Raw genomic sequence first — 57671 nt, forward strand, 5'->3', positions numbered from 1 at the left:
ATTAATTCTCCTTTAATTCTAACATACAGGTTATGTTTTTTTATAATTTTTGGTCTCACATCATTTACAAATGTACATTTAATAATAAATTACATATCTCTACTTGCAATAATATCTACACCTGTATCCAATACATTTTTCAAAACAATATCGCCTACTTTAATTGGTGAAATAACTTCAACTTTATTTAATTCATTCATAATATCGAAAATCATATTTTTAGGAATTTCTGATGAAGTTTTTACAGGTAATCTATTGTGAACTGCATTTTTTATTTTTACAGTAGAAGTTATTGTCCTAGTTGGAAATGTTAATTCCTTTTTACCATAACTTGAACCTTTAGGGCATTTATTACCAATTACTTTATAATCATTTTCTTCGTCAACAGATATTCTACAACCAACCGGACAAACAATACAAATCATATCTTTCATTGTTATTCATCTCCTTTTTTCATAGATATAACTATTTTATCAGTTGTAACAGATTCAATTTGTTTTTTAGTTAAAGCTATCTTTTCCATTTCAGCAGGAGCAACATGAGACTTTTTAAAATCTTTTATAACATTTCCATTTTCATCTGTTACAGATATTACAACATTTTTTTCAACACTCTTAACTCTGAAAAATATTTCTAATCTATTTTCCATATTTTCAACTCTTATATTTTGTGGAACAGTATAGAAAATACCTTCCCCATTTAAAATTTCAATTTTTTTAGAATCTACTTTAGAATTTTCTAAAATATATTTTGCAGCTGACCTTCCTGCTTTTTGACTTTCTCCAGTAACAAAATCTACTAAATCATGAACATGACATACATTACCACAAGCAAAAACTCCGTCCATACTTGTTTCCATATTTTCAAAAACAAAAGCACCTTTAGTTCTTGAGTCAATATTAATTCCAACTTCACGAGTAATTTCATTTTCAGGAATTAATCCGATAGATAATAACAATGTATCACATTCTAATTCTATTTCAGTACCCTTGATAGGCATTCTATTTTCATCAACTTTACTTATAACAACTTTTTCAAGTCTTTCTTTCCCTATTATATTTGTAACTGTATGTGAAAGTAATAAAGGAATATTATAGTCATTTAAACATTGAACGATATTTCTTGCAAGTCCATTAGAATAAGGCATAAGTTCAACACAAGCTAAAACTTCTGCACCTTCTAGTGCCATTCTTCTTGCCATAATTAAACCTATATCACCTGAACCTAAAATAACAACTTTTTTACCACACATAAGACCTTGCATATTAACATACATTTGTGCAGAACCTGCAGTTAAAACTCCAGATGGTCTATCTCCCGGAATAGAAATAGCACCTCTTGTTCTTTCTCTACAACCCATAGCAAGTATTATACTCTTTGCTTGAATCATTTGATACCCATAGTCCTTACTTATTGCATGAACAATTTTATTTTCATCAAAATTAAGTACCATTGAATTTAATCTTATTTCAACATTATACTCTTTTGATAAATCAATAAATCTTTGAGCGTATTCAGGGCCAGTTAATTCTTCTTTAAAGTAGTGTAATCCAAATCCATTATGAATACATTGATTTAAAATACCACCAGCCTCTTTATCTCTTTCTAAAACTACAACTTTATCAATTCCATTTTTCTTAGCCTCACAAGCAGCAGCAAGTCCGGCAGGTCCTCCACCAATAACAACCAAATCATAATTTTCTATATTAGACATTTGTTCCACCTTCTTCTTTTGTTTTTCCTGTTATGATATAACTACCAAAATTAGTATTATAAACTTCTTCTGCAGGTATATTCAATTCTCTTGAAATAATATCTAATATTTTAGGACCGCAAAAACCACCTAAACAACGTCCCATACCTGCTCCAGTTCTTTTTTTAACAGCTCCAAGAGTTCTTGGTGGCAATGGCATTTTTAAAGAATCTATTATTTCACCTTCAGAAACGGTAATACATCTGCAAATTATATTACCATAAAGAGGATTTTCTTTAATTTTTTCAGCTCTCTTTTCTGGAGATAAATGTTTAATTCTAATAACTTTTCTATTGTCTATATAATTTTCTTTTTTTACAAAATTAACTCCAATATATTTTAAGATATCTAAACACATCAATCCAATTCCTGCACAAGATGCTAAACCTGGAGATTTTATTCCTACTAAATCAACAAAATTTTTACAACTTTTAGATTCTCTAATTATAAAGTCATTTTCTGTACTATTTGCTCTTAATCCTGAAAAATTATTTATATTTTCCCAATAAGGAACATTAGAAATAGTCTTTGCAACTTTTTCTTTTACTTCTGCTAGACCTTCAAATGTTGTAGATTTATCTGTAATTTCTGAATTACTTTCCGCATTAGGTCCAATAATGATATTATTATGTGCTGTTGGTGCAATTAAAACACCCTTACCAACCTTTGATGGACATTGAAATAATACATGCTTAACAAGATTTTTTTGGCTTTTATCTAAAATAAAATATTGACCTTTTGAAGGTTTAATTTCAAATTCTTTTTCACAAACCATATTATGAACTTTATCTGAATTAATTCCGGCTGCATTTATTACATATTTAGATGTATATGTATTATCTTTAGTACTTACTATGAAATTATCATCTTCTTTAGTAATGCTTACAACTTCACTATTCAATTTTATTTCTACACCATTTGAAACAGCAACTTGTGACATAGCTATACATAATTCCCAAGGGTCAATAACTCCAGCCCCTGGAGAATATAATGCCTTAGTAACTGTTTTATTTATATTCGGTTCAATTTTTTCAACTTCTTCTTTATCGATTATTTTTAAATTTTCAACTCCGTTTTTAATTCCGTTATCCAATAATTTTTCTAAAGTTTTTTCATCATCTTCATTAAAAGCTAATACCAAAGAACCACATTCATTATATTGAACATCTAATTTTTTTACTAACTCTTTAATTCTTTTTGAGCCTTCAACATTTAATTTTGCCATTAATGTTCCTGGTTCAGGGTCATAACCTGAATGTAAAATTCCACTGTTGGCTTTTGTTGTTCCATCGGCTACATCTATTTCTTTTTCTAAAACTAAAACTTTTAGATTGTATTTTGATAATTCATAGGCAACATTAGAACCTACTACTCCACAACCTACAACTATAATATCATACATTTCTATATCTCCTAGCTATTTTTTATATTTTTCATAAAAGGATTATTTTCTTTTTCAAAATCTAAATTACTCTCTGCACCATGGCCTGGCAATACTCTATAATCTTTTTCCAAAGAATATAATTTTTTCATTGAATTGTGTATTTCTTCAAAACTACCGGTTGCTAAATCACTTCTTCCTATACTCATTCTAAACAATGTATCCCCAGAGAACATAACATCTCCCATAAGGATACAAATACTTCCAACGGTATGACCCGGTGTTTCAACTATCTCTAAACTTTCTCCATAAAAATCAATAATTTCTTCATCAGAAAGCCATTTATCAGCAATCAATTCAATTTGCTTAAAAGGTGGAATTGATTTTGATAGATTAACAATTGGGTCTTTCAATAAATCTTTTTCTTTTATACAGGCATAAATCGGCAAATCATATTTTTCCTTTACAAGTTTAACTGCACCAATATGGTCTCCATGTCCATGAGTTAGCAAAATAAATTCTAAATCTATTTTTTCTTCATCAACAAATTTAAAAATATCATCGCTATCTCCACCCGGGTCTATTATAAACCCCTTTTTATCATCATTATATACTATATAACAATTTACTGCATATACTCCAACAACTATTCTTTTTATATTCATAATTATCTCCTAATATGTTCTTTTTGAATCTAATTGAATTGTAACAGGGCCGTCATTTTCTAAAGAAACTTTCATATCAGCTTGAAAAACACCTGTTTTAATTGAAATATTATTTACATAAAATAATTTTAAAAATTCCTCATATTTTTCTCTTGCATCTACACTAGACATCGATAAATCAAAACTAGGTCTATTACCCTTTCTGCAATCTCCATAAAGAGTAAATTGTGATACGACTAAAATCTCATAATTTTTATCTAAAACAGATAAATTCATTTTAAAATTTTCATCTTCAAAAATTCTAAGATTTACAACTTTTTTAAAAATATATTTTAAATCTTCTTCAGTATCTTCTTTACCAAACCCAACAAAAAGGAGAAGTCCCTTATTAATTCTAGAGACTTCTTTCTTATCAACTTTTACACTTGCAAAATTAACCCTCTGTAATATAGCTCTCATTACGCTCTCACCCTATATACATCAAGTATTCCTTTCAAAGATTTTATTTTATTTATGAGTCTATCAAGTTCATCAATACTTTTTATTTCAACTATAATATTTGTAATAAAAGTTTTATCTTTTCCTGTCTTTGCTGTTATACCCACTAAATTTAATTTTGATTCAGAAATAATATGTGCAACATCAGCTAAGGCTCCAACTTGGTCTAAAGAAATAACTGCAACTTCAACCTTATAAAATAAATTCTTAGCATTTGTCCATTCTACCCCTATAAGCCTATCAGGATTAGTAACATTTTTTATATTTGCACACTCACAACTATGAACCGAAATCCCTCTACCTTTTGTAATATATCCAACAATCTCATCTCCTGGAAGAGGATTACAGCATTTTGCAAAACTAACTTCTATATTATCAATACCCTTTACAATTACACCTTTTGAATTGTTTTTATTTCCTGATTTTTCATTTTTCACTCTGTTTATTATATCATCAGCAGATTCTTGATAATAATCAGTATAAAATTCTTTTAATTTAGATATAACCTGTCTTAAATTGATACTTCCAAATCCAATACCGGCATACATTTCATCAATAGTATTAAAACTCAATCTTTTAGCAATTTGTAAAAGCCAGTCTTCCTTTAAAATTTTACTATAAGTAAAGCCCAATCGTCTAACTTCCTTTTCAAGCATATCTCTACCTTGAACAATGTTTAGTGCTTTATTTTCTTTCTTAAACCATTGCTTTATTTTAGTTCTTGCCTGAGAAGATTTTACTATTTTTAACCAATCTTTACTTGGACCGGATGAATTTGGATTTGTTAATATCTCAACAATATTTCCATTTTTTAACTTAAAACTTAAAGGAACAATTCTTCCGTCAACCTTGGCGCCTACACAATTATTTCCTACTGCAGTATGAACCTTGTAAGCAAAGTCTATTGGAGTTGCTCCTGAAACTAAATTTATAACATCTCCTTTTGGAGAAAAAACAAATACTTCATCAGAAACGAAATCTTCTTTGAAAGAAGTGATGAACTCTCTGTTGTCATTAACTTCTCTTTGCCAATCCATAAGTTGTCTAAGCCAAGTTAATTTATCATCAAAACTTGTACTCCTATCAACACCGGCTTTATATTTCCAGTGAGCTGCGATACCATATTCAGCAGTTTTATGCATCTCAAAAGTCCTTATTTGAACTTCAAAAACATCACCGGAATTACTAATAAGTGTATTGTGTAAAGATTGATATAAATTTGGTTTTGGAACTGCAATATAATCCTTAAACCTTGAAGGAATTGGTTTCCATTTAGAATGAACTATCCCTAAAACTGCATAACAATCACTAATAGTCGGAACAATAATTCTAACAGCAGTCAAATCAAAAATTTCATCAAAACTCTTATTTTGTTTATACATTTTTTTGTAAATACTGTATAAACTCTTTGGTCTTCCACTAATTTCCCCTTTAATATTATGTTCTTTCAAACTTATACTAATTTCTTCGATTATATCATTTATAATTTTTTCTCTTTCACTTCTCTTTTTCTTAACTCTTTCAGCTAAATCATAATATATTTCAGGTTCTAAATATCTTAAAGATAAGTCTTCAAGCTCCCATTTAACATTACTCATACCTAATCTATACGCCAAAGGAGCATAAATTTCTAAAGTTTCCTTTGCTTTTTCCAGTTGTTTAGCTTTCTTCATATATTCCAAAGTTCTGATATTATGAAGTCTATCTGCAATCTTAATTATTATAACTCTAATATCAGAATTCATAGCTAAAAGCATTTTTCTTAAATTATCAGCTTGAGATTCCTGTTTACTTTGATATTTTATCTTTTTTAGTTTAGTAACACCATCTACAAGATTAGCAATTTCTTCATCAAACATTTCTGCCATTTCTTCAAAAGTAACTTCTGTATCTTCAAGTACATCATGCATAAGCCCTGCAATTATAGTTGCATCGTCCATATATAAATCAGCTAAAATATTAGCAACTGCTACGGGATGAATAAAATAGGGTTCACCGGAATTTCTAAATTGTCCTTCATGACACTCTTTTGTAAAATTATAAGCCTTTGTAATTTTTTCAACATCTAAATTAGGATTATAATTTCTAATTTTTGATAATAATTCATCTAACATTTCTTCCACCTCCTATCTTATATCTTTTATCAATAATTGAATAGATTTATTATTCATATACTCATTTATAACTGGAGTATATAAAATATCTATAAATTTATTTTTTATATTATTTTGTTCTAAAATAATATCTTCAGTTTCAAACTTTTCATTGAAATATGAAATATACTTATCAAAATTACTAAAAATAATTCCACTAAATTCTATATCATCTTGACTTAAAACTAATTTTATAACATTTTTATTTTTACCTATAACAGATATAGATTTTATTTCCACATTTTTTGTACCAAACAAAGGTTCAGGATTTGCTTTTCCATAAGGCTCTAGTAATTTTAATTCGTCAACAATATTATAACTTATTAATTTAAAATCTAAAGAACAATCTATTTTTATTTTCTCAACAAAATTTTCAAAAGTTAAATTAGAATTTTGATTTAAAGACTTTCTTAAAATATCTAAATTTTCTTTTTTTATAGAAAAACCTGCAGCCATAGCGTGGCCACCCAATTTTTCAAAAAGATTAGAAAATTCTCTAAGTTTTGAAATAATATCATAATCTTCAATACTTCTGGCACTTCCTTTTAAAATTCCATCTTCCTTTGCGTTTGAAAAAATCAAAGTAGGTCTATAATAATAATCTTTTATTCTACCTGCAACAATTCCGGCAATTGACTCATGAAGTTCATCATCATACATAACTATAATATCATCATTAAAATGTCCTGATTCTCTAACTTTTGCATTTATTCTTGAATATGCATCATTTGTTAAAGATTTTCTTTCCTCATTTAGCTCAACTAATCTTTTAGCATAATCTGTTGCCATTGACTCATCTTCTTCTAAAAATAATTCAACACCAATACTTGCAGAATCTAATCTTCCTGCAGCATTTATACATGGTCCAAGTTTAAAACCCAAAGAAGTAGTTGTTATTTTTCCAACCTCGTTTTCTCTTTGTAACTTATTTATACCAACATTATCACTTGAATTTAAAATTTCCAATCCTTTTTTCACGAAAAATCTATTTTCATCAACTAAATCCACAACGTCGCAAACAGTTCCCATAGCGACAAATTGTAATAAATCAATTAAATAGTCCTCATCTCCACCAAGTTCATCATACAATGCCTGCATTAACTTAAATGCAACTCCTGCACCACATAATTCTTTAAACGGATACTCACAATCTAATCTATGAGGATTTACAACTGCATTTGCTTTTGGTAATATTTGATTTCCCTCATCATCAATAACTACTTGATGATGGTCTGTTACGATTATTGGAATATTTAAAGAATTGCAATATTCAACAACTTCAAAAGCAGATATTCCATTATCACAAGTTATAATTAAATCTACATTATTTTTCTTTGCGCTATCTACAATTCCTTTTGAAATACCATAACCATCTTCCATTCTATGAGGAATAGCAAAACTAATATTATCAGTAAAAAAACCTATTCCTTTCATCAAAACAACTGTTGCTGAATTACCATCTTGGTCGTAATCTCCAACAATTTGTATATGTAAATTATTGTCTATTGCATCAACAAGTATCTCTATTGCAGTATCTAAATCTTTCATCAAAAAAGGATTATGAAGGTATTTATAATCTGGATATAAAAAGTTTTTTACATTTTTATAATCAATTTTTCTATTTGCCAAAAGTTGACAAGTTATATAAGAAAATTCACTATTATTTTTAAAATTTTCTTTTGTCAATCCATTATCCGATTTAATAAACCACTTTTTCATAAATACCTCCTTATCTTATATTTTTTTATTTATCTTATTAAACATAAAGAAAAAAATAGACGAAATCCGTCTATTTAAGCAAAATTAATTTTCTTCACCATTTTCTTCTTCCATATCTTCTTCAACTTCTTCAGAAGATTCTTCAGATTTGCTAACAATAGAATGAATAGCAGATTTAACAAATTCCATTTTTGTTCTATCACTAGATGTTTCAATTACAACATCAGTATCAGTTACCTTAACAACTGTACCTTTAATTCCACCAATTGTAACTACATCATCACCTTTTTTTAAACTTTCTCTCATATCCATCATAGCTTTTTGTCTTTTCTTTTGAGGTTTAATCATAAGAAAATAAGCAATCGCCATAAAACCACCTATCATAACCAATTGCATAGTTAATTGATCCATAATATTCCTCCTAATTATTAATATATGAGTATATTTTAACACAAAATCTCTTATAATTCAAATATTTTAAAAAATTAATAACATACTTTTTTCAATTAAAAGGGAAGTAGATTTTTATTCCACTTCCCTAATTACAATTACTAAATTAGTTTAGCTTAATAAAATTAAGTTTTAAATATTTTTTCAATGAAAAACCAACTATTACAAACACTAAACCCAATATTAAAAATGAAATTATAATAGTAAATTTATCATAATTTTACAAAAAGATATAAAAAACGCTAAGACTAAAAATCTCAGCGTTTATTTGTTATGCAATACAAATTTTTCCGTTTATATTTTTGAAATTAATTGTAGTATTTGGAACTATTTTCCCTTCAATTATTTTTGTTGCTATTTCAGTTTCTATATTTTTTTGAATGTATCTTTTTATAATTCTTGCTCCATAATTGTATGAATAAGTTGAATCTAAAATTAAATTTTTACATTCTTCGTCTAAATTGATTTTTACATCAATATCTTTTAATCTATTTTCAATTTCTGAAATAGTCATATCAATTATTTTGTAAAGTTCTTCTTTTTGTAACGGTTTGAATAAAACAATATCGTCAACTCTATTTAAAAATTCAGGTCTAAAAGAATTTTTTAATTCTTTCATAACTTCATCTTCAGCAGTTTTTGTGATTTTACCATTTTCATCAATTCCTTCTAACAAATAAATAGAACCAATATTTGAAGTCATAATTATAATTGTATTTTTAAAATCTACAACTCTTCCTTGATTGTCAGTAAGTCGTCCATCATCTAAAACTTGTAAAAGTATATTAAAAACGTCTGGATGTGCTTTTTCTATTTCGTCAAATAAAATTACACAATATGGATTTCTTCTAACTTTTTCAGTAAGTTGTCCACCTTCATCATATCCAACATATCCTGGAGGAGCTCCTATTAATCTTGAAACTGAATGTTTTTCCATATACTCACTCATATCAATTCTAACAAGATTTTTTTCATCATCAAACATACTTTCACACAATGTTTTAGCTAGTTCTGTCTTACCTACTCCAGTAGGTCCTAAGAAGATAAATGAACCGATTGGTTTATTTTCATCTTTTAGTCCACTTCTTGACCTTAAAATACAATCTCTAACTAAATCAATGGCCTCGTCTTGTCCAACAACTCTCTTGTGTAAAATTTCTCCAAGATGTAATAATTTTTCTTTTTCACCTTCAACTAATTTTTTAATTGGGATATTTGTCCATTTTGAAATAACTTCAGCAATTGTTTCCTCTGTTACTTCTTCTTTTAAGTAACTTTCTTTTTCTTTTTTCTTTTCATTAAGTTCGGCTAACTTCAATTCTAAATTTGCAAGCTTACCGTATTTTAATTTAGAAAGTTTTTCAAAATCATATTCTCTTTCAGCCTTTTCAATTTCAATTCTAACAGCATCAATTTCAGCTTTAACAGATTTTATTTCATTAATATCTTTTTTATCACTTTCCCACCTTGCAAGTTCTACATTATATTTATTTTTAATATTTGATAATTCTTCTTCCAAGTCTTGTAATCTTTTTTTACTGATTTCATCAGTTTCTTTAACAAGTCCGGCTTTTTCAATTTCTAATTGTAAAACTTTTCTTCTCAAGTCGTCAATCTCTTGTGGCATTGAATCAATTTCTGTTCTTATCATAGAAGATGCCTCGTCCATTAAGTCAATAGCCTTGTCAGGTAAGAATCTATCTGTAATGTATCTATCACTTAAAGTTACACAAGCAATAACTGCTGAATCGGTTATCTTTATCCCATGATGTATTTCGTATTTTTCTTTTATTCCTCTTAAAATTGAAATTGTGTCCTCAACTGTCGGCTCTTTTACTAAAACTTTTTGGAATCTTCTTTCCAATGCACCATCTTTTTCAATATATTTTCTATATTCATCAAGAGTTGTTGCACCTATTGTATGCAATTCTCCTCTTGCAAGCATCGGTTTTAACATATTTGACGCATCTAATGCACCGTCAGTTTTACCTGCACCTACTAGAGTGTGAATTTCATCTATAAACAAAATTATTTCTCCGTCTGAATTTTTTATTTCTTCAAGAACAGCTTTTAATCTTTCTTCAAACTCTCCTCTAAACTTCGCACCTGCTATAAGACTTCCCATATCCAATGAAAAAATTATTTTATTTTTTAATCCATCAGGTACGTCATTATTTACAATTCTTTGAGCCAAACCTTCAACGATTGCAGTCTTACCAACGCCAGGTTCTCCTATTAAAACAGGATTGTTTTTAGTTCTTCTTGATAAAATTCTAATTGAATGTCTTATTTCCTCATCTCTACCGATTACAGGGTCAAGTTTACCATTCTTTGCCTCTTCAGTTAAATTTCTACCATATTTTAATAATTCTTCGCTTGTACTTCCTTCTTTATGTTCGTTTTTCATATTCTTAATTCCCATTAAAGCATACTTAAATGAATTATATGTTATACTATATTTTCTAAAAATATCAGAAGATTTTACATTTTTTTCTTTTAAAAGCGCAAGATATATATGCTCTACTAAAATATTTGTATCTCCGGTTTCTTTAATTTCATCTTCCGAATTAAGTAAAATTCTTTGATAAACAGTGTTTGGATATATATTAGAACTACCATATTGAGAAGGTAAAGTTTCAAATGCTAATTTAACATCATTCCTATAACTGTCTATATTTACATTCATTATATTTAAAATCTTAATTATTATATTGTCGCTATCTATCAAAGCCTTATGTAAATGTATATCTGAAATTTCTACATTTGCATTTTTTATTGCTAAACTTTGAGATTCTTCAACTATTTTCATTGCATCATTACTAAATTTATCTAAATTCATAATATTTCTCCTTTCTAAAACTTACTCTTTACTAAAATATTAAATTCATCACAATTTAGCTATTGTCCACTTCATTTTAATTCTCCATTAATTTTTTATATAATTCTAATTTATCATTTGATAAATTTTTAGGATTATTTATAACTATTTCAAGATATAAATCCCCTGTCTTTCCTTTTAAATCAGTATATCCTTTATTTGATATTCTAATTTTTTTCATACTTTCTATTTTTTCAGGAATTTTAACTCTAATGTTTCCATTTAGTGTTTCAACAACCTTTGTAGTTCCAAAATATGCCTCCCAAGGATATAGACTTACAGTTTTTATCAAATCTAAATCTTCAAGTCTATACTCATCATTTATAACATTAATTTTGACAAGTATATCTCCGTCAATAGAATATTTATCTCCATTAACTTTAACTTTTTTACCACTCGTTATTCCCTTTGGAATTTTTACAGTTATTTTTTTAGGAGAATTATTTATATTAACATAAAGTTCTCTTTCAACTCCTAAATACGCCTCTTTAACTGATAAATTCAAACTTGTTTCATATTTTTGTCTTCGTGGCTGTCTATTAAATCCTGAATATTTATTGGCATTTGAAAAATTATCAAATCCTGAAAAGCCTCCAAATCCGGAAGATGAACTTCCCCCGCCGAAGAACATATTAAAGAAGTCTGAAAAGCCCCCCATATTACTTCCGTTAAATGAGCCACTGAAACCATAATTTCTAGGGTCAAAATTATCTCCACCACTAAAATTATAATTTGAACCAAACATATCATATTGCTTTCTTTTTTCTTTATCGGATAGAACTTCATAAGCCTCATTTATTTCTTTAAATTTGTTGCTGGCAACTTCATCATTTTGATTTACATCAGGATGATATTTCTTTGCTAATTTTCTATATTCTTTTTTTATTTCTGCATCAGTTGCATTTTTATCTACACCTAAAATTTTATAATAATCTTTGTATTCCATAAAACCCTCCACTAATTTGACTTTCTTTGACCTTTAACTTTATTATACCCCATATATGAAAAATAAACAATATTTTTATTTAAAAAAGTTTTTTTGAAATAATATTTACAATTTTACTATTGTATTAATATTTTTAATATTGTATAATTAGATTGTATAAATTATATTTTTTTTGGAGGTATATTATGAAAGAAATAAACGCTAAAGGTTTAGTTTGTCCACAACCTTTAATTTTAACTAAAAAAGCTGTTGAAAGCTCAGAAGAAAAAGATTTTTTAGTTATAGTAGATAATGACACGGCAGTTAAAAACTTAGAAAAATTTGCTAAGAGTAGTAATTTAGATTTTAGATTTGAAAAAATATCTGATAATGAATTTAATATTTTTGTATCAAAAAATACAAATACTTCTTTACAAGAACCAAGTGCTTTTTGCTCTGTTGAAAACTCATCTGATGTAGTAATTGCAATTTCAAAAGACTTTATGGGAAACGGCTCAGAAGAATTAGGAAAATTATTAATTAAAGGTTTCGTTTACACTTCTAGTGAATATGAAAAATTACCAAAGACAATGGTGTTCTTCAATGCCGGAGTTAAATTAACTTCTGAAGGCTCTCCTTGTATTGATGATTTGAAAAAGTTGGAAGAAAAAGGTGTAGAAATTATTTCTTGTGGAACTTGTCTTGACTACTATGGACTTAAAGAAAAACTTTTAGTTGGCGAAATAAGTAATATGTACACAATCTACGAAACACTATTTAATGCAGGAAAAGTAATAAATATATAAAAGCTAAAAAACCGGCTAATTCCAGCCGGTTTTAACTTTAAATTATAATTTATATGATAATACTCCAATTATATTCTTTTCATAATTTTTTAAATTTTGTAATAATTTTTCGAAAGATGAGTATCTAGTTATTCCATATTCTTCAACTAATATAACATTTTTTAAATTCATTATATTATTTAAGTCATTTGTTTTTAATATATTAACTTTATCTATATTACAATCATTTAACTTCTTAATAATATTTGAATTAGAGCTAAGTATACTTAATTCTTCAATATTTTCATTATTAATTTTATATTTCAAAACTTCAAACAAATCATTATTATTTTTTATTTCTTGAACAAATTTTATATTATATTTTCTATAATCTCCCTCTCTATTCACAGTTGGATTAAATATATACATTATAAAATTTATAATAGCAACTAAAATTATTAAGGCTATTTCAATTGCGAAAATTTTTACTAATAATTTTTTCATACTATAGCCAGTATTAATATTTTCTTTAGAACTAAGTTCTTTAGAATAATTAGATTCAACTTTTTCAATAGTAACATTATTATAAACTGATTTATATTTATTTATTAATTCATCAAATTTCTTTTCAATCAAATCATTTACCAATTTACTTGGTGTCAATATTTTTGCAGAAACCCCTAAATTAGTTGAAATATAATTTACTACTACTTTCTTATCCCAGTAATCTGAATTTGAATTTTTTAAAGTAACAGCTGATGTATCCAATTCTTTAGCCATTTGTGATAAATCTTTATCACTCACATCATTAAATAGATAAGCTCCATTTAAATTAGATATTAACAACTTTTCGTAAAAATCAGAATATCCTCTTCTACTGTATAAGGCATTTACATTGTCACTCTCAGGAGCAGTTATTTTATAAGCTACATAAGTTGAATATTGCACTCCTTCTTTTACTACTGTTTTTTTATTTATCGTTTGTAAAACCAACGGACAAACTAAAGCAACACTTAGTATTAAAAATGCTACTAAATTTAAAACTCTCTTTTTATATATATTGGATAATAAATCTCCAAATGAATAATTTTCAAACATATCATATCTCCTTCGTTTTAAAAATTGTATAAGAATTATCTTTTGATATTAATTTCGCTGATACAAATATTAATATCACTATAAACCAAAATTGGAATGTAAATAATATTGAAAAGCTTTCTGAAAAACTACTTCTAGGCATAAAAAACAAATTATTCAATATTATTAATGTACAAATAAAAGGTAAAGTTTTATTCTTATAAGAAACATTAAGCATTCTTATAAATAAAAAACCTAAAAATATACTAAATAAAAACACACCTAAGTATCCAAAATCAGTATAATTTTCCATTATAAAACTACTTCCTAATCCATGTCCTTTTAAATAATCACCTTTTATTGATATATAAGAAATGTTATGAGCGTAGCTATTACTTTTTATTGCTAACTCAATACTATTTGTTGTAGCTGTAAATGGCTTTGTATCAAATAGAAACTTACCAAAATTTCCATGAGTAAAGTATTCAATAATTGGTCCAAAAGTAAAATTTGTAAAACTTCTTACAGCAATATTACTATTATACAAAAAACCTCTTGCTAAAACACCAAAACTTGTCCCTTGTTTATATATAAAATCAACGAATATATCAAATATTTTAAAATTCGAAACCTCAACATTATCTCTAACATAATTTAAAAGTCCCATTCCAACTATTATTATTGGAAGGCTGGTATAAATTAAAATTCTTTCTTTTAATCCTATCCATTTATTTTTAATATCTTCCTGGTCTCTTATAAAGTAATATATAAAAGAAAATATTAAAGTTAAAATAAATGGATTTCTTGTCCCAATAACTAAATATATAGCATTTGCAAATAAGTTACTGATTAAGACTATAGTAGCATTTCTTTTATTTGGTTTAGAAGCCAAATATATACACATAGAATAAACTGTAAAAACTGATAGTATATATGTAAAGTAAGGTAAACTACTCTTAAAAGATGCATAATAAGTGTAATATGATGTATTTAACTTAAATATCAACCTTTCTATAAGCCTTAAAGTATAAAACGGATATGTCAATACATATACTGCAAGCGAAATAATCCTTACATTTTTTAACCAAACAGAATTTTCTATTATATTACTTTCATTTTCTAAGTTTTCCTTATTTTTAGTTTTTAATAGTGCTTTTGAAATTATTCCTCCAATAAACAATCCGAAAAGTGAAATCATAACTATAATAAAAGCAAAAACATAAGCATCTTTTTGATAAGTATTAAAACTATAATCTCTTAAATAATCTATTGTAGGTCTTGAAACTAAAAATATAAAAATAGTTATATAAAAAAATAAATGTATTATATAATATTTTATATCAGTAAAACAAAATATTATCAAGCTAATGAAAAAGGATAATAGTGTAAAAAGTAATATATCCAATCTCTCTGTATATAAATAGCTCACTCCAAGTAATAGTGTGAAAATAAAAGATAATGCTGTAATTAAAGAATAAAATCTTTTAAAAGTAATATTCATATAATTATCTCCATTATTTTAATATTTCATTTATATTTTTTATTTGTTCAGGAACTGTAAATTTTGTTATAAATTTTTTCATTTCTGATTTATCCACTAATCTAGAATTGTCAAAATAATCAACAATATATTTACAAGCTTCATCAGTAGAGTTTATAACTCTTCCAAATTTACCATTATTTGAGAGTTCCTTTACTCCTCCAACGTCTGTAGAAATAAAAGGAATTCCTAAAGCTAATCCTTCAACAATGGCACCGGAAAATCCTTCTTGTTTTGACATTGAAAACATCAAATCCATTTTTTTGATATATTTATATGGATTTTTTTGATATCCTAAAAAATGAACATAATCTTCCAAATTGTCCTTTTGCACCAACTCTTTTATATGATTTTCTAACTCCCCTGCACCTAAAAAATATAAATGATATTTTTTATTTAAATTTTTGTGTAATTTTTTAATTGTTTCATAAACTTCCAGTGACCCTTTTAAGTTTTCAATTCTGCCAATTACACAAATTGATTTTTTTTCAATGTTAATATCTGTCCATTCATTTGATTTTTCCAAAATACTATCAAAATCATATCCATTATAAATAGTTAAGACTTTGTCTTCGTATTCAGGATAAACTGAAATTATGGACTCTTTCGTTTTTTCTGATACAGAAATTATCTTGTCAACCACTTCTAAATGCTTTCGATGATTATTTCTCTTTTGAGAATCATTCATAAAATCTTCAATACTTCCATGAATCCAAGCAATTTTTTTTACACTCTCATCTCTTGAAAATTCAAAAGGAGGGTTCATTATAGTAAATGAAATTTCTATATCATATTTTTCTTTAACCATTATTTTTCTTACTAAATTTGGAAAAAATTTTCTTATTCTCCACAAAATAGCTCTCTTTATTTTAGATTGTCTATAATCTTGCCATGATTTTAGTATTTTTATATTATCATTAACAGGTTCGTAACCCTTATCGAAATGCTCAATCTCAATTATATCAATATCATATTTCTCTCTATCAAGATTATTTACAATTGTTGATAATATTTTTTCTGCCCCTCCTCCTAAAGAAAAAGACCACAAAAAAAATAATATTTTCTTTTTTTTCAAACAATCACCCTATTTCCAAATTTCTTCATAATTTGTATAGCTATTTTTCAAATCTAAGAACAGCAAGTCATGATGTGGTACTTGTTTTTCTTTTGGAGGTAATTTCATATAATCTCCAAATGCAGTTTTTAAATAGCCGTCATATCCAATAGGAATTGGCATTTTTGTATCTTCAAAATCAAAATATTTTTTATCTACAAACCACTCTTTTTTATATACTTTTTTCATATAGTATGGTCCTGAGCAAAGTTCTGTTATATATTCTGAATCTTTTATTTTATATTTAGTCATTTTCTTTTCAGCTAATTTCCAAATTTTATATCTAACTTTTTTAGATTTAAAAATAGATAACAATATTTTAGAAACTTTTTTCTTTAATCCCCCATGTTTTTCTGGTAAAACTTGTGCACAGAATAAAGAATAAATAAGTCCCCACATTATTTGAAATTTTCTTTGTATTTTTCCACTTGGACAACCGTCTAGTGGTAAAATATCAAGTGCTATTCCATGACTAATATTTAATCCTTTTTGATATGGTTTTACAGCTGTTGTTTCATTATCTCTAATAGTGATAAAAAGATTGTGGTCAACTAAATATTCATTTGCTTTTACAAGTGAATATTTTTTTGTATCTGCTTTTTTATTCCATAACAAAACTAATTTTTCATAATCTTCTCTAGGCATAAAAAAGTCTAAGTCATCATCCCAAGGAATAAAACCTGAATGTCTTAAACTACCTATTGCTCCACCACCACAAAGATAACATAATAAATTATTTTCTTCACAGAATGAAACAAAGTATCTACCCATTTCTAAACTTTTAAGTTGTAATTCTCTTAAATTTATTTCTTCCATATTAAAATTTACATTAATTAAATATTCCATTTTGCAACAGTTTTAAATGGTGTATTCAAATCAGTTTTAAAGAATCTATGAATATCATCAACATTGTTTATTTCATCATCTTCAAAAACTATTGACTTAAATCTATTTTGAATTTTTTTATTTTCAAGCATTTTAACTGCTTCTTCAAAATCCATCCTACCGGATCTGGAACAACCAACTAATGTCAATCCTTTCTCTAATATATCTCTTGTATTAATAGCAACCTTATTTTCACTAACACCCATAAGCATAATTGAGCCTTGTGGTTTAATATACTTAATTATATTATTAATTGCATCTTCACTTCCTAGTCCACCTGCGCATTCAAATGCATGGTCAGTTGAAAAATCTTCCGGTATATCATCGATAGAATAAATTTTATCAACAAATGAAAAGATTTTTAATTTTTCTAAATTTCTTCCTATTACAACTATTTTACTTTTTGGAAATTTGTATTTTAAAACATTAGCCATAACAAAACCTAGACTTCCATTTCCAAAAATAGTTATAGTTTCTTTATTTTCAAGTGAATTTTTAACAAATCTATCATAAGCATGAAAACCAACTGAAATAAACTCTAAAATAGATGCAACTGACAATTCAATATCATTAAATTTAACAAGTCTATCAGGAGAAATTTTTACAAATTCTCTCATAAATCCGTCATGTCCACTAGATAAGAAGTATGCTCCCTTTACATAGTTTTCATATATATTATCGTCAAATTTACAAGGTGGAGTATTTGGTATCATTGACACCTTATCCCCTACTTTAAATGTATTCGTTGGGTCAAAAACAACTTCTCCACATGATTCATGAATTGGAGCCATTGGAAGTTTCTTTGCTAAAACTTTCGGGTCTCTTTTTCCTAAATAATATCTTTGATCAGCATGGCATAAGGACACATACAAAGGCTTTACAATTACTTTATCTCCTAAAAAGCTTTCATCAACATATTTTACTGAAATGAAACCGGGTTTAATTAATTGAAAAATTCTATTTATCATTTTAATTCTCCATAAGCATTGCTTTAGCTATCTTCAAATCTGTTACAGTAGTAATCTTAATATTTGAAAAATCTCCATTAACTAAAAATACTTTTTCTCCATTCAATACAAATATTTTACAAGCATCTGTCAAAATATTTTTTTCTTCTTCAGTTAGTTTACTATAATATTCCATAAATTTATTGATTTTAAAAGTTTGTGGAGTTTGTCCCTGAAACATTGTTTTTCTATCTGGAATTGATGAAATAAATTCTCCATCTTCAGACGTAACAATTGTATCAAACGCAGGAACAACAGTGTCAACTATATTATATTTTTTACAATTTTCAATATTTTCTTCTATCATTTTGATTGAAACAAAAGGTCTAACTGCATCATGAGTTATAAGAATATCATCATCTGTAATTTTGTTATCATTATTAATAGCAGAAATTACATTCAAAATTGTAGAATTTCTATCCTTACCACCGTCAACAATAACAATCTTATCAACCAAATAGTTATAATCTTTTTCTATTATATCCACTAAATAAGCATTCCAGTCTGGATTTACTCCTACATAAATTTTATCTATTTTATTACATAACAAAAATTTTTCAATCGTATGAATTATTATAGGTTTATCTCCAATATTCAAAAATTGTTTTGGCATATTTGAAATATTCATTCTACTACCTATTCCACCTGCAAGAATTCCTGCATAAATCATTTTCTAGTCCTCCTTATTATATGTTTTTAAAAATGATGGGATTTTCAAAAATCCTATCAATGTACCATATCCATAACTAATATGTAAAAGGAAAAATACAATTGGAAGTAATAAATTATATATATTGAATTTCCCTCTAAAAATTGAACATAAAGCCATTAAAATATTCACTATAAGATATGAACCGAATACTAATAAAAATAAATATTTGGTAAAAAATAGTGATATAACTGATATAAAAAGTGAAACTAAAAAAGCAAAAGGTATATAATGATATAAATTCAAACATTCCGGACAAACAGCTGTTGTAAGTCCTATCCACATTCCATTAGCCTTTTTTTGCTTAATCATTTTAGAAAGTGAATTTCTAGTATGTTGATATGAAACAATGTTATCATCATAGCAAAGTTTATAACCCGCTTTTCTAATTCTATAATGGAACTCATTGTCTTCTGTTCTTAATAGTTTTTCATTAAAAAATCCAACTTTTTCTAAAACTTCTCTTTTATACATAGCGTGGAACATAGATTTTACATACTTTTTCCCTGATGCATTTCTAAAAGGTGCAATTCCACTACCAAACATTGATGATTCTGCCTCTAAAAGCATTTTTTTATAAGCGGTATCTTCATCAATTATATTCGGCCTTCTTCCTCCAGAAACGTCCTCACCTGACTCTATATTTTTAACATTTTTTTCAATAAAATCTTTAGGAATGGAAGAATGTGCATCAATTCTAACTAATACATCTCCAGTAAAATTTTTTATAACAACATTCCAACCGGCGGATTGAATTTTTTTAGGATTATCAAAAATTTTAACATCTAAAAAATCATTGTTTTCTTTAAATTCTTGCATAGCCTTTTTTGTGTTATCAGTTGATAAACCGTCAACCAAAATTATTTCAATCTCATTATGAGGATATGTTTGTAATTTAAAATCTTCAAAAAGAGAAGGTAAAGTTTTTTCTTCATTTAAGGCAACAACACCTATACTAACTTTCATTATTTCGACCTCCCCAAAAATACAGATAAAAATGTTCTAAACATAATTTTTATATCATACCAAAAAGAAAATTTTTCAATATATTCCATATTGTATTTCATTTTATCCGGCAAAATATAATTTATATAAATATCATCAACACTTATATTTTCATTTAAATGCTCTGATATGATTTCATCTTCATCTTTATAATTTATGCTGGAATATGACGTAAGTCCTGCAGGTAAAAGCAATGTAGCATACATATAGTCTGAATACTTTTCAACATACTTTGTAACCTCCGGTCTTGTTCCTACAAAACTCATATCTCCTAAAAATATATTAAAAATTTGAGGAAATTCATCTAATCTATATTTTCTTAAAAATTTCCCAACTTTAGTTATTCTTGAATCAGATTTAACAGTTACAAGTGTTCCCATTTTGTCAGCATTTGAAACCATTGTTCTAAATTTAAAAATTCTAAACTTTTTACCATAAGTTGTAACTCTTTCCTGTCTATAAAATACAGTTCCTTTTGAATCAAGTTTTATCGCAATTGAAATTATAACTATTGGAATAAACAAAATTATCAAAATTATAACAGAAAGAATAATATCTGATATTCTTTTAAAAATCAAACTACAACTTTTTTTTGAAACTATTTCATAATATTTTTTTACAGAATCATTTTGAAATTCTGTAGGTAAATTTTCGTATTTTATCAAAATATTTTCTCCTTAATTAAACATCTTTAATATAATAACATATATTTAAAATAAAGTAAAATTAAAGAACTTTAACATCTCCATCATATACTAATCCACCAACTGTATCTATTGTTACGAGTTGTTCGTCTTTTATTATATTTGTTGCATTTTCAGCTCCAATAATTGTTGGAATATTAAAATGTAATGCAATTATAGCAGCATGAGAAGTAAGGCCTCCTGTTTCAACTATAATACCTGATGCTCTATCTAAATATTCAACAAATTCTCTATCAGTAAATTTAGCAACAATTATATCTCCATCTTTAAACTTATTTTTTAAATCTTCTTCTGTTTTTATTACACAAGTTTTTGCAGTTATAGATTCTTTTCCAATTCCAAATCCTTTTATTAAAACTTTTCCAACTGTATGAACCTTAATTAAATTAGTTGTTCCAGCAACACCAACAGGTATTCCAGCTGTTAATACAACAGTATCTCCATCGCTAATATAATTTGCTTTTAATGTAGCAGAAATAGAACGTTCAATAACTTCATCTGTATGTTCAGATTTTTCAGAAAGAAGTGTAGAAACTCCCCAGAAAATCTGTAATTTTCTTCTAACTTTTTCAGAATAAGTAACAGCAATAATATCTACAAATGGTCTAAATTTTGAAATTGAAATTGGTGTAATTCCTGATGCAGTAGCACATATAATTGCTTTTGCTTTCAAATTTTCAGCAATTTCTTTTGTAGATAAACTAATAGAATTCATTGTATTTAATAAATCATCTCTGTCTTTATTTTTTATACTATTTTGAAAATCGAAAGAGTTTTCTGTTGTTATAGCTATACTATTCATAACTTTAACTGCATCTTTTGGATATTTACCCGCGGCAGTTTCTCCTGAAAGCATTACGCAATCACTTCCGTCAATAATTGCATTAGCAACATCAGTAACTTCTGCTCTAGTTGGTCTAGGATTTCTAATCATAGAATCTAACATTTGAGTGGCTGTTATTACAGGCTTTCCAATTAAATTACATTTTCTAATTATTTCTTTTTGAATTTTAGGGATAAATTCTGTTTTAATTTCAACTCCTAAATCTCCTCTTGCTACCATTATTCCATCAGATGCATCAATAATTTTATCAATATTTTCTACACCCTCTTGATTTTCTATTTTTGAAATAATTTTTATTTCAGAATTATTTTCATCTAAAATTTTTCTAATTTCATATACATCTTCCGGTTTTCTAACAAAAGATGCTGCGATAAAGTCTAAATCATTTTGTATCGCAAATAAAATATCTGATTTATCTTTTTCTGTAATTGATGGTAAATTTATTACTTCATTAGGAACATTTACACCCTTATTGCTTTTAATTACACCATTATTTTTTACTAAACATTTTATTTCTTTATCTGTTTTAGAGATAACTTCCATTTCAACTAAACCGTCATCAACTAAAATTGTTCCTCCAACTTTAACATCGTCAGGTAATAGTTTATATGAAACTGAACAAATTTCTTGATTACCTAAAACTTCTTCTGTTGTAAAAGTATAAGTATCCCCTGCTTTTAAATTAACTTCATCAACACTAAATTTTCCAAGTCTTATCTCAGGACCTTTAGTATCAAGCATTATAGCGATAGGTAAATCTAATTGTGTTCTAGCCTCTTTAATATTATTAATTCTAATTTGATGTTCTTCATGACTTCCATGTGAAAAGTTTAATCTACAAACATTCATTCCATTAAGCATTAATTCTTTTAAACTTTCAACTGAATCTGATGCAGGTCCAATTGTACATATTATTTTTGTCTTTTTCATAATCTCTCTTCTCCTAAATAGATAATTCATCAACTATATCATATAAATCTTTATTAAATGTCTTTTTATTTTCAACTGCCTCTTCAATAGAAACATATTCTATCTTATTATTTTTAACTGCCAATGCTAAATTTGTTTTATCTTCTAACAATAATTTAACAGCAACACTTCCCATTTGACTTGCAATAATTCTATCAAACGAACTCGGTGTTCCACCCCTTTGGATATGTCCTAGAACAGTTACTCTTGTATCTATATTTGTCTTTTCTTGAATTTGTCTTTTAAGCTCATAAGGACTTAAAATTCCTTCAGTTAAAACAATTATATGATGCAGTTTTCCTCTTTTTCTACCACAAATTATTTTATTACAAACTTTATCCAAATCAAAATCAACTTCAGGAACAATTATACTTTCAGCTCCACCTGCAAGTCCTGAATATAAAGCAATATCTCCACATTTTCTTCCCATAACTTCCAAAATATTTGCCCTACCATGAGAAGAAGAAGTATCACGAAGTTTTGAAATAGCATCTATAACAGTATTTACAGAAGTAAAAAATCCTACTGTATAATCTGTATATCCCATATCATTGTCAATCGTACAAGGTATTGCAATTGTCTTTATTCCTCTTTTACTTAAAACATTAGCCCCTCTAAAAGTACCGTCTCCACCAAGTACAACAAGTCCTTCTATTCCATTATCACGTAGATTTTTAATAGCCTTTTCTTGACCTTCTTCAGTCATAAATTCTTTACTTCTAGCACTACCTAACATTGTTCCACCCTTTTGAATAATATCGGCAACACTAGAGACATTCATTTCAAAAATATCCCCTTTTATAAGTCCATCATAACCAAACTTTACACCATAAATTCTAATCTTATGATATATGCAAGTTCTTACGACAGCTCTTATTACAGGATTCATTCCCGGAGAATCTCCTCCACTTGTAAGAATAGCAATTTTTTTCAAAATATACCTCCTAATTAATTCGAAAACAATCTTTTCCAAAATTATTTTCCAAATCAACAATTAATCTTTCATTTTTTAAATTAAATCTATTTTCTAATTTTAAAGTTTTATTAGTAGATGAAATATATATAATAACAGGATTTATTCCTTTGTATTTTAAAGAAAATTCTCCAAGTTTTCTTTTTGATTCATCATCTAAACTATCCAATTTTATATACAACTTTTTACTATAAATTTCATCAATTTCATTCGCATCGATTATCGTAAAATTAGTATTACCGAATGAATTTACACTAACTTTAACCGATATTTCATAAATATTTCCTTTATAAATATTTAAATCTTTTACATCTAAAAGCTCGATGCTACTTGAAAAGTCTTCTACATTTACAGTTTTTAACATCTTATTTTTCTTATTTCTTCTTGTCTTTACAGAATTTACATAAGTTATTATCTTATAAATACCTTTATCTAAAACCTTTAAATCATCTAACTTCATATAATTTTTAGACTTTATATATTCTTTATAGTCATCTAATGGATGTGAAGAAATATAAAAACCTAAAATTTCTTTTTCAAATTCTAAAATATCATCTTTTAAAAATTTTTCAGACTTAACAAATTTTTCTTGCATAAAATCTGAACCTATTAGCGAAAGCTGACCCGACAATTCATTTTTACTTTTTGAAACTATTTGTGTAAACAAAGTTTCGCAAGAATTTAAAATTTCAATTCTATCCTTTTCAATTTCATCAAAACCACCAGCTTTTATTAAATTCTCAACAGACATTAAATTCATATTTTTTGATTCTTTTAATCTTTCTAAAAATTCTTTAAAACTTTTAAAAGCACCATTTTTTCTTTCTTCTATAATATCTTTTGCTAAAAGTCTATTGAAACCTTTTATTTGTGAAAAGCCTATTAGCATACATTTTTTTTCCGTACTAATCTTATAAAAACTTGAATTAACACTTGGGAGTAAAATTTTTATTCCCATTCGTTTTACTTCTTGAAAATAAGTAAAAAATTGTTTTTCATAATTTATAACAGAATTAAGTAGGCAAATCATATACTCAAGTGGATAATAATATTTTAAATAGGCAGTTCTATACGCATTTAAAGAATAGCAAGCACTATGTGATTTATTAAAAGCATAATTTCCAAACTCAACAATCAAATCAAAAATATTTTTTGCAAGTTTTTCATCAACACCATTTCTAATACATCCTTTGATTTTTACACTTCCGTCTAAATTATCCATACCATAAATAAATGTTTGACGATTATGCTCCATAATATCCATATGTTTTTTCCCGATTGCTTTTCTTAAATTGTCGGCTTGCCCCCAAGTATAACCAGCAAGCTCTCTTGCAATTTGCATAACTTGTTCTTGATAAACAATAATTCCATAAGTAGATTTTAAATATTTTTCTAAACGTCTATCTAAATATCTAATTTCTCTAGGATTTTTCTTATTTTTTATATAATTCGGTATCTGATTCATAGGACCCGGTCTAAAAAGAGAGTTAGCAGCAACTAATTCATCAAAATTATCAGCTTTTAAATCCTTTAAAAACAGCCTCATTCCAACACTTTCAAACTGGAACACACCAATAGTATCAGCCGTTCTAAATAAATTTAAAACATTTTTATCTTTTAAACTTATTTTTTCAATATCAATATCTACATTATAATTTTTTTTAACCAGTTTTATAGTATCATCAATTACAGTAAGAGTTCTAAGACCTAAAAAATCCATTTTTAAAAGGCCTAACTTTTCAAGTTCTGTCATATTAAATTGTGTTACAATATTTTCTCCACTTTTAGAAAGTGGAATATACTCAGTTAATTCTTCTTTTGTAATTACAATTCCGGCTGCATGAATTGAAATATGTCTATGAAATTTTTCAAATTTTTCAGAAGTATTTATCAATTTCTTTATATCGACATCTTCATCATACAATCTCTTTAATTCAACACTATCTCTTAACGCAGATTCAAAAGTAACGTCTAAATTATTCGGAATAAGTTTTGCAACCTTATCTACAAGTGATAACTTATAACCTAAAACTCTACCAATATCTCTAACACCTGCCCTTGGTTTCATTGTACCAAAAGTTACGATTTGTGAAACATGATTTTTACCATACTTTTGAATTACATAATCTATAACCTCTTCACGTCTTTCATTACAAAAGTCTATATCAAAGTCAGGCATAGAAATTCTTTCGGGATTTAAAAATCTTTCAAAAATTAATTCATATTCAATAGGGTCAATATCCGTAATCTCTAAGCAATATGCGATAATAGAGTTGGCACCCGAACCTCTTCCTGGACCTACCGGAATTTTATTTTTCTTAGCAAAGTTTACAAAGTCCCAAACTATAAGAAAATAATCAGTAAAACCCATTTTATTTATAACCGAAAATTCATAATCGACTCTTTTTTTTATCTCATCAGTTATATTTTCATATCTTTTTTTCATTCCCTCGATGATTATACTATACAAATAATCTTCCTTTGTACTAAATCCATCAGGAATTTTATATTCAGGCAAATGATATGTTGAAAAATCAAATTCAACATTACATCTCTCAGCAATCATCTTTGTATTGTAAATTGAATCTTGTAAAGAAGAAAATATTTTTAACATCTCTTCCTCACTCTTTAAATAATATTCAGCGCCTACAAAAACATCTTCTTTCAATTCGGATAACAAAATACCCTTAGAAATACATCTTGCGATTTTAAACAAATTAAAATCCGTATTTTCCAAGTAATGAACATCATTTGTTACAACGGTATTAACATCAATTTCATTTGCAAATTCTAAATATTTATTAATCATTAATTCATCATTTTCCTCGAAATGAAAATTAAGCTCCAAAAATAAATCTTCTTTGTTAAACATACTCTTGAAATTTAACATTTCATTTTTAGCACTCAACATATCTCCGGAGTATAAACATTTACGAATGAAACTTCTCTTTGAACCAACAATTAAAATTAAATTTTTTGAAAATTTTTCTAACTCATCAAAAGTTATAAATTCCCGATTTCTATTTTCAACAATATATAAATTAGAAACTAATTTACATAAATTCTTATATCCTTGATTATTTTTAGCCAATAAAATCACATTATAAAATTCATTATTTGGATATGACAAAGTAATCTCACAACCAATAATGGGCTTTATAGAATTTTTTTTACATCTCATATAAAAATCTATAACACCATACATATTATTGTAATCAGTAATAGCCATAGCTTTAAAATTTAATTTTTTAGCCTTATCTATTAACTTTTCCATTGGATTATAATTATTTAACAAACTATATTCCGTATGAACATTCAAATGTACAAAATCATTAGCCAAAATCATCACCTCTACTAAGATTTTACCATATTTTCAATATTTTTTAAATATATTTATCTAAGCACTTTATATTTTTATGTTTTTATGTTACAATCTTATAGTACGAAGGGAGAAATGATATGAGATTTACATTAATAACTAACAACATTGACTTGTATGAAAAAGTAAAACACAAAAATGATTTAGACATAATATTTGACGAAAAATATACATACGGAGATATTTTAGACATAGTTAAAAAGAAATTACAAGACGGATATGAACTTTCTACTCACCCACTTTGTGGAAGTATAAAACCTAATGAAACACCTTATAGGTCAATATTAATAACAAAAACAAAAGAATTAGACGTTAATGGAATTATAATAATTGACGAGGCGATAGAAACATACAAAAAATTCCAAAACAATATGAAAACTCCACTATGGATCGATAGAGTATTAAGAGATTTCAGATATGTTGACTGTAACATATTAGTTCAAACAATAGAAAAATTAGGAATAGAATAATATACAAAAAGGATAGCTACTAATTGCTATCCTTTTGTTATATATTATTTATTATTTGGCTTTTTTGCCTTAATTAAATCACAATGAAAAATATAATTATCTTTACCCTTTATCGTATAATCGTTTAATTCATATGATTCAAAATTTCCTCATATATTATGCTCTTTTTCCCATTTGATTTCTTCATCAAAAGATAATATCTTTGGATTAGCAATAGAAGATGCAAGAAAATATCCAACAGATAATGTTAAAATTAATAATATTAAAAGAAAAAAATACAATTATTTTAATTATTTCATACTAATTTTCTCCTTTAATTTACATCACATAATATAGCATTCAACAAACATATTTAAACTAAAAAAGATGAGAATAAAATCTCATCTTTTCAAAATATTATTCGATTATTAAATCATCTAATAATAATTCTTCAGCATCTTCTATTTCTTCATCTTCTAAAGTTTCTGTTTCAACTTCTTTTGGAACATCTTTCTTTTCGTAATCAATTCCATAAGATGCATAAATATTTTCTTTTACTTCTTCTAAAAATGCAGGGTGTTCTTCTAAATAAACTTTAGCTTTTTCTTTTCCTTGTCCAAGTTTTATATCTCCACAGCTGTACCAAGCACCTGATTTTTTGATTATATTTTTATCTGCTGCCATATCAACTATTATTCCAAGTTTTGATATTCCTTCGCCAAATATTATATCAAATTCACAAGTTTTAAATGGAGGAGCCATTTTATTTTTAACAACTTTTACCTTTGTCTTTGCTCCATAAGGTTCATTATCTCCTTGTTTTAATTGTTCAGCACGTCTTATATCAATTCTAACACTTGCATAGAATTTTAAAGCTCTACCACCAGTTGTAGTTTCAGCCGGACCACCACCTGCATAAGGATTAGTTGAAATATTTGACCTTAATTGGTTGATGAAAACTACTGTTGTATTTGATTTTGAAATTATACCAGCTAATTTTCTTAATGCTTGACTCATAAGTCTTGCATGTAAACCCATATGAGAATCTCCCATATTTCCTTCAATTTCTGCTCTTGGAACAAGAGCGGCGACAGAGTCAACTATAACTAAATCAATTCCTGAACTTCTAACCAATGCCTCAACAATAGCAAGAGCTTGCTCTCCTGTATCAGGTTGTGATATAAGTAAATTATCTACATCTACTCCTAATTTTCTTGCATATTCAGGGTCTAATGCATGTTCTGCATCGATGAATGCAGCAACTCCACCAGTTTTTTGTGCCTCTGCTATTATGTGTAAAGTCAAAGTAGTTTTACCGGAAGATTCAGGTCCATAAATTTCTACAATTCTTCCTTTAGGTATCCCACCAATTCCTAATGCAATGTCTAAGTTCATAGCACCAGTGCTTATTGATTCTATATTTATTTTTGGGGCATCACCCATTCTCATTATGATTCCTTTTCCAAAATCTTTTTCAATTTTTTCAAGGGCAACGGATAATGCTTTTTTTCTTTCGTCCTTATCTTCTATTCTTTCAAACTTTTCAGTTTTTTTAGTAGCCATAAATTCCTCCTTTAATTAAATATTTTTTAAATCTAAAACTTTTATATTTTTCCAAATATAATCTACTGCTGAAATAATTGTAAACACAACAGATATATACCACAAAATCATATCAATATTAAACGGAATTTTAATTATTTGTGTTGAATTTAAAAGTATAAAACTTATAGCAAAAAGTTGAGTTATAGTTTTAACTTTTCCATAAATACTTGCTGATATAACTATTCCATTTGATGCAGCAACTAACCTAAATCCGGAAATTATAAACTCTCTTGCTAAAACAATGCAAACCATCCACGCCTCAACTTTTCCAAATTGAACTAACATAACAAGTGCAGAACAAGCCAAAATTTTATCGGCAAGTGGATCCATAAATTTACCAAAAGTGGTAACTAAATTTCTACTTCTAGCTAAATGTCCATCTAACATATCCGTTAAAGATGCAACTACAAAAATTAAAAATCCTAAAATATTATTTATTCCTAAAATTAATAAACTAGCAATAAAAATTGGTACTAAAAATATTCTAAATAAAGTTAATTTATTCGCTATGTTCATTATTATCTCCTTTCAGCTTGTCAAAATAATCAAAACCTATTAAAATCTTTCTAGGTTTACTTCCCTCTTGTTTTCCAACAATCATTCTGCTTTCCATTTCATCGATTATTCTACCTGCTCTAGCATAGCCAATTTTCATTTTACGTTGCAATAATGAAATTGATGCTGAATTTTCTTCTAAAACAATTCTAACTGCATCGTAAAATAAATCATCAACATCGTCTTCTTCATCGACAGTATTTGCCACTTCTGACTCAATATTTTTTATGATTTCTTCATCATAAAATACTTCTTGCATTTGCTCTTTAATGCTGTCAACAACATCTTCAACTTCACTATCAGAAACAAAGCAACCTTGTATTCTAATAGGTTTAGAAACTCCGGAAGGATTAAATAACATATCGCCTTTTCCAAGTAATGTTTCTGCACCTGATGCATCTAAAATAGTCCTTGAGTCGATTTGTGAAGAAACTTGGAAAGATATTCTTGACGGAATATTTGCCTTTATAGTTCCTGTAATAACATCAACAGAAGGTCTTTGTGTTGCAACTACAAGATGAATACCACAAGCTCTTGCCATTTGTGCAAGTCTGCAAATATATGATTCAACTTCATTTGCACTTACCATCATTAAGTCTGATAACTCGTCTATTATTATAACTAGGTATGGTAATTTTTCCAATTCATTTGTTTTTTGCTTTTCATTATATCCTTTAATATCTCTAACTTGATTGTCGGAGAATAAAGTATAACGTCTTTCCATTTCCCTAACTGCCCAATTTAAAGCAGCACTTGCCTTTTTAGAATCTGTAACAACAGGTATTGCAAGATGAGGAATTTTATTATATATCTTCAACTCTACAACTTTTGGGTCGATTAAAATCATTTTTACATCTTCAGGAGAAGATTTATATAAAATACTCATTATAAGCGTGTTAATACATACAGATTTTCCAGAGCCCGTTGCTCCTGCAATTAATATATGTGGCATTTTATCTATTGAAGAAACAATTATTTCTCCTGAAATTGTCTTTCCTAAAGCCATTGGCATTTTAGATTCAGAATTTTGATATTCTTTTGAAGACAATATTTCTTTTAATGATACATTTTCTTTTAATGTATTAGCAACTTCAATTCCTATTACAGATTTTCCGGGAATCGGTGCTTCAATTCTTATATCCGGTGAGGCTAAAGCAAGAGATAAATCATCTGTAAGATTTACAATTTTATTTACCTTAACGCCCATATCCGGTTGCAATTCAAAGCAAGTAACTGTTGGACCTTTATTTATCCTAACAACCTTAGCTCCTACTCCAAAACTTTTTAAAGTAGTTTCTATTTTTTTTGCTCTTTGTTTTAAAGTTAATTCTGATTCAGTTTCTTTTGTTTCACTACCTTTAAGTAAATTTAAAGATGGAATCTTATATTCTATCTTCTTTTTTTCGGTAGTTGTCTTTATATCCAGAATTTCTTCTTTTTCATTAGAAACTTTGTTAGACAATTTAGTATTTTCTTTAATATCATCATCAGGAAATAAGTTAAAGCTATCTAAAAGTTCTTCTTTTTCTAATTTTTCATTTTCAATTTCCTTTTCTTCTATAAAATTGTCATTATGATTTGAAACAATTATCTCTCTTTCTTCAAAATCATCAACTTTTTCAACAAATTCCTCATTTTCAACAAGATTTAAAACTTTAACTTCTTCATCGTTCTTTTGTTCTTTTTTTAATGCCTTTTCTTCCTTATATTTTGAATATTTTTCATTAATAATAACAAAAAGTTTTAATATATAATTTTTTATAATTTTTAAAAAGTCCATAAATGTAACATCTAAAAAAGATAAAATTAAAAATAGACCAATCATAAAAGTAAAAATATAAAGACCTATAGTTCCAATCATAATATTATAAAAATATCCTAAAATAGCTCCTATATATCCACTTCCACTTCCTTCAGCTGACAATGTTTTTGATATTGCCAATTTTATTGATAAATTATTGGAAGAATTGTTTGATAAATCTACTATCGCCATATAATTAAAAAATAATAGCAAAGACATAATACAGCGATTTTTATTTTTTTTATTCATTTTATTAAACAATACAACTACATAAATTATTTCCATTATAAGTAAAAATAAAAAATATGTATTTCCAAAAAATCTTTGAAAAGTATTTTTAATAAAATTTCCTAAAAAACCTGTATTACCAAAAAAAGAAAATACAATAAAAAAAGAATTCAAAAAAAACAATCCTAAAATAGTATTCTTTAAAAATTTATCTTCTTTAACCTGCTTTCTCTTATTAGTTCCTGTTCTAGTTTTTCTCTTTTTCTCCATATTTTCCCCTAAATTTAATAACCTGTATGTCCAAATCCACCTTCATCTCTGTCGGTATCAGAAAGTTCTTCTACAAGTTTAAAATCAACTTTTTCATATTTTGCAATTATCATCTGAGCAATTCTATCATTATTTTTTATAACATATTCTTTATCAGAAATATTTACAATTAAAACCTTTATTTCTCCTCTATAATCACTATCTATTGTTCCAACACCGTTTGCCATAGTGATTCCATGTTTTAAACTCATTCCACTTCTAGCTCTAATTTGTCCTTCATACCCCATAGGAATTTCAATAAATAGACCGGTTGGAACAGCTATTCTTTCAAATGGTTTAATAATTAAATCTTCATCTAAATTAGCTCTTAAATCAAATCCAGAAGCTCCTTTTGTTGCATAACTAGGATTTTCATTCTTACTTTTATTTATAATTTTAATATCCATAATATCCTCCGATATAATAATTTCAATAGTTATAGTATATCAAATTTGTATAATTTAAGCAATCTTTAAAAATGAATAAAATTATTTAATATCTCCTTTTTCAATCTTTTCCAAGTAAAAATCATCACTAATTTTAATAAAACGTGAAGTTATATCAAGAACATCAGGTAAAAATTTATATTTACTTTTTAATTTGTTTTTAGAAAATAAAACACCTTCAAAAACAAAATCGAAATTATCTTTTAAAGAATTATTTACAAATACCCCTTGAAGTTTTGGAACCTTATTTGTAGTAATAATTTCAACTAAATCTCCACCAATTTTTAAATTTGTATAAATTTCTGTATAAATAGTTAAATCAAAATACAATTTATCTTTAACTTCAATATTTACAAGATAATTTTTATAATCTCTTATACATTTTGAACTTTGTAACAATAATTTTTCTATAAAATCATCTCTTGACAAATCTTTTAAATCATTTTCTTTAACAAATCCATCAATATCACATAAATCTAAATTAAAATCTTCAAGCTCTATTTTTTTATTAGAAAAATAAAATTTTTGTAATTTTAAATATTGAGAATTATCTATAAAATAAATATTTCCTTTAAAGTCATAAATTCTAAAATCACCTGAGTAAGTATCTTGTATCTCATCACTAAAAATTCTATCATATAATTTTGAAAAATCTTTATCCAAACTAAAATAGAAATCATCTCCAAAAAATTTAGCTTTTCTATCAATGAAAGTTTTAAGTTGTAAGTCAAGTAAATAATTTTCAATTCTTTTTTTATCTACGATTCTATATTCTAAAGTTTCTCCATTTTTACTTAATTTTAAAAAAATTTCATATTTACGAACAAATTTAGGCTTTTTACTTTTTTTAGTAAAAAAATTTATTTCTCGTTTTGATTTTTGACTATTCAAAGTCAATTTATATTTATCAAAATTTTTAGAAAAATCAGTTATATTATTTAATTTTAACAGCTCATAAATATCTATATTTAAACTAAAATTTTCTCTCTTAATCAATTTACTATTAATAAAATTAATAGTAGCTTTTGTACTTAAAATTTCATCAAAATTTATTTTTTCGATTTTTTTAGAAAATTCCAATTCTTTTGAATTTTTATGATTATGAGTAAAAATAGTTCTATGATAAATAGAAAAAAATGCAATTATTAGCAAAGCAAATATCAACAAAACAATTGGCATAACATAAGACTTTCTTTTCATATCAATTTTCCTCACTCAAATAATCAAATTTATCTAAATTTTTCAAAAATATATATTTAACATACTCTTTTTTCTTAAAAGACATTTTTAAAATTAAATAATCATTAAAAAAATCAACGTCAAAAAAATCTAAATCATCAATCAATTTATTACTACCAGAATGAATTGAATTTAAAATGTCTTTAGATATTCTATCTATTGAATATTTATCTTTATATTTTTTCTTTTTATATGTTATCTCATTTACTTTTGAGATACTATGATTAGGATTTTCACTTAAAAAAGAATTATAACTATATTTTTTTATCTTTATTTCATCAGAGCTAACCTTAACATCAATAGAATTAGAAATTTCATTTTCCATATAACTCATAGCATAATTTATTTGTTCTAATTTCGAATAATTTTTTCTTTGATTCAAATTTATAAAATAAGTTCCGAAAAAAATTTGCATACAACAAACTATAATTATACTAGAAATTACAATAGTTATTAAAAGTTCTAGCAAAGTGAAAGATTTAACTTTTTTTAGATATATAAAATTCATAAAATTTCTCCATATTATCCTTTAAAACAATTTTTATATGATACAACTCTCCTAAATCTGAAACTTTAATATCATACTTTTTTATATCTATGTTAGTTAAAATATCTTTATTTCCACTAATATTACTTTTTAATTGTATTACTGTATTTTCAACATCTGTTAATTGTAAAAAATCTTTATTATTTTTATTTTGAATATTTAAAAAATTATTAATTCCGGCGATTATATACACGCTAATTATAGCTAAAATTAAAATTGAAAAAACGCATTCAATTAAAGTAAAAGCTCTATTTTTAAAAAATTTAATTTTCATCTTTAACTATATTTACAAAACCTGTTGCAGGCCTTATCCTTATTTCATAATTTTCTTTTTCATAAGAAAATTTAAAAGTCTTTCCCTCACTAGGAACTCCGTTTATATTAAAATTTAATTCAACACTATTTAATATATTTAAATTTTTACAATGTATTTCTTTAAAAACATAATCTTTTGAATAAATATTAAAAACTTCATTTTTAGCATCAGACTTTAAAGTAACAACTTTGCCTGTTTCTATAGAAAAGACTTTTGCATTTTCAATACTTTCTGCTATTAAATTCAACTCCTCAATAGCTATTGTTTTTTTATTATTAACAAAATTAACCTTAATAACCAAAACCATAACTGATATAATAGCCAAACATACTATTAATTCTATAAGAGTAAACGCTTTTTTCTTAATCATCTTGTTCAACTGTTGGCGTTACTACTATATCACCATTTTTAACTTGAACGCTATAAGCTGTTCCTTTAATAGATTTAGGTAACTTAGGAATTTCTTTTATATATTTTTTAGTTACCAAATCTTCAGTTATATCAACATCTCCTTCAACTTTTTCTTCAGTTAAATATCTAAGCCCTGCTACCTCTAATACTCTAACATTTGCAGAATGTGCTGTTTTATCAGCCTTAACTCTTGAATTGTTGTATCTAGGAACTGCAATTAAAATTAAAATAGCAAGTATAGCTATAACAACTAAAAGTTCAATAAGTGTAAATGCTTTTTTCTTAAAGTTTTTCATTTCAAATTCTCCTAAATAAAATAAATATGTATAAAAAAATTGCAGAGAAAATCCCTGCAATTAATTTCTAATTTGACCAATTTCCGTTAGTAAATACAGGAATTTCTTCTCCGTCTTTAGTTATTCCAACTATGTTTAATGTTTCATCTCCAACCATAAAGTCAACATGAACTAAACTGTCGTTAGCTCCTTTTTCTTTAAGTTCTTCATCAGTCATCTTTTCTCCATCCTTTAAACAAGTTGGATATGCTCTACCTAAAGCTAAATGACATGACGCATTTTCATCATAAAGAGTTTCAAAAAACATTGTATTTGTATTTGAAATTGGAGAATCAAAAGGTACTAAAGCAACTTCTCCTAAAGATAAAGCCCCTTCATCAGTTTCTAATAAAGATTTTAAAACTTCATAACCTTTTTTAGCTTCATAATTAACAACTTTTCCATTTTCAAATTCTAACTTAAATTCATCTATTATATTTCCATTATAATTTAAAGCCTTTGTACTATAAACAACACCATTTATTCCATCTTTATGTGGAAGTGTAAAAACTTCTTCCGTTGGCATATTTGCAGTAAAACTTATTCCTTTAGCATTAAATCCACTACCGGCTGCATTCCAAACATGGTTCTTTGGTAATTCAATAGTTAAATCAGTACCTTTTTTACTTGAATATTTTAAATATTTGAATTGCTTTTCATTCAAATACTTAGCCCTTCTACTTAATTCATCAATATGTTCTTCCCAACCTTGAATAGAATCTCCTTCTCCTATTCTTGAAGTATAGAAAATCAATTCCCAAAGTTTATTAACAGCATCTTCTTCATCAAGCTCAGGAAATACAACTTTTGCCCATGCAGGAGTTGATGCACCAATAACACACCAAGAATTTCTATCTGACATAAGAGAAGTAGAAAAATATTTCATCGCTTTTGAATTTGCAACACTACTTGCTTTAATTTTTTCAATATCTAATCCTTCTAAATTATTTGGATCATTTCCTACAACGGAAATAAAAACAGCATCACTGTCAATATAATCAGTATATTGGTCAATAGTCCATTGTTTCACTTCAGATAAAGTTTCAACACTTGCATATTTTAACTTATGTCTTGTTATAATATCATCTCTCCAAACAACATTAACATCACCGGCACCGGCCTTATATGCCTCTTCAGTTAAATTACGAACTAAATCCTTTGCATCTATATTTGCTCTTATAACTACTAATTGTCCTTCTTGAACATTAGCACCAACTTTAATAACAGTTTTTGAATACTTTTGTAATTTTTCTTTAAAATCCATAACTCTCTCCTTATATGTACTAATATAATTATTATACACTATTTGATTAAAAATGCAAATTAAAAACTTAATTTCATAAAAAAAGTAACTTCTATTTCTAAAAGTTACTTTAAAAATTTATTCTTCATCTTCATCAGTTTCAACAACTTCTTCTTTAGGAAGAGTTATTCTAACTTTTTTAACTCTATGCTCGTGAATTGATAAAATATTATAAACTACACCATTATCTTCAACAGTAAGTTTTTCTCCATCATTAGGAATATATCCCAAAAGATACATAAGCATTCCACCCAAAGTATCATAATCTTCAGTATTTTCATCAAGCTTTAGCTTACAAACATCATTAACATCTTCAATATCACAAGCTCCGGTTGCAATAAAATGTCTATCATCTATTTTCTTAATAGCCGGATTTGTTTTTTTATCATATTCATCATCTATCTCACCCATAACTTCTTCAATCAAGTCTTCCATAGTAACTATACCGGTAAAACCACCATATTCATCAATTAATACAGCCATTTGATTTCTAGAATTTTTAAGTTCGATAAACAAATCATTTATATTTTTTCTTTCAGGAATAAAATATGCAGGTCTTAAAATATTTCTTATATTAACATTTTCAAAACCAACCCTATATGCCTCTAAAAAGAAATCTTTAATATATAAAATACCAATTATATTGTCAATATCATCTTCATAAACAGGAATTCTTGAATATCTCATTTCCATTAAAGTTTTAAAATCTTCATCTGGGTCGTCAATATCAATCATAAATACTTCTGTTCTTGCCGTCATAACTTCTTCTGCTAAAATATCATCAAAAGAAATAACTCCGTCAATCATTTCACGTTCAGTTGGGTTTATTATCCCTTGCTCTTGCCCAACTTCTACAATTGATTTAATCTCTTCAAGAGTAACTTGAGCCTCAACTCCTGTTGTAGGTATTGAAAAAAGTTTTAAAACAATATTTGTAGATAAAGATAGCAAATAAACAAATGGACTCATAATTTTATATACAAAATTTATAGTTCCAACTGAAAACAAAGCAAATCTTTCTGCATTTTGTAAAGCAATTCTTTTAGGAACAAGCTCCCCAAAAACCAAACTAAAAAATGCTAAAATTATAGTTATTAATACAAAAGATACCCTATGTGCAAAAGGAATAGATAAATCTTCTAAAAAGTTCCCAAATTTAGCTGAAAGTCCAACAGCAGCAGATGCTGATGTAAAAAACCCTGCAAAAGTGATACCAACTTGAATTGTGGATAAAAATTTAGATGGTTCTTTTAAAAGTTTTTCAACCTTAATCGCCCTCTTATCTCCTTGCTCTGATAATGTTAATAATTTTTTCTTATCCATAGAAACAATTGCCATCTCTGATGCTGCAAAAAAAGCATTAATCAAAGTCAATAAAATTAAAATGATAATCTGAAAATAGACCTCGGGTCCACTATCCATAAATACGCCTCCTAAAATATAAAAAATATTCCAATAATATATTAAAATAAAATTTTCTTTAAATTATCATAATGTATTATACCAAATACAAAAATTTTTTGCAAATTTTTCAAAAATATAAATATTTTTCAAATAAATTACATAAAAAAAGAAGTCCTAAGACTTCTTTTAAATTTAAATTTATTAACTATTTAATTAACATTCCACCATAGTTCAATATTACTTGTGCAAATACTAAAGCTACAACTGTCATTAATTTAATTAAGATATTAAGTGATGGTCCTGATGTATCTTTGAATGGGTCACCTACTGTATCTCCAACAACTGCTGCTTTATGTGGATCTGAACCTTTTCCACCATGATGTCCTTCTTCAATGTACTTCTTAGCATTATCCCAAGCACCACCGGCATTAGACATAAAGATTGCCATTAATACACCAGTTACTAATGAACCTGCTAATAATCCACCAAGAGCCTCAGCTCCGATTAAAAGACCAACTAATACAGGAACAGCTACTGCTAACAAACCAGGAACTATCATTTGTTTTAATGCTGCCATAGTTGAAATGTCAACGCATTTTCTATAGTCAGGAGTTCCAGTTCCTTCCATAATTCCAGGAATTGTTTTGAATTGTCTTCTAACTTCTTGAATCATTTCGTTTGCTGCATTTCCTACTGCTTCCATAGTTAAAGCTGAGAATAAGAAAGGTAACATACCACCAATGAACATACCAGCTACTACTTGTGGCTTAGTAACGTCAATTGCTTTTAATCCAACAGCTTGAGTATATGATGCAAATAATGCTAGAGCAGTTAAAGCTGCTGAACCAATTGCAAATCCTTTACCAATAGCTGCTGTTGTATTACCAACTGCATCTAATTTATCAGTAATATTTCTAACTTCATGAGGTAATTCACACATTTCTGCAATACCACCTGCATTATCAGCGATTGGACCATAAGCATCAACCGCGATAGTCATACCACAAGTTGAAAGCATACCAATAGCCGCAACTGAAATACCATATAATCCTTGTCCTGCATTTGCAAAACCGTTTGATGCCATATATGATACTAAAATACCAATAGCTATAATAACAATTGGACCAGTTGTAGATTTCATCCCAACTGCTAAACCTGAAATAATATTTGTTGATGAACCTGTTTCAGATTCTTCAGCAATATGTTGAACCGGTTTTTTATCTCCTGAAGTATAATATTCAGTAAATTGCGAAATAATCAATCCAACTAAAATACCAGCAACTGATGAAATAAAAGCTGAATTGTTTCCTAAAATCTTTGTACTTAAGAAATATGTTGCTATTATAGTTAAAACTGAACTTACAATAGTTCCCATATTTAATGATTTTTGTGGGTCTTTATCTCCTTTAACACAGAATAAACCTACTAATGATGCTATAATACCTGTTGCAGCAAGAGCTAAAGCAAAAATAATACCTTCTTTACCAAAAGCAAGTGAACCTAAAGTGATACCTGAAAGGATTGAACCTACATAAGATTCAAAAAGGTCAGCTCCCATACCAGCAACGTCCCCTACGTTATCTCCTACGTTATCAGCAATAACTGCTGGGTTTCTTGGGTCGTCTTCAGGAATACCAGCTTCAACTTTACCTACAAGGTCAGCACCTACGTCTGCTGCTTTAGTATAGATACCACCACCAACTCTTCCGAATAAAGCTATAGATGATGCACCAAAACTAAATCCAGTTACGATATTAACATCTCCAACTAAGAAGTAGCAAACTGTCATTCCTAAGATACCTAAACCTACTACTGAAAGTCCCATTACAGCTCCACCTGAAAATGCTGTTTGAAGGGCTTTTCCCATTCCATATTCTTTAGCAGCATTAGCTGTTCTTACATTTGCTTTTGTAGCAGCTTTCATTCCGAAGAATCCAGCTAAAATTGAACAAATTGAACCAGCTAAGAAACAAACTGCTGTAAGTGGATTAATGGCTACACCTAAAATAATTGCAACAACAACAATGAATATAGCTAAATACTTATATTCACGAACTAAGAACGCCATCGCTCCTTCTTCAATATAACCTGATATTTCTTTCATTCTTTCATTACCAGGTTGAATTTTTGTAATGCTTAAATATTTAATATAAGCAAATACTAGTGCAACTAAACCAACAGCAATTGCACAATAAAAAACTAAATTAGTATCCATTTTTTCCTCCTAAAATTTTTTTATTTAATCGCAGCCATAGCAATAGCTACTATAAAAAACACAACTGATGCTATAATAGTAATTTGACTTAAATAGGCGTCTTTAGTTTTTTTACCACCTTTCCCAGCGATATTAGTTTCTCCAGTTAAAGATGCCACACCGTCAGACTTAGATTCTTGCATAAGAACTGCCACTATTATCACTATACTAGCAATAAATAAAATTATTTCCATAAAAGTTTGCATAACACACCTCCGAACATTTATAATTAACCTACGATTAATAATAACACATTTACAATCAAAAATCAACTTAAAATGTTGATTTTTAAGTTGATTTTAAAAATAAATTAAAGCTAAATAACTAACTAATATAAACGGAACTAATGGTATCTCCTCTTTTCTAAAACTTTCCAAATCTCTAACAAATACAAATTTTATAAAATAAAAAATTCCAGCAACCACAAAAGTGAATAATCCTATATATAAAACCGTACCCAAATCAGTTGAAAAGCCAATCAAAGCAAGAATATAAATATCTCCCACTCCAAAAACTTCAGCTCCGTAAAAATATCTGGATAAGATATAAATAATACCATATAAAAGCATACCGGCAATTAACCCTAATGCAGAAATTTTAATATAATTTCCATAAATATTAAGAAAGAAAATTAGAATTGCAAAAATAAAAACTATATTTAAAAATATATTTTTACAACAAATATCTGTAATAGAACAAATATAAGTACACATAAAACATAACAAACTTATTGTATATAATGTGCCATTATCGAAAAATACAGCCATTAAGTACATATTTATAAAAGTTATTAATATAAAATGTAATAAATTATAATAATTTTTTAAACTTTTTAATGAAATTTTAATTTTTTCTTCTTTTCTTAAAGTTTCCAAATCCATTAATGAAACAAATACAAAAAGAAAAATACTAAATATTCCACCTAATAAATACATATTAATATGCTCTTTCTATTTTGCTATCTTTCATTAAAGCGTCCATTTTTTGAACATAAGCTATTTGTTCCTTAGCTTTTATAATAGTTTTTTCTATTTCATCTCTAACTTCTTCTAAGGATAATTCTTTAGGAGCTGTTTTTGATTCTAATTTAATTAAATGATAACCAAATTGTGTTTTTACAGGTTCAGTAACTTTTCCAACCTCTGCATCTATACAAGCATTTTCAAACTCTAATACCATTTGACCTTGTGAAAATTCTCCTAAATCTCCTCCAACTTCCTTAGATGGACACATAGAATGTTTCATAGCTAATTCTTCAAAAGATTCACCATTTTCACAAAGATTTTTTAATTCATTAGCTTTTTCTTCACTTTCAACTAAAATATGTTTAGCTTTAAAGTTATATTTACTCATAAATAAATTTTTGTTTTCTTCATAATATTCTTTAATTTCTTCATCAGAAGCCTTAATATCGTCAAACAATTCACTTAAGAAATGTTTTGCTAAAATTGAACGTTTAATTTCAATTATTTCCTTAACAAAAGCTTCACTTTCATCTAATTTTCTATTGTAGCAATCTTGAATTATAAGCTCTTGTTTTACAAGTTCTTCACATAATTGTTTCTTGCCTTCAGGAGATTTATAAGGTAACGCTCTATTTCCCATCAATTCGATAAATCTATCTACATCACTTTCTAAAATCTCAACTCCATTTACAACTGCCATTACATTTTTTTCCATAATAATTTCCCCCTATATTAATTTTATTCCATTTCCTTCAAATTGAATTTTTTTAGTTTTTAAAAGTCTTCCAACTGCCTTTTTAAAAGATGATTTACTCATTCCACAAATCTCTTTAATTTTATCAGGATTACTTCTATCGTTTAAATCTAAAAATCCACCTTTATCTTTTATGATATTGAAAAGAACATCAGCATTGTCATTTATTTCTAAATGCGAAAGATTCTTTAAAACTAAATTCAAACGACCGTCTTTTTTAACCTTTGAAATTCTAAAATTAATTGGCTCCCCAATTTCTAAAACTCCAACAATATCCTTATTTTCAATCATTGCATCATATTTCTTATCAACAGCAACAAAAGCACCGTAATCTTTATGAATTGAATAGATTATACCATCAACCCATTCACCCTCTTTATATGGTGAATCAGAAGTTAAATAATCTCTTATCTTCATCGTAGCACAAAGTCTTTCAGACTTATCTATATAAAGAGCAACAAGATACTTTCTTCCCTTTTCAAGTTTCATAGATTGTTCTTTAAAAGGTAAAAATAATTCCTTTTCAAGTCCCCAATCTAAAAAAGCACCAATCTTTGAAATGTCCATTACCTCTAAAGTTTCAAGTCTTCCCATAGAAATTTTTGGGACTTTTCTTGTAGCTACAAACCTAGCTTGATTGTCTTTATAAATAAAAACTTCAATTTCATCTCCAACGCTGTCAGTTTCTAAAACTTCTTTTTTAGGCAATAAAATATCAAGTTTTTCATTTTTAATTTCTTTAATACCAATATAAGCACCATTATTTTTAAAACGCTTTATAACTAGCTTTTGAAATTCTCCTAAATTATACATCTTTTCTCCTTTATTTTTTCTTTATAATTATTTTTATTTATAATTAATACATATTATACAATATTCCCTATATAGATATTTTTTCAAAGGTGAATATGGTGAATTAAATATTATTTCGCACAGGAATAGCGAAATCATATTTATTATACCATAGTTCCTTTTTGATTACTAGATTAATGTAATATAAACAAAATAAAAATTTGAAATATTAGCCAAAAATATAGTATAATACATAATGTAATTATAAATTTAAGGAGTAATATATGTTTAAAAAATCAAAAAAACTTTTTTTAATTTTAGTATATATACTTTTACTATCATCTTGTGGTAAAAGTGGAGAAAAAAATGTAGATAAAATAAATAATGAACTTAAAAATTCTACAAACCAATTTTCTTTAAATTCAGAAGAAATCAGCTTACTTGAAAAACCCTACTCAGACTTTACAGATGATGACAAAAAATTATTTGATAAAATCTTAGTTAAATATAATGAATTTAAAAATAATTCATCAGAAGATATAGCATTTGAAAGAAAAATATTAAAAAAATTGGAAGAAATAGAATCGTTCTATGATAAAAAATATATAAACTTCAAAAATGAATCCTCAAAAGAGGTAAAAGTTGAAGAAAAATTATTACAACAAAACTCAAAAATAGAATTATCAAAAAAAGACTTTAATTACAATAACTATCTGGTAAAAATAACCGGAAAAGGAATCTTTTCATATTATATAGACAACACAAAAATAGTAGAAGAAGTTTTAGCTGAAAACGAAAAACCAAGATATGTTAGAATTAACATCACAAAAAATTCAAACATAGAATTCAACGGAAATATAATTGGAATTATCTTTAAAGACAATATAAATTATAACAAATTCAAAAATCTACCAAGTGGTATATTTAGTATAAATGAAGACATAGCACAAGGTAATTACAAAATAACCAACACAACAGTAAACACAATCATAAAAACAATATCAAAAGAAAACAAAATTGAAGTTATAAATTTAAAAGAAACTCATAACATAAAACTAGAAAAAGGAATGAAATTAATAATTTCAAACGTAGATTATATAACATTAGAAAAAGCAGATTAGTACAATATTATTATTTAGCAAATTTGAATATTAAGATGGTTTAGGAGAAGTATGGAAGTTATTGATTTTATAGACAAGAAAAAGAATATAGAATATTTATTTAGAAATATAACTGACAAACTTAGTTAGCAATATACAGATGTATTGTATTCTTTTCTAGGAATTTATGTTATAGGCTTATATGCTTTTGATAAAGATTCAAGGAATGAAAAAAGTAGAAAATTTAAAAGAAAAGAAAATGGATCAAGAATATTCGTTGGGGATACAACTCAACTTTTATATTCTAATGAGTATATTATTAAGTATATTATTAAACAAAAGCATTATAAAGATAATATAGATCTAAACCAACCAGAAGAATTAAAAGAATTTTTGGATGAATATAGTTCTATTGGAAATTCAATCCCTATTTGGCCAAGAGACAATGAAAATCGAGGGAAATATAGTTGTTATGATCTACCAGAGTTTTATTTTTCAAGCAGTAAAATTAAACCTTGGAAGAATATTTTATTAGAAAAGTATAACGCGTATTTAATACCAGATATACAATACGATAAAAATGTAAGTTTGATTTTAAGAAAGGAATAATTACGTTCTTAAATGAATTGGATGTTGAACTATATAAAAGCTATTTAGTGCATATAACGGAAACAATAAAAAAACGAAAAGAGTATTTAAATAAATAGATTAAACCGAGTTGTCAAATTCCAGTTTGTCAAAATTTCACTTAACAATATATACTCCTAATAAAACACAAAAAGACCATAACACTTAAGCTACGGTCTAATTTTTTGTCCAAATGTAAACCACTTGGAACTATTATTTAGTTTATTCTTTTTTACATCCAGTACCATTTGAGTACCAATAGCCATTTTTCATTCTCTATATAGCTTGTAATTAAGCCGTTTTAGAAAATTTTGCATTACTCCCATTCAATAGTAACTAATTATATAACACCCTTTATTCTAATTTATAATCATTGATTTTACTATATTTTTTATAAATCAGAATAAAAAAATTTCAATCAAATTTTAGTGTTTTTATAAAATTTTGCCACTTTTTTGCCACTTTTTTTGTACTAATATTTAATTTTGCATTCAAAGTTTTTGTCAAAATATAGTTTTGATTTTTTCTTGTTTCCGTTTGAAAATGTAAATTTTAAATCTTTTGTTATTCCTTTTTCAACCAACTCTTTTAGTATATTTTTAGTTATTTTGACTTTTGATATTTCTTTCCACACTAAAAATTTACAACCTTTTTTATAGTTACTACAATAGTAATTTTTTTGTCCTTCATATATTTTTCCATCTTTACAAATAGGACAGATTATTTCATCTTTTTTTACTGTTTCTAAATGAAAAATTTCTTCATTTTTTGTTATTAACTTTAATTCATTTTCTGCGAATTTTATCAATTCATTTATTGTAATTTCATTCTTATATACTTTTTTTAATTTTTTTGATAATTCAACAGATTTTTCTTTCCATAAATTTATATTCAACTTTTCTAAAATTCTTATAAATTCAATTCCCAAGTCAGTAATATCATAACTGCTATTATTTTGAACTATATACCCTATTTTTTTTATTTTTTCTATCGTATGGGTTCTAGTTGCTTCAGTTCCTATTTCCACCCCATCTAATATCATCTTATACTCTTCATCTTCTGTTTGTTTTTCATATTTAAATGGATTTTTTAATATATTAGATAATTCACTTTCTGTAATTAATTTAGGAGTTTCTGTAATTTTTTCTTCAGGAATAAAATTTACACTAAATTCATCATCTATTGATAAATTAGGAAGTCTGTTTATAAATTCTTTAGGTTCATATTTATAGAATCCTTCTTTTATAATACTATTACCTTTTAGCTCAAATATTTCATCACCAACTCTAATTTTCATAGTTCTTTCAGATATAATTGTTTCCTCATTTAGAAAATTGGAAACAAATCTATTTAATACTGTATTATATACTTTTTGTTCTTCTTCACTTAATCCTTTAATATCCAATTTATTAGTTATTGTTATTGCACTATGACTTTCAATTTTTGAATTATCATATATTGTTTTTTTATTATTATTTATTAAATTATAGCCTTTTGAATTTAATAAATTAATAATTTTAGAAATTTTATCATGTTCATTTTCTGATAAATATTCTGTATTAGTTCTTGGATAAGTTAATAAACCTTTCTCATATAAATTTTGTATTATACACAAAGAATCTTTAAATTTTATTTTATATTTAGAAGATAGTTCTGATTGTAATTTAGATAAAGAAAATAATTTACCAGGAGATTTTTTTATTTCTCTATCAGAAATATCTACAACTTTTGCCTTAAATTGATTAAAACTTTGACATTTAGATAAACATTTTTCTATATTATCATATTTATCTTTAAATTTTAAAACTATATCATTAGTTTTACTTTCACATAAAAAATATTTTTTAGGTATAAAATTCTTTATTTCTAAATTTCTATCATATATATATTTTACAATAGGTACTATTACTCTACCTACATTTAATAATTTACCAGTAGCATTTGTTAAATATACAGTTAAATTAATGCCATATAGCCAATCTAAATAAGTTCTTGCATATCCTTCATTTTGTAAATTTTTATATTCATAATTTAATTTTATATTTCTCAATCCATAAATTATACTATCTTTTGTTTGTTCTGGTAACCATAGCCTTTTGACCTCTTTATTATAATTTATATGCTTTATAATGTTGTCTATTATTATTTGTCCCTCTCTATCTGAGTCTCCACAATTTATAATTTCATCTGCATTAGATGACAAATTCTTAATTAATTTTAATTGTTCTTTTATACTCTTTTCGTTCTTTACTTTAAATTTAAAGTTTGGAATTATTGGTAAATTATATTCTTTCCACTTTAAATTTTCATATTCTTTATAATCTTTTATATCACATAATGTTAATAAATGTCCAAAAGCAAAAGTTACGATATAATTATTTTTACATTCAAAATACCCGGCATTACTTTTACAAATTCCTATTGCATTAGCCACGGTTTTAGCTAAGCTAGGTTTTTCACAAATTATTAATTTCATTATTACAACTCCCAAAATTATCTTTCTAATTTATGATTTTCTTTTTTTATGTTTGATATTATTTTATTAATATTTATGTCTTTTTCTTTAAACTCTTTTCCAGGGGATATATTCCCATAAAAATTAGTATAAATTCCATAAACTTTTTTAGGACTATAATAAGAATTATTTTTTATGTTTAAAGTAGTTATTATGCTTTTAGGTATATCTATATCTTTTTCTAACTCAACATTAAGACCACTACCACATCCATTAACTTTATTAAAAAGTCCTAAACTTGTTTCTTTTGAAATATGAATATAATCTGATTCTAAGGAACTTAAAAGATTTTTAAATTCTAAATTATCAATAGCGAATGTTAATTCCATGCCAGATAAATCTGTTATATAATCATACATTTCTTCTTTTAAAGATTTTAAAAATTTTGACTTTTCTAATTTTTTATTATCTAATAAATCTTCAACATTATATCCTTGTGAATTTATTAAAATTGGTAATTTTGTTTTTTCTATAGACGATTTAAGTTCTTCCTTATCTACTAAATCATTTCTTAAATTTTTAGCTAAAAACTGAAATTTATGATAATCATTGTCCCAATTCGAATCCCCTATTGTAAAATAACAATGTTCAACTGTACTATTTTTAATTAATCCATCAATGTTAAAATCATAATCATATTCTTGATAAATATAGTTTTGTATTTCTTCATCTTTTAAAACAATTCCTAATTCGTCTTTGTTATCTATTATTTTATCAATTAAATATTTTTGTTGTTCTAATAAATCATTATTTATTAACCAATCAATAATATAAGTGTTTTTTGTTTCGTTTATAAAATCTGGATAAATTTTTTCTTTAAAATCTAATTCATTTATTATTCCTTGTTTTACTTCTTCAGGAATATTATAACTCCTATCCCAATACTCAATTATTTCTTTGTTAAAAATACGCTCTTTATTTTCTAAATAATCATCTATTATTTTATAATTTAAATACAAATTTTCTTCAACTATAATATCAACAAAATCTTTTGATATATCATTTAGCTTAAATGTAGAATAAATATCTTCGTTATATATTCTGTCTTTTATATTTTCTATTAATCTTTCTTCGCTTATTTTTAAATTTTCAATATTTATGCCTTTTTCATTTTTTAATTTAGATACTATTGAATTTATAACTATATTATATTTAAAAATATCCCTATTTTTTATAGAAATATTTTCTAGAGCGTTATCTGAAACCATATTATGACCTAAAAGTCTATATGCCGATATTCCATTCGGAATAAAACAATCATAGTTTTTAAAATCAACTATTATTTCTTGTGGTTTAGAATAAATATATATATTTTTTGAATTTTCATCGTTAGGTAAATACATTTCTATATTTCTTTCTAAAAACTTCATAAAAGAAGTGTTTAAACTACCATACATATTATTCTCATCATAATCCAATTTTAAATTTTTTAATTCCATTGTATTCTCCTTTTTAATATATTTTTTATATAATAATTTTATATTAAATTAATAAATAAAAATTTAAAAATTATACATTTTTACACTTTGTCTTTTTATTTTGTGTATGCTTATTTTTTAAAGCAAGATGATTTATAATAACAAGTGCAACACTTAATAAATTAAATAAAAAGAGAAGTAAATTTTCTTCACTTCTCTAACGCTACACATATTTAATTATTTATAAATTCATATACTCCAATATTTTCTATTTTTTCTTTTAAATCTCTATCTAAAATAGAAATTAATCTAGGTTCTTTTAATAATTCTAATTTCAAATTTTGTTCAGGTAAACTATTTATTTCACTAATATTAATTTTAGTAGTATCAAATTTTTTATAACTGGAAATATGATTTTTTAAATCAAATATTAAAGATTCCCCATACTTGCCGTCTGTTGTTTGGTTTATCCTTTTGTGTTTTAAAATATCGTATTTATTTGAAAACCAAGGATTAAAACCTCTTATTCTTAAAATACATTTTCCTCCATCCATAGTAAAAATTTCATTTACACTCATAAGTTCTTTTCCCAATCTATTATAATTTATAGATGAAGATTTATTTTGTGAAAAAGAATTTGATGTAGTCATTGTATCTATCGTTTCTTTGCCTAGCATTTCAGAAATATTTTTTAATGTACTCTCTTCCTGCCCTCCTAAAAATAAAGTTGAATCAGCATTTCCTATAATTGTATCAGTGTTATCTTTGTATATAGATTTAAGTTGTGATTTTGCTTGTAGTACAACTGAAGCACTTATCTCTCTAGAACGAATTGTAGCTATCAATTTTTCAAATCGTGGAATTAATCCAATATTTGCAAATTCATCTAATAAACATCTAACATGGATTGGTAATTTACCATTAAATTCATCATCAGCTTTTTTACATAATAAGTTAAAAAGTTGAGAAAACAAAATAGCTATTATGAAATTTAATGTTGTATCTGTATCAGATATTATTAAAAATAATGCTGTTTTCAATTTAACTACATTACCATCTAAATCTTTATAACCACCTATTTTATCTAATTCTAAGTTATCATCTTTCATAACTTCTCTAAGTTCATCAATTTCAAATGGAGCAAGTCTTGCTGCACAAGAAATTAAAATACTTTTAGCTGTTTTTCCTGTAACAAGTTGTCAAGGACTTTCTAATCATTTTTATGAGGTTTTTTATCTTTTTCTCGCTCCATTTCTCTAAGCATTATCCTTTTCAATTTATCTTGCATAGTTTCAGTCGCATTTTCATTAAAATGGACTACAACCTCGTAAGTTGCCCTTCCTATCTTCTTTATGGTCTTTGTTCCAGTATTTTGTTCATTTCTGTTTTCGTGCATATTATTTTCCTCCTATTAGTTGCAATTAAAAAAGACGATAGAATTTTATTTCTACCGCCTTTCGCAAGTCTTATAGCTATTCATTGAATAACGCTTTACCATTTACATATTAAATTTTCAAATCCTTATTGTTCAGCATTCCGCCAAACATCGTATGATACATATCCTTGGAAGATTCCTCTATCTTTGTAATACTTGATATTTTATTTCCTGCATCTTTTGATGAAGCTCCGCAAAGATAAAAGGCTTCACTGTCTGTTCCATAGTCAATGGCAATATATCTATCGTGATACTTTTTACCTGCAATTTTCATCTTCAGATTAATATTAGGGTAATCTTTTCTAAAATCGTTAAGGATATTTTTTGTAAGCATATCCTTGTTCTTCACATTGTCGCTAAAGACTATAATTTCAACATTGTCTTTTGCAGCCCTTAATAATTCTAAGGTTTTCAAGCCTATATAGTTGTCTATCACATAAATGCTTTTCTTTGCAGACTTATATATTTTGGTATAGGCAACATCTGCTTCAATCTTATCTCCGTTCATTAAAAGGAAATGCTTGTATGTGTCCGGATCTATAAAATTATCCATAACCTTTTTCAAATCTTCTTTTGTAGCCATTTGCGACTTTATTTCAGCTATATCCTTTGTATTTTGATTTGTCTGTACTGCTATTTGAACTAATTCTTTTGAACCGATAAAATCTTGGTTTTCAATGATAAAATCTTTCATTTGCTTAAATGTTCTAACTAAAGCTCTGCTTTGCTTAACAGCAAGTTCACCTCTTAATACAGTCATCAGCATATAAATACCTTGTTCTGTAAAGGCATAAGGATTGTATTTAATATTACTTCCTCTACCAGTCCCTCTGTTCAAGGTGAAATTTTTGCACCTTGAAAGTTCTACCATTTCTTCGTCCGTTAATTGGAACATGAAGTCTTCACCTTCAAATTTTTCTGCGTTGTTTTTCACCTGTCTATTAAAGTTTTTTGTTTCATAACCATATATTTCAGCTAAATCTGCATCAAGCATTACTTTTTGCCCACGAATAAGATATATTTTTTCTTGTATAGTTTTATTATCCACAATAACGATCTCTTTATTTTCTTCTGCCATGAAATGCACCTCCAACATTATCTAAATTCTTTTCCAATTCGCCACGCACTGCGTAGCTTTTTGAATAAGTCTTATATTCTTTTATATTTTTCTACTCCGCCTTCAGCTTTTCCGATGTGTTCCACATTTTTTACAAGTCCCTTATTTACATTTTCATAAAACCATCTGCCAATCAATGCCGGAGGTGTTGCGATTAACTCTCTCAAAACAAATTCTTTGTCCTTTGGTAAAGAGCTAATTTTGTTTAATAAGGTAGTATATAGGTCAGCATAGCTTGTATTTTCTTGTAAACTACTACACTTACAATATTCAGTAACGCTTGGGAAACCTCCCTCTATTGCTTTTTTAGTTAAAATTTCAAGTTCTTCATCGGTTACAGTAAATTGAATTCGCATTTATATATCCTCTCCTTATAACTGAGTTTATTACCATATCATTATCATTTTATCATAAATACGATATTTTTTCCATACCACAAATTTAAGCCCTTATACGATGTTTTTACAATTAGCCATAATCTGATACCTATTTTATTATTAACATTCTTAAAAAGCCTTTCCACCGTCTTATACGAGGTCTACAAGTGTTCACCCTTGTCATAATCTTCAAAGGTATATACTTTTGATTTACTGTTTTCCTTTAATTTCCCTTTGTCCTGTTCATACCAATGAACTAAGGTCGCATAATGGTCTTTGTAGTTTCTTCCTGTACTTTGCATATAGGTTGACAGCTTCTCTATCATTTTATCCCTATGACCTTGCATTTTATCCTTTAATTTTCCATATTCTTCATCGGTTAAGGAAACATTTTTATATTCTCCATAAAGGGAGGGGGATATTTTTTCTTTCTCCCCCTCTTTTTCTAACTCTATATCTATCTCTTTCTCTATCTCTATCTCTCCGTTGCAGTTTTGTTGCAAAAGGTTGCAAGGTGTTGCACCAGTGTTGCATTGCAACGCTTTTTGTCCTCTTGATTTCCTCGAACGCCTTGTAGACGCTGTTTCTGAACCTATAAGACTTGGGATTTCTGTTAAAAAATACTCGTCATTTTCTGTGATTATCTCCATCAATCCTTGTGCTACAAGATAATTTACTGTAACCATTACATCATCTTCCGTTTCATCAATCGTTAATGCAAGCTCCTTGATAAAGTCTGTTTCTACTCCGTCATAATACAGCTTCCCACTATCTTTTAAGCTAAGCAAAAGCAATTTGAGGTAAATGATTGTATAGGTATCTCCTCCTGATATTTTTCTTAGCCTTTTGATTCTCTTATCTGTAAAAAAATCTTCTTTCAATTTTAACCAATAGTATCTTCTGTTGTCTGCCATTTTTATCTTTCCTCCCCTGTATTTTTATAATTTTCTTTAGCCTTTTCCTTGGCTTTTTGTTTGTACTGCTCCTTTCTTTCCTCTTGCTCTTGGAATTTTTTCAGCTGTGCAATAACACTTGGTTTATCTCCTCTCTTAATTGCCTTATCTATCTCAATAGATAGGTCTATTCCATACTCGTCATTGACAATCTTTACTGCATATTTGATATGGTCTATCTGCTTAAATTCGTCTTGTACTTTAACTTTATCTTCCGTTAAACTTTGTATCTCTTTTTCAAGGTTTGATATTTCTTTTTGCCAATCACTTAATTTTATAGATGATGTCCCTGTAAATTTTTCTATGGTCTTTCTTGCTCTTAGATATCTGTCTATTCCTTTTTTATGAGAATTATAAAAGCTGTCTTTGAATATGGTTTTGCTTTTGTATTCCTGATAAACTTCTTTGTTTTCTTTGATAGAGTCTATGCAGCTTACACATTGATTTAAGTCTTTTATTCTTTGTGTTTTTTCTTGAATATCACCACTTATCTTTTTACTTTGTTTTGCAAGTTCAAAGACTTTTCCTTGTAGGTCTGCTATGGTTTGAAGATGATTATCTTTTAGATAGTAGATTGCTTTTACAAATCTCTTTAGGTCTGCATTTCCCTTTTTTATCTGTCCATAGTAGGATAGATTTTTTATTTTTTCTCCCTGTATCTCGTTATAGATAGAGATATATTCATAGAGGTTAAAGAGTTCGGCTTTGTTCTCAATCTCTTGTTGTCTTGTTTCTTTGTACTCGTCATATTTTGCTTGAAATGTAGAAACAAGTGAGTTAAGCCAAGAGTTAATCTCTAACAATTTTTCTTTAATTGCCTTAACTAAGGAGTTGTGCTTTTTTATTTCTCGGTTGATGTTTCCTTTGTCGGTTTCGATTCCTTTTTTCTCTAAGGCGCTGGCACTTGCTCCCATGTGAATGGTTGGGATTTCTTCTATCCCTTGTCTTTTGTAGGAACGATGATCCACTCTCTTTTCCTGATGATTTTTTTCTAAATACTGATTACAAAGGCTTGCAAAATTCTCTCGCCATTTCTCTGCGTTGCCTTTATCGTTCCAGTCTGTCAGCTCTACTTTTCTTGTTTTATAGTTTCCGCTTTTTAGTTTTATCTTTTCTCCGTTTTCATCAAGAACATATTCTTTTTTGCTTTTTGCCTGCCACTCTCCTTTTTCATTGATTGGTCTAAGGGTAGTCATAATATGAGCATGGATATTGTTATTTTCTTCATCACTTTCATCATGGATTGCAAGGTCTGCTATCATTCCTTTTGATGCAAAATTTTCTTGTATGAAGTCGATAATGAGTTTCTTGTTTTCTTCAAAAGATAATTCTTTCGGTAAGGCGATAATGAAGTTTCTTGCAAGCTGTGCATTGCTTGCTTTCTCATTTAGTTCAACGCTATTCCATAAAGTAGTTCTATCTTTTAATGCTATGGGGACATTCTCCGGCAAGAAGATTTCTGAATGTAAAAGTCCTTTTTTATTATGGTAGTCGTGAGTTACTCCGTCCCATTCATTTGTTAATTTCTCACAGGATATATATGCTGCACTTGCAACTGCCGATTTACTTTTTCCTCTGCTTATCATTGATATACTAAAGTGAAATGTTTCTGCCATCTGTATAAGCTCCTTTCGTTTATTGTTTGTTTTCAGGTAAAGAAAAAAGCAGACAGGTTATTTTTTGTATCTTTTCCTATCTGCTTTATCCGTATATTTTTATTAAGTTTTGGATTTTCAAAGACTTGCTAAAATCCCTTAGATTTTCTAAGGGCGCAATTATACACCCTAAAGGGTGCTTTGCGTTCAGCGAAACTTTTTGCCCTTGCAGGGAGCTTCTGAAAAAACTAAGTTTTTTTATTCTGTCTACTCGATGTCTGTTTTATCTTCTATATCTTTCCCATTTATCATTTCTTCATAGGCTTGTCTGTATTCTTCTGTGTGAGTAGAGATGTTTAACAGCTTTTCTATATCCTCATTGGTAAACATAAGAGGATTTTTAATTACCTTTTCTACTATCAAGCCTCTTTGAATAAGCCTATGATTTCTTCTTGTTCTCTCTTTTTTATTTGCTAACTTGACTAACATTTTTTCTCTATTCTTTAGTTGTCGTAACTGAATTTCATAGCTTTCTTTTTCTTCCTCAAGCTCTGCAATTTCTATTTGTACTTCTTGTAATGTTTTTTCTTTTTTCATTTTCTATTTTCCTCTCTTTCTAATTTTGAGCAAAGAAAAAACAGTAAACCTTTTTGATCTACTGCTTTTCTCGTTAGCCATTATTTAATTATTAGTTAAACAAACTGATAGTTAACTACCAATTAAAATGAGTAATAGCACCTAACACCATTATTAATATCCCGGTCATTCTAATCCAAATTTTTAAATTAGAATATCCTTTATAGTTTTCAGGTTCTACTGGATTTAAAACAAAAAACAATCCAAAAAGACATGCTCCAATATTAGAAAACCATTTAACATCTGTAACACTGCTTATAATAAACCCTAAAAACATACAAATAATTCCAATTGTTATTTGCCTATTAAAAGTTAAATTTTTCAAAAATCTCATCCTCTCATAAATTTTCATTCATTTATCTCTATATTTAATTTTATTTTTACTTCATAGGTATTTTCTTTACATCAATTGCAAAACTTTACAGATAAGCTATCTCTATACAATTTCCAACAAATAATCAACATTAAGCTGCATAATATGAACATAATCGTTTGATATGACAACTCTAAAAAAATCATCATAGTAACAGGTGTTGCAATCATCAAGATTGCAATAAAATTTGTTAGTATGGCTGCTGTACTATGCTTAACTACACTTATCTCATCATTCCATTTAAGTTTCATGTATCGCATGTTTAGATAAAGACCTACAACAGAAATAAATAATGAATAACATATCGGAACAATCAATACAAAACTCATTTGAAGCAAATTCAATTTAGTTTTCAAAAGAATCATCATTACTGCAAGTACATATCCAACAAAGTGTATTAAAACATTAACCGCTATTTTACTATTTATGATTTTTCTTGTAGACACTGGTGATGATTGTAATATCCATAGGTTATTGCCTTCCAATGATATGGACGATGATGTAGTGCAAGACATTATTAAAAATGAAGCAATAAACAATGAACCATATTGAGTAAGTATTGATTCCAATGAGCTTATTCCTAACAGATTTTCTATATTAGAAATTCCAAATATAATACATCCACATGATACAAAACACAAAATCATAATGCCCAAAGAAGTATTTATCACATAACTACTTGAGCCTAAATACCTCCTCAATTCTTTTTCAAACAACGCTCTAAATGGTGTTTTTGTCTTAATAATTAAGTTACTCTCTCTTTTCCCTTGAAAACTTCTATTTAGAAATAGATGTATTTTATCATAATTTTTCATTGAGAAAGTGAAATACAAGCTAAATATCGCAACTGAAATCAACAAGAAAATAACAAGTCTAATTTGTAAACTTTCTCCGATATATAATAGCTTTGCAAAGGGAAATATTTTTATAAGTTTATTCTCAATAATTTTTTCTAACGCTAAATATTTCGCCCCACGATTTATTGATATAACTATAAAATATCCCATGAAAAGCAAAAATGATAATGTGATGTTCACAATATTTTTTCTTTTACATAAACTACCTAACATCTCAATTAAAATCGCCAAGCCAGAAGCCACACACATAGGAATAATAGGGATAATTATGCTTGCTACTAAAAAAATCAAAAATAGTTCAATTGAAATGTATTGTTTTAATAATAATAAAATTACATCTGGCAGCAATACGCTTTCACATATAATTAAGTCTATTAAATATAATAGAAAAAACTTACTTGCAATGATTTCAGATTTTTTTACCGGAAAAGAACTAAGCATTTCAAAATCTTTGTTATAAAAGAAAATAGAATTACTTCTAAAAATCGTTGCTAAAACCACAAAGAAAAACGATATGGAAACTCCATACGATACAGCATACTTATATAACCCAATTTCTATAATTGATTTTATTGAAAAGAAATTGTACAAGCAAACCAACATAAATACAGAAAATAGACTCAATGAAGTATATATCAATGTTTCTTTTTTGTTTTTCTCTCCATTACCGATATTAAGGAGATTGATCACTTGATTTTTTACAAGTATGACAGTATTTTTCATTTTTTAATCATCTCCATAAAATATTGCTCTAATCCATCAGAGTTTTTTAATATTTCTGTTGTTTTACCCTCAAAAATCAAACGTCCATTATCTATCATGGCAATTTTATTACAAAGCTTTTCTGCAACTTCTAAAACATGTGTTGAAAAGAAAATTGCTCCACCATTTCTCGCTAACTTTCTCATTTCTTCTTTTAGCAAATATGATGATTTGGGATCTAATCCCACGAAAGGCTCATCCATTACTAATAACTTAGGGGAATGAATCAATGCTGAGATAATCACAATTTTTTGTTTCATACCATGTGAATAGGATGAAATTGTATTGTTTAGAAAGGATTTCATTTCAAACAAGTTTGAGAAATAATCTAACTTTTCCTCTCTTACATTTTTTGCGACTTCGTATAAATCAGATACAAAATTGACATATTGAAAGCCTGTCAAATTTTCATATACATCAGGATTATCCGGTATATAAGCAATATCTTTTTTATAAGTTTCATTTTTTCTGCTTACTTTTTTACCATTAACAATGATTTCACCATCAAAATCATGTATTCCCACGATAGCCTTTATAGTTGATGTCTTACCTGAACCATTAGAACCAATAAACGCATATATATCACCTGCTTCTACCGTTAAATTTAAGTTAGCAATTGCAACATGACCATTACTATAGGTTTTCGAAAAATTATTTATTTTCAGCATAATTCCTCCTAAAAATAGCCCCAGCAGAATAATCTGTCTGGAGCTATTTTACTCTGCACTATGTTCTTATCTCAAAGCTAAAAATATTACCAAGAAACTAATTGCTATTACA

The 57671-nt window shown here is 26.9% G+C and carries 53 protein-coding genes and 1 pseudogene (1 of these 54 running past the window's edge); 4 read left to right on the forward strand and 50 right to left on the reverse strand.

Annotated features, from left to right (window positions below; genetic code table 11):
• Positions 1 to 89 precede the first annotated feature (89 nt).
• The 10 genes from IBJ83_RS03530 to IBJ83_RS03575 form a co-directional block, all read right to left on the reverse strand.
• Complete coding sequence (locus tag IBJ83_RS03530; protein ID WP_068472302.1) at positions 90 to 434, reverse strand: DUF1667 domain-containing protein; 345 nt, start codon at positions 432 to 434, stop codon at positions 90 to 92.
• A gap of 2 nt (positions 435 to 436) precedes the next feature.
• Positions 437 to 1714 (reverse strand): NAD(P)/FAD-dependent oxidoreductase, encoded by a 1278-nt coding sequence (locus IBJ83_RS03535; protein WP_201275327.1) that lies wholly within the window; start codon positions 1712 to 1714, stop codon positions 437 to 439.
• Positions 1707 to 3155: an NAD(P)/FAD-dependent oxidoreductase gene (locus IBJ83_RS03540; RefSeq protein WP_201275328.1), complete on the reverse strand. Its 1449-nt coding sequence runs from the start codon at positions 3153 to 3155 to the stop codon at positions 1707 to 1709. The genes IBJ83_RS03535 and IBJ83_RS03540 overlap by 8 nt, the downstream gene beginning before the upstream one ends.
• Before the next feature lie 11 nt (positions 3156 to 3166).
• The gene (locus tag IBJ83_RS03545) at positions 3167 to 3799 is read right to left on the reverse strand and encodes an MBL fold metallo-hydrolase (RefSeq protein WP_201275329.1); all 633 of its coding nucleotides are present in this window, start codon (positions 3797 to 3799) and stop codon (positions 3167 to 3169) included.
• Positions 3800 to 3808: 9 nt separating this feature from the next.
• The gene (gene dtd, locus IBJ83_RS03550) at positions 3809 to 4258 is read right to left on the reverse strand and encodes a D-aminoacyl-tRNA deacylase (protein ID WP_201275330.1); all 450 of its coding nucleotides are present in this window, start codon (positions 4256 to 4258) and stop codon (positions 3809 to 3811) included.
• Positions 4258 to 6411, reverse strand: a complete 2154-nt coding sequence (locus IBJ83_RS03555) for a RelA/SpoT family protein (protein WP_201275331.1) — start codon at positions 6409 to 6411, stop codon at positions 4258 to 4260. Before IBJ83_RS03555 ends, dtd begins: the two co-directional genes overlap by 1 nt.
• A 12-nt stretch (positions 6412 to 6423) precedes the next feature.
• Positions 6424 to 8169, reverse strand: coding sequence for a single-stranded-DNA-specific exonuclease RecJ (recJ, locus tag IBJ83_RS03560; RefSeq protein ID WP_201275332.1), 1746 nt, complete (start codon positions 8167 to 8169; stop codon positions 6424 to 6426).
• Between the two features lie 84 nt (positions 8170 to 8253).
• The gene (gene yajC / locus IBJ83_RS03565) at positions 8254 to 8580 is read right to left on the reverse strand and encodes a preprotein translocase subunit YajC (protein ID WP_201275333.1); all 327 of its coding nucleotides are present in this window, start codon (positions 8578 to 8580) and stop codon (positions 8254 to 8256) included.
• A gap of 310 nt (positions 8581 to 8890) precedes the next feature.
• A complete protein-coding gene (locus IBJ83_RS03570) occupies positions 8891 to 11458 on the reverse strand; it encodes an ATP-dependent Clp protease ATP-binding subunit (protein ID WP_201275334.1) in 2568 nt (855 codons plus the stop codon).
• A 76-nt stretch (positions 11459 to 11534) separates the two neighbouring features.
• Positions 11535 to 12443: a J domain-containing protein gene (locus tag IBJ83_RS03575; protein WP_201275335.1), complete on the reverse strand. Its 909-nt coding sequence runs from the start codon at positions 12441 to 12443 to the stop codon at positions 11535 to 11537.
• A 185-nt stretch (positions 12444 to 12628) separates the two neighbouring features.
• Here IBJ83_RS03575 and yedF point away from each other — a divergent pair, with 185 nt between their 5' ends.
• The gene (yedF, locus tag IBJ83_RS03580; RefSeq protein ID WP_201275336.1) at positions 12629 to 13228 is read left to right on the forward strand and encodes a sulfurtransferase-like selenium metabolism protein YedF; all 600 of its coding nucleotides are present in this window, start codon (positions 12629 to 12631) and stop codon (positions 13226 to 13228) included.
• A 42-nt stretch (positions 13229 to 13270) separates the two neighbouring features.
• On the opposite strand, the gene IBJ83_RS03585 is transcribed toward yedF, so the two are convergent.
• The 11 genes from IBJ83_RS03585 to dnaE form a co-directional block, all read right to left on the reverse strand.
• Positions 13271 to 14305 carry a hypothetical protein gene (locus IBJ83_RS03585; protein ID WP_201275337.1) on the reverse strand — a complete coding sequence of 345 codons (1035 nt, stop codon included), beginning with the start codon at positions 14303 to 14305 and terminating at the stop codon, positions 13271 to 13273.
• Position 14306: 1 nt separating this feature from the next.
• Positions 14307 to 15785 carry an O-antigen polysaccharide polymerase Wzy family protein gene (locus tag IBJ83_RS03590; RefSeq protein ID WP_201275338.1) on the reverse strand — a complete coding sequence of 493 codons (1479 nt, stop codon included), beginning with the start codon at positions 15783 to 15785 and terminating at the stop codon, positions 14307 to 14309.
• Positions 15786 to 15798: 13 nt separating this feature from the next.
• The gene (locus IBJ83_RS03595; RefSeq protein ID WP_201275339.1) at positions 15799 to 16899 is read right to left on the reverse strand and encodes a glycosyltransferase; all 1101 of its coding nucleotides are present in this window, start codon (positions 16897 to 16899) and stop codon (positions 15799 to 15801) included.
• 9 nt (positions 16900 to 16908) lie between these two features.
• Positions 16909 to 17784 (reverse strand): LicD family protein, encoded by an 876-nt coding sequence (locus IBJ83_RS03600; RefSeq protein ID WP_231698855.1) that lies wholly within the window; start codon positions 17782 to 17784, stop codon positions 16909 to 16911.
• Positions 17772 to 18791: an alcohol dehydrogenase catalytic domain-containing protein gene (locus tag IBJ83_RS03605; RefSeq protein WP_201275340.1), complete on the reverse strand. Its 1020-nt coding sequence runs from the start codon at positions 18789 to 18791 to the stop codon at positions 17772 to 17774. Before IBJ83_RS03605 ends, IBJ83_RS03600 begins: the two co-directional genes overlap by 13 nt.
• A 1-nt stretch (position 18792) precedes the next feature.
• Entirely contained in the window at positions 18793 to 19500 is a 708-nt protein-coding gene (locus IBJ83_RS03610) for an IspD/TarI family cytidylyltransferase (RefSeq protein WP_201275341.1), read from the reverse strand.
• A gap of 3 nt (positions 19501 to 19503) precedes the next feature.
• Positions 19504 to 20505, reverse strand: a complete 1002-nt coding sequence (locus IBJ83_RS03615; RefSeq protein WP_231698856.1) for a glycosyltransferase family 2 protein — start codon at positions 20503 to 20505, stop codon at positions 19504 to 19506.
• Complete coding sequence (locus IBJ83_RS03620) at positions 20505 to 21209, reverse strand: sugar transferase (protein ID WP_201275342.1); 705 nt, start codon at positions 21207 to 21209, stop codon at positions 20505 to 20507. Before IBJ83_RS03620 ends, IBJ83_RS03615 begins: the two co-directional genes overlap by 1 nt.
• A 61-nt stretch (positions 21210 to 21270) precedes the next feature.
• The gene (gene pyk / locus IBJ83_RS03625; RefSeq protein ID WP_201275343.1) at positions 21271 to 23022 is read right to left on the reverse strand and encodes a pyruvate kinase; all 1752 of its coding nucleotides are present in this window, start codon (positions 23020 to 23022) and stop codon (positions 21271 to 21273) included.
• 13 nt (positions 23023 to 23035) lie between these two features.
• Positions 23036 to 23995, reverse strand: coding sequence for a 6-phosphofructokinase (gene pfkA / locus IBJ83_RS03630; RefSeq protein ID WP_201275344.1), 960 nt, complete (start codon positions 23993 to 23995; stop codon positions 23036 to 23038).
• Positions 23996 to 24005: 10 nt separating this feature from the next.
• A complete protein-coding gene (gene dnaE / locus IBJ83_RS03635; RefSeq protein ID WP_201275345.1) occupies positions 24006 to 27374 on the reverse strand; it encodes a DNA polymerase III subunit alpha in 3369 nt (1122 codons plus the stop codon).
• A 119-nt stretch (positions 27375 to 27493) separates the two neighbouring features.
• On the opposite strand from dnaE, the gene IBJ83_RS03640 reads away from it, so the two are divergent.
• Entirely contained in the window at positions 27494 to 27883 is a 390-nt protein-coding gene (locus IBJ83_RS03640) for a GrdX family protein (protein ID WP_068472264.1), read from the forward strand.
• A gap of 396 nt (positions 27884 to 28279) precedes the next feature.
• Here IBJ83_RS03640 and recA read toward each other — a convergent pair whose 3' ends face one another.
• The 16 genes from recA to IBJ83_RS03720 form a co-directional block, all read right to left on the reverse strand.
• On the reverse strand, positions 28280 to 29425 hold the full coding sequence (gene recA / locus IBJ83_RS03645) for a recombinase RecA (protein WP_201275346.1): 1146 nt from the start codon (positions 29423 to 29425) through the stop codon (positions 28280 to 28282).
• Positions 29426 to 29440: 15 nt separating this feature from the next.
• Positions 29441 to 29983 carry a CDP-diacylglycerol--glycerol-3-phosphate 3-phosphatidyltransferase gene (gene pgsA / locus IBJ83_RS03650; protein WP_068472260.1) on the reverse strand — a complete coding sequence of 181 codons (543 nt, stop codon included), beginning with the start codon at positions 29981 to 29983 and terminating at the stop codon, positions 29441 to 29443.
• Positions 29967 to 32321, reverse strand: coding sequence for a DNA translocase FtsK (locus IBJ83_RS03655; RefSeq protein WP_201275347.1), 2355 nt, complete (start codon positions 32319 to 32321; stop codon positions 29967 to 29969). The genes pgsA and IBJ83_RS03655 overlap by 17 nt, the downstream gene beginning before the upstream one ends.
• 14 nt (positions 32322 to 32335) lie before the next feature.
• Positions 32336 to 32767 (reverse strand): dUTP diphosphatase, encoded by a 432-nt coding sequence (gene dut, locus IBJ83_RS03660; protein ID WP_068472256.1) that lies wholly within the window; start codon positions 32765 to 32767, stop codon positions 32336 to 32338.
• An 81-nt stretch (positions 32768 to 32848) separates the two neighbouring features.
• Positions 32849 to 34006 (reverse strand): hypothetical protein, encoded by a 1158-nt coding sequence (locus tag IBJ83_RS03665; protein WP_201275348.1) that lies wholly within the window; start codon positions 34004 to 34006, stop codon positions 32849 to 32851.
• 1 nt (position 34007) lies between these two features.
• A complete protein-coding gene (locus IBJ83_RS03670) occupies positions 34008 to 34553 on the reverse strand; it encodes a prepilin-type N-terminal cleavage/methylation domain-containing protein (protein ID WP_201275349.1) in 546 nt (181 codons plus the stop codon).
• Positions 34525 to 34866 carry a type II secretion system protein gene (locus IBJ83_RS03675; protein ID WP_201275350.1) on the reverse strand — a complete coding sequence of 114 codons (342 nt, stop codon included), beginning with the start codon at positions 34864 to 34866 and terminating at the stop codon, positions 34525 to 34527. Before IBJ83_RS03675 ends, IBJ83_RS03670 begins: the two co-directional genes overlap by 29 nt.
• Entirely contained in the window at positions 34856 to 35278 is a 423-nt protein-coding gene (locus tag IBJ83_RS03680; RefSeq protein WP_201275351.1) for a type II secretion system protein, read from the reverse strand. Before IBJ83_RS03680 ends, IBJ83_RS03675 begins: the two co-directional genes overlap by 11 nt.
• Complete coding sequence (locus IBJ83_RS03685) at positions 35271 to 35615, reverse strand: prepilin-type N-terminal cleavage/methylation domain-containing protein (RefSeq protein WP_201275352.1); 345 nt, start codon at positions 35613 to 35615, stop codon at positions 35271 to 35273. The genes IBJ83_RS03680 and IBJ83_RS03685 overlap by 8 nt, the downstream gene beginning before the upstream one ends.
• Before the next feature lie 67 nt (positions 35616 to 35682).
• Entirely contained in the window at positions 35683 to 36918 is a 1236-nt protein-coding gene (locus IBJ83_RS03690; protein ID WP_201275353.1) for an aminopeptidase, read from the reverse strand.
• Between the two features lie 117 nt (positions 36919 to 37035).
• Positions 37036 to 38379: a hemolysin family protein gene (locus IBJ83_RS03695; RefSeq protein WP_201275354.1), complete on the reverse strand. Its 1344-nt coding sequence runs from the start codon at positions 38377 to 38379 to the stop codon at positions 37036 to 37038.
• Between the two features lie 187 nt (positions 38380 to 38566).
• Positions 38567 to 40576 (reverse strand): sodium-translocating pyrophosphatase, encoded by a 2010-nt coding sequence (locus IBJ83_RS03700; RefSeq protein ID WP_068472240.1) that lies wholly within the window; start codon positions 40574 to 40576, stop codon positions 38567 to 38569.
• 20 nt (positions 40577 to 40596) lie between these two features.
• The gene (secG, locus tag IBJ83_RS03705; protein ID WP_068472237.1) at positions 40597 to 40821 is read right to left on the reverse strand and encodes a preprotein translocase subunit SecG; all 225 of its coding nucleotides are present in this window, start codon (positions 40819 to 40821) and stop codon (positions 40597 to 40599) included.
• A 93-nt stretch (positions 40822 to 40914) separates the two neighbouring features.
• On the reverse strand, positions 40915 to 41550 hold the full coding sequence (locus tag IBJ83_RS03710) for a hypothetical protein (RefSeq protein ID WP_201275355.1): 636 nt from the start codon (positions 41548 to 41550) through the stop codon (positions 40915 to 40917).
• A gap of 1 nt (position 41551) precedes the next feature.
• Positions 41552 to 42295 carry a peptidylprolyl isomerase gene (locus IBJ83_RS08390; RefSeq protein ID WP_231698857.1) on the reverse strand — a complete coding sequence of 248 codons (744 nt, stop codon included), beginning with the start codon at positions 42293 to 42295 and terminating at the stop codon, positions 41552 to 41554.
• Between the two features lie 12 nt (positions 42296 to 42307).
• Positions 42308 to 43147: a CvfB family protein gene (locus IBJ83_RS03720; protein WP_201275356.1), complete on the reverse strand. Its 840-nt coding sequence runs from the start codon at positions 43145 to 43147 to the stop codon at positions 42308 to 42310.
• A gap of 263 nt (positions 43148 to 43410) precedes the next feature.
• Here IBJ83_RS03720 and IBJ83_RS03725 point away from each other — a divergent pair, with 263 nt between their 5' ends.
• On the forward strand, positions 43411 to 44247 hold the full coding sequence (locus tag IBJ83_RS03725) for a hypothetical protein (protein WP_201275357.1): 837 nt from the start codon (positions 43411 to 43413) through the stop codon (positions 44245 to 44247).
• 144 nt (positions 44248 to 44391) lie between these two features.
• Positions 44392 to 44835, forward strand: a complete 444-nt coding sequence (locus IBJ83_RS03730; protein WP_201275358.1) for a hypothetical protein — start codon at positions 44392 to 44394, stop codon at positions 44833 to 44835.
• Positions 44836 to 45325: 490 nt separating this feature from the next.
• Here the strand turns inward: IBJ83_RS03730 and IBJ83_RS03735 are convergent, their stop codons facing one another.
• The 13 genes and pseudogenes from IBJ83_RS03735 to IBJ83_RS03795 form a co-directional block, all read right to left on the reverse strand.
• Positions 45326 to 47329 (reverse strand): type IA DNA topoisomerase, encoded by a 2004-nt coding sequence (locus tag IBJ83_RS03735; RefSeq protein ID WP_201275359.1) that lies wholly within the window; start codon positions 47327 to 47329, stop codon positions 45326 to 45328.
• Positions 47330 to 47346: 17 nt separating this feature from the next.
• Positions 47347 to 48807: a hypothetical protein gene (locus tag IBJ83_RS03740; RefSeq protein WP_201275360.1), complete on the reverse strand. Its 1461-nt coding sequence runs from the start codon at positions 48805 to 48807 to the stop codon at positions 47347 to 47349.
• A gap of 371 nt (positions 48808 to 49178) precedes the next feature.
• Positions 49179 to 49985: pseudogene (locus IBJ83_RS03745) on the reverse strand (VirD4-like conjugal transfer protein, CD1115 family); the annotation flags it as partial.
• Between the two features lie 11 nt (positions 49986 to 49996).
• A complete protein-coding gene (locus IBJ83_RS03750) occupies positions 49997 to 50182 on the reverse strand; it encodes a transposon-encoded TnpW family protein (protein WP_195445733.1) in 186 nt (61 codons plus the stop codon).
• A gap of 109 nt (positions 50183 to 50291) precedes the next feature.
• Complete coding sequence (locus tag IBJ83_RS03755) at positions 50292 to 51299, reverse strand: ORF6N domain-containing protein (RefSeq protein ID WP_201275361.1); 1008 nt, start codon at positions 51297 to 51299, stop codon at positions 50292 to 50294.
• Positions 51300 to 51370: 71 nt separating this feature from the next.
• Positions 51371 to 51694, reverse strand: coding sequence for a hypothetical protein (locus tag IBJ83_RS03760; RefSeq protein WP_001222544.1), 324 nt, complete (start codon positions 51692 to 51694; stop codon positions 51371 to 51373).
• 182 nt (positions 51695 to 51876) lie between these two features.
• Positions 51877 to 52629 carry a phage replisome organizer N-terminal domain-containing protein gene (locus IBJ83_RS03765; protein WP_201275362.1) on the reverse strand — a complete coding sequence of 251 codons (753 nt, stop codon included), beginning with the start codon at positions 52627 to 52629 and terminating at the stop codon, positions 51877 to 51879.
• Between the two features lie 2 nt (positions 52630 to 52631).
• On the reverse strand, positions 52632 to 54284 hold the full coding sequence (mobQ, locus tag IBJ83_RS03770) for a MobQ family relaxase (RefSeq protein ID WP_019595625.1): 1653 nt from the start codon (positions 54282 to 54284) through the stop codon (positions 52632 to 52634).
• Between the two features lie 246 nt (positions 54285 to 54530).
• A complete protein-coding gene (locus IBJ83_RS03775) occupies positions 54531 to 54860 on the reverse strand; it encodes a DUF3847 domain-containing protein (RefSeq protein WP_201275363.1) in 330 nt (109 codons plus the stop codon).
• A 115-nt stretch (positions 54861 to 54975) separates the two neighbouring features.
• Entirely contained in the window at positions 54976 to 55224 is a 249-nt protein-coding gene (locus IBJ83_RS03780) for a hypothetical protein (RefSeq protein ID WP_438873585.1), read from the reverse strand.
• An 80-nt stretch (positions 55225 to 55304) separates the two neighbouring features.
• Complete coding sequence (locus IBJ83_RS03785) at positions 55305 to 56852, reverse strand: hypothetical protein (RefSeq protein WP_028078708.1); 1548 nt, start codon at positions 56850 to 56852, stop codon at positions 55305 to 55307.
• A complete protein-coding gene (locus tag IBJ83_RS03790) occupies positions 56849 to 57559 on the reverse strand; it encodes an ABC transporter ATP-binding protein (protein ID WP_201275364.1) in 711 nt (236 codons plus the stop codon). Before IBJ83_RS03790 ends, IBJ83_RS03785 begins: the two co-directional genes overlap by 4 nt.
• 66 nt (positions 57560 to 57625) lie before the next feature.
• Positions 57626 to 57671: the final stretch of a DUF1648 domain-containing protein gene (locus tag IBJ83_RS03795; RefSeq protein WP_004825228.1), read on the reverse strand. Its footprint extends 263 nt past the window's final position; only the last 46 of its 309 coding nucleotides appear in the window; the start codon falls outside the window, past its right edge; the stop codon is at positions 57626 to 57628.

The sequence above is a fragment of the Parvimonas parva genome (assembly GCF_016552165.1).
Lineage (GTDB): Bacteria > Bacillota > Clostridia > Tissierellales > Peptoniphilaceae > Parvimonas > Parvimonas parva.

Excerpts from the sequence above, each read along its gene's own strand:
- IBJ83_RS03530 (WP_068472302.1), bottom strand. The coding sequence starts at position 434 with ATGAAAGATATGATTTGTATTGTTTGTCCGGTTGGTTGTAGAATATCT.
- IBJ83_RS03535 (WP_201275327.1), bottom strand. The coding sequence starts at position 1,714 with ATGTCTAATATAGAAAATTATGATTTGGTTGTTATTGGTGGAGGACCT.
- IBJ83_RS03540 (WP_201275328.1), bottom strand. The coding sequence starts at position 3,155 with ATGTATGATATTATAGTTGTAGGTTGTGGAGTAGTAGGTTCTAATGTT.
- IBJ83_RS03545 (WP_201275329.1), bottom strand. The coding sequence starts at position 3,799 with ATGAATATAAAAAGAATAGTTGTTGGAGTATATGCAGTAAATTGTTAT.
- dtd (WP_201275330.1), bottom strand. The coding sequence starts at position 4,258 with ATGAGAGCTATATTACAGAGGGTTAATTTTGCAAGTGTAAAAGTTGAT.
- IBJ83_RS03555 (WP_201275331.1), bottom strand. The coding sequence starts at position 6,411 with ATGTTAGATGAATTATTATCAAAAATTAGAAATTATAATCCTAATTTA.
- recJ (WP_201275332.1), bottom strand. The coding sequence starts at position 8,169 with ATGAAAAAGTGGTTTATTAAATCGGATAATGGATTGACAAAAGAAAAT.
- yajC (WP_201275333.1), bottom strand. The coding sequence starts at position 8,580 with ATGGATCAATTAACTATGCAATTGGTTATGATAGGTGGTTTTATGGCG.
- IBJ83_RS03570 (WP_201275334.1), bottom strand. The coding sequence starts at position 11,458 with ATGAATTTAGATAAATTTAGTAATGATGCAATGAAAATAGTTGAAGAA.
- IBJ83_RS03575 (WP_201275335.1), bottom strand. The coding sequence starts at position 12,443 with ATGGAATACAAAGATTATTATAAAATTTTAGGTGTAGATAAAAATGCA.
- yedF (WP_201275336.1), top strand. The coding sequence starts at position 12,629 with ATGAAAGAAATAAACGCTAAAGGTTTAGTTTGTCCACAACCTTTAATT.
- IBJ83_RS03585 (WP_201275337.1), bottom strand. The coding sequence starts at position 14,305 with ATGTTTGAAAATTATTCATTTGGAGATTTATTATCCAATATATATAAA.
- IBJ83_RS03590 (WP_201275338.1), bottom strand. The coding sequence starts at position 15,785 with ATGAATATTACTTTTAAAAGATTTTATTCTTTAATTACAGCATTATCT.
- IBJ83_RS03600 (WP_231698855.1), bottom strand. The coding sequence starts at position 17,784 with ATGGAATATTTAATTAATGTAAATTTTAATATGGAAGAAATAAATTTA.
- IBJ83_RS03605 (WP_201275340.1), bottom strand. The coding sequence starts at position 18,791 with ATGATAAATAGAATTTTTCAATTAATTAAACCCGGTTTCATTTCAGTA.
- IBJ83_RS03610 (WP_201275341.1), bottom strand. The coding sequence starts at position 19,500 with ATGATTTATGCAGGAATTCTTGCAGGTGGAATAGGTAGTAGAATGAAT.
- IBJ83_RS03615 (WP_231698856.1), bottom strand. The coding sequence starts at position 20,505 with ATGAAAGTTAGTATAGGTGTTGTTGCCTTAAATGAAGAAAAAACTTTA.
- pyk (WP_201275343.1), bottom strand. The coding sequence starts at position 23,022 with ATGAAAAAGACAAAAATAATATGTACAATTGGACCTGCATCAGATTCA.
- IBJ83_RS03640 (WP_068472264.1), top strand. The coding sequence starts at position 27,494 with ATGAGATTTACATTAATAACTAACAACATTGACTTGTATGAAAAAGTA.
- recA (WP_201275346.1), bottom strand. The coding sequence starts at position 29,425 with ATGGCTACTAAAAAAACTGAAAAGTTTGAAAGAATAGAAGATAAGGAC.
- pgsA (WP_068472260.1), bottom strand. The coding sequence starts at position 29,983 with ATGAACATAGCGAATAAATTAACTTTATTTAGAATATTTTTAGTACCA.
- IBJ83_RS03655 (WP_201275347.1), bottom strand. The coding sequence starts at position 32,321 with ATGGAGAAAAAGAGAAAAACTAGAACAGGAACTAATAAGAGAAAGCAG.
- dut (WP_068472256.1), bottom strand. The coding sequence starts at position 32,767 with ATGGATATTAAAATTATAAATAAAAGTAAGAATGAAAATCCTAGTTAT.
- IBJ83_RS03665 (WP_201275348.1), bottom strand. The coding sequence starts at position 34,006 with ATGAAAAGAAAGTCTTATGTTATGCCAATTGTTTTGTTGATATTTGCT.
- IBJ83_RS03670 (WP_201275349.1), bottom strand. The coding sequence starts at position 34,553 with ATGAATTTTATATATCTAAAAAAAGTTAAATCTTTCACTTTGCTAGAA.
- IBJ83_RS03675 (WP_201275350.1), bottom strand. The coding sequence starts at position 34,866 with ATGAAAATTAAATTTTTTAAAAATAGAGCTTTTACTTTAATTGAATGC.
- IBJ83_RS03680 (WP_201275351.1), bottom strand. The coding sequence starts at position 35,278 with ATGATTAAGAAAAAAGCGTTTACTCTTATAGAATTAATAGTATGTTTG.
- IBJ83_RS03685 (WP_201275352.1), bottom strand. The coding sequence starts at position 35,615 with ATGAAAAACTTTAAGAAAAAAGCATTTACACTTATTGAACTTTTAGTT.
- IBJ83_RS03690 (WP_201275353.1), bottom strand. The coding sequence starts at position 36,918 with ATGGATTTTAAAGAAAAATTACAAAAGTATTCAAAAACTGTTATTAAA.
- IBJ83_RS03695 (WP_201275354.1), bottom strand. The coding sequence starts at position 38,379 with ATGGATAGTGGACCCGAGGTCTATTTTCAGATTATCATTTTAATTTTA.
- IBJ83_RS03700 (WP_068472240.1), bottom strand. The coding sequence starts at position 40,576 with ATGGATACTAATTTAGTTTTTTATTGTGCAATTGCTGTTGGTTTAGTT.
- secG (WP_068472237.1), bottom strand. The coding sequence starts at position 40,821 with ATGCAAACTTTTATGGAAATAATTTTATTTATTGCTAGTATAGTGATA.
- IBJ83_RS03710 (WP_201275355.1), bottom strand. The coding sequence starts at position 41,550 with ATGTATTTATTAGGTGGAATATTTAGTATTTTTCTTTTTGTATTTGTT.
- IBJ83_RS08390 (WP_231698857.1), bottom strand. The coding sequence starts at position 42,295 with ATGGAAAAAAATGTAATGGCAGTTGTAAATGGAGTTGAGATTTTAGAA.
- IBJ83_RS03720 (WP_201275356.1), bottom strand. The coding sequence starts at position 43,147 with ATGTATAATTTAGGAGAATTTCAAAAGCTAGTTATAAAGCGTTTTAAA.
- IBJ83_RS03725 (WP_201275357.1), top strand. The coding sequence starts at position 43,411 with ATGTTTAAAAAATCAAAAAAACTTTTTTTAATTTTAGTATATATACTT.
- IBJ83_RS03735 (WP_201275359.1), bottom strand. The coding sequence starts at position 47,329 with ATGAAATTAATAATTTGTGAAAAACCTAGCTTAGCTAAAACCGTGGCT.
- IBJ83_RS03740 (WP_201275360.1), bottom strand. The coding sequence starts at position 48,807 with ATGGAATTAAAAAATTTAAAATTGGATTATGATGAGAATAATATGTAT.
- IBJ83_RS03750 (WP_195445733.1), bottom strand. The coding sequence starts at position 50,182 with ATGCACGAAAACAGAAATGAACAAAATACTGGAACAAAGACCATAAAG.
- IBJ83_RS03755 (WP_201275361.1), bottom strand. The coding sequence starts at position 51,299 with ATGGCAGAAGAAAATAAAGAGATCGTTATTGTGGATAATAAAACTATA.
- IBJ83_RS03760 (WP_001222544.1), bottom strand. The coding sequence starts at position 51,694 with ATGCGAATTCAATTTACTGTAACCGATGAAGAACTTGAAATTTTAACT.
- IBJ83_RS03765 (WP_201275362.1), bottom strand. The coding sequence starts at position 52,629 with ATGGCAGACAACAGAAGATACTATTGGTTAAAATTGAAAGAAGATTTT.
- mobQ (WP_019595625.1), bottom strand. The coding sequence starts at position 54,284 with ATGGCAGAAACATTTCACTTTAGTATATCAATGATAAGCAGAGGAAAA.
- IBJ83_RS03775 (WP_201275363.1), bottom strand. The coding sequence starts at position 54,860 with ATGAAAAAAGAAAAAACATTACAAGAAGTACAAATAGAAATTGCAGAG.
- IBJ83_RS03785 (WP_028078708.1), bottom strand. The coding sequence starts at position 56,852 with ATGAAAAATACTGTCATACTTGTAAAAAATCAAGTGATCAATCTCCTT.
- IBJ83_RS03790 (WP_201275364.1), bottom strand. The coding sequence starts at position 57,559 with ATGCTGAAAATAAATAATTTTTCGAAAACCTATAGTAATGGTCATGTT.